The sequence below is a fragment of the Stenotrophomonas nematodicola genome (genome assembly GCF_009467805.1).
Taxonomy (GTDB): Bacteria; Pseudomonadota; Gammaproteobacteria; order Xanthomonadales; family Xanthomonadaceae; genus Stenotrophomonas; species Stenotrophomonas nematodicola.
On record NZ_WIAY01000001.1, the window covers coordinates 1,546,654 to 1,597,164 of the forward strand.

Consider the following 50,511-nt stretch of genomic DNA (forward strand, 5'->3'; position numbering starts at 1 on the left):
ACGCCACGATGTATTCATCGCCTTCGGCATGGGCGCGCTTGCCCAGCACCAGCGGGCGGATGCCATGCGGATCGCGGAAGGCGACCAGGCCCAGGCCCAGCACCACGCTGATCACCGCATAACCGCCCTTGCAGCGGCGGTGCACGCCGGCCACGGCACGGATCGCCGCTTCCGGGGTGAGCTGGCGCTGCGCGTCCAGCTCGTAGGCGAATACGTTCAGCAGCACTTCGCTGTCCGAATCGGTGTTGACGTTGCGGCGGTCCTGTTCGAACACCTGCTGGCGCAGCGCTTCGGTGTTGATCAGGTTGCCGTTGTGGGCCAGCGCGATGCCATACGGCGAATTGACGTAGAACGGCTGCGCTTCATCCATGCCTTCCGAACCGGCGGTCGGGTAGCGCACATGCGCGATGCCGACGCGACCCTCCAGGGTCGACATCCGCTTGGCGTCGAACACGTCGCGGACCAGACCGTTGGCCTTCTGCACGCGCAGGCGGGTGCCATCGGCGGTGGCGATGCCGGCCGCATCCTGGCCGCGATGCTGGAGGACGGTCAGGCCGTCATACAACTGCCCGGCGACGTTCTGGTTGCCGACGATTCCGACGATGCCACACATGGTGCGAATCTCCGCTGGGCTGTGCCCATCTACAGTGAAGGTGGCCGTGCCTGGCCGGGGGAACCGTTCCGCGAGGGAGCGGTGTCGTCCGGACGCGCGCGCGCCGGCTCGATGTTGGTGGGCAGTGTGGAAGCCGGTCCGCGCGCCGCAGCGTCGGCAGGTACCGGGTCCCTCGCCTCGTCAACCGGACGCGGCCATCCGCGCCCTGCCACTACCTCGCCAAGCACGCCATTATCGCCTGTCGCGAGCGGCTTGCCCAATTCCAGCGGAGGCAGTTGCGGCAGATTCACCTCCGGCAGCGCCACCTCGGGCAGCTGCGCCTGCATCCAGCGCACGCCGGGCTGGAGCAGTGGGCGGACCTGGGAGTCGCGCCAGGCGGCCTCGTCGGGCAGCGGCGTGAAGGCGGCGAGCATCAGCAGGACGCAGCCCAGGAACGCCCCACGGACCAGGCCCAGGGCCCCGCCCAGCAGGCGGTCGGCGCCGGTCAGGCAGGTCACCTTCACGGCCGCTTTGATCAGCATTCCGATCCCGCCCACGGCAATCATCACCGCCAGGAACACGCCCAGGTAGCCGCCCACGTAATGGCCGGTGCCGGGCGCCGCCGGTGCAGCCCACCAGTGCGCGGCGTCGTTGCCGAACAGGAACGCCGCCCAGCCGGCCAGCAGCCAGGACAGCGTGGCGACCACGATGCCGACGAACCCGCGCATCAGCCCGAGCAGCACCGAAGTGCCGATCAGCGCCAGCAGCACGATGTCGATCACGCCCGCACGCCGCGGTGGGGCCGTGGGGCCGGCAGCCGGTGCATGCCGGGGCTCAAGGGTGCGGGCGGACCATGCCGGCCACGCCGACCTTGGCCGCGACCTGGGCCTTGAGGTTTTCGGCGTCGGCGCGGTTGGCCACCGGCCCGACGCGCACGCGGTTCAACGTGCCCTTGTCGGTGCGGACCTGCTCGACGAAGGCGCTGAAGCCCGCCGCGCGCACCTTGTCGCGCAGTGCATTGGCTTCAGCGGCCTGGCCGAAGGCGCCCAGCTGCACGGCGAACCCGACGCTGCTGGCGGCCGGTGCGGCCGGTGCGGAAACGGTGGCGGCTGCAGGTGCCGGCTTGGCGGGGGCCGGCTTCGGCTCGGGCTCGGGCTCGGGCTTGGGCGCGGCCGGCTTCGGCTCGGGCTTGGCGGCCGCCACCGGTTCGGCCGGCAGCGCTTCGGTTTTGACCGTATTGGCGGCTGCAGCGGCCGGGGTGGCGCTGGAGGCGCTGGCCGGGGCGGCAGCGGGCGTCGGCGTGGGTGTGGCAGCCACGGCGCTGTCGGCACGGGCGTCCAAGGTCACTACTTCGGCCTTGACGTCGCTGCGCACCTTCACTGCCTGCAGGCGGGCCGACTCGGCTTGGGCGCGATCCGCGTAGGGCCCCACGCGCACGCGCCAGGCCGGGCGGCCGTTGATCGTGGCCGGCTCGCTGAACCCGGGAAGCTGCGATTTCCGGAGGTAGGCGATCACCGCGTCGGCATCGGCCTGGCTGCCGTAGGCGCCGAAGCTGACCGCGTAATTGCCCGCAGCCACGGCCGGGGAGGTGTCAGCCGGCGCCGCATCGGCAGCCACGGCACTGGTGTCGGCCAGCGGCTGGGTGCTGGACACCCCGCTCTGCAGGCCGGTGGCGGCCCCGGTCGGCGCCACCAGGGGCAACTCACGCGTTTCGAATTGTCCGTCTGACGGTGCAGCCGGCGCGGTGATCGGCACATTGGCCACGCCGCTGTCCGGCGCGGGGCCCTTGACCAGCATGGGCAGGAAGATCACAGCCAAAGCCACCAGAACGATGGCACCAATCAGTCGCTGTTTCAGAGGAGTATCCACGGAAGGCAGGCAGGGCGGCGCGGCGGAATGCCACGGCGATTATACGGTCGCGCGCACGCGCGGCGTCGAATGCGGCTGAACGGCGGCACAGGACCGCCGACGGGATTCACGCTGTCGCTTCCAGCCACTGCAGGGCCTGCGCGGCCGTGTGGAAGGAACCGAACACCAGCACGCGATCACCGGGCTGGCTATCCCGCAGGGCCTGGTGCAGCGCATCGGTCACGCTGGCATGGCGGTTGCCATCGGCCGCGGCCGTGCCGGCCAGGCGCGCCTGCAACGCCTCGGCGCTCTGCGCGCGCGCGCCGTCCAGGCCGGCCAGGTGCCAGGTCTGGACCTGCGCCGCCAACGCCTCGACCACACCGGCGGCGTCCTTGTCCTGCAGTGCCGCGAACACGGCCACGGTGCGCCCGGCGGCCGGTGCGGCCTTGAGCGCGGCGGCCAGCTCGCGTGCGGCCTGCGGATTGTGGCCGACGTCGACCAGCACCTCCACGCCGTTGCGGTCGAAGGACTGCAGGCGGCCACGGATGCGCGCATTGGCAATGCCCTCCACGAACGCCGCGCGCGGCAACGGCTTGTCCAGCGCGCGCAGCGCGGCAATCGCCGAGGCGGCATTGCGCAGCTGGATCGGCCCACGCAGCGCCGGCGTCGGCAGGTCGATGCGGAACCCGACGTCGCGCCAGCGCCAGTGCTGTGCGTCAATGACGTCGGCGAAGAAGTCGCTGCCGCCGCGGATCGCGTTGGCACCCAGCACGTAGGCGCGGGCCAGCACGCTGGACGGCGGATCGGTTTCACCGAGGATGACCGGCTTCCAGCCGCGGATGATGCCGGCCTTCTCGGTGCCGATCGCCTCGCGGTCTTCGCCGAGCCAGTCACTGTGGTCGATGTCCACGGTGGTGATCACGGCCACGTCGGCGTCGACAATGTTGACCGCATCCAGGCGCCCGCCCAGACCGACCTCCAGCACCGCCAGGTCCAGCCCGGCGGCGGCGAACAGGTGCAGCGCGGCAAGGGTGCCATACTCGAAATAGGTCAGCGTGGTCTGCCCGCGCGCCTGTTCAACCGCGGCGAATGCAGCGACGAGTGCCTCGTCGGCAACGTCCTGGCCATCGATGCGCACGCGTTCGTTGTAACGCAGCAGGTGCGGGGAGGTGTATGCGCCGACCTTCCAGCCGGCGGCACGTGCGATGGCCTCGATGAAGGCTACGGTCGAGCCTTTGCCGTTGGTGCCGCCGACGACGATGGTACGGGCGGCCGGCGCGCCCAGGCTCATCGCCTGCGCCACGGTACGCACCCGGTCCAGCCCCATGTCGATGGTGGCCGGGTGCTGCTGCTCGATGTAGGTGAGCCAGTCGGTGAGGGTCTGCGGGCGGGCGATGGTCATGGGCGTTGGATCAATGTGGCGGACGTCGGGGCGGGACGGGACGGCGTTACAGCGCGCGGTGCTTGGCTTCGCCGAAGAACGGCGTGTGGTGGGCGCAGTCGTTCAGGCGAACCACTTCCAGGCTGTCCAGGTCGGAGCCTTCGAGCAGGTTGAGGGTGGTCGGCGCCTGGCGGAAGGTCCACAGGCGGGAAAGCGGCAGGCCGAGGATGCGGCACAGGATCACGCGGTTGACGGCGTCGTGGGCGACGACCAGCAGGATGTCGTGCTCGCCGAGGCCGTCGGCGGCGCGGGCCAGGCCGCGCCAGCTGCGCTCCAGGACCAGGCGCAGCGATTCGCCGCCCGGCATCAGGACGGTGTCCGGTTCTTCGCGCCAGGCCTTCAGCCGCGACGGATCCTTGTCGTTGATTTCGCTGGCCAGCAGACCCTCCCACTCACCGTGGGCGATTTCCTGCAGATCCGGTTCGGTGAGCAGCATGTCGGCGCGCGCGCTGCCCAATGCAAGCTGGGCGGTGCGCTGCGCACGCGACAGCGGCGAGGCGACGGCGCGGGTGATGTCGACCGAGACCAGGCGTTCGCCCAGCGCCTGGGCCTGGGCTTCGCCGATCGGCGACAGCGGGATATCGATCTGGCCCTGGTAGCGGCCTTCGGCGTTCCACGGGGTTTCGCCGTGACGGGCAAGCAGGATGCGCATGCGAGCAAAGGGTCCTTGGGGGGAGGAGTTCCGGCGTTTCGTTCACATCCTGTGAAAGCGCGCGGAACAGGGATCATACCCGGTTGACGCATCGAACCCGTGCCGGACGCGGTCTGGCCGCTCTGCGCCCACGTTGCGCCGGGGACCACCCGGTTGCGGTTGACGGCGGCCGCGATCAGTGCAGCGCCGCGCGCGGCCAGCCGGCCAACGGTCGGCTCAACCGACCACAAAAAAAGCCCCGCTGCTTTCGCAGCGGGGCTCGGTGGATCTGCCCTGCCCGGCTTACTTGACCAGGTTCAGTTCCTTCAGCAGCTGCGGCGCCGGCGCCACTTCCTGCATGATCCACTGCATGTAACGGCTGTCCACCGAGATCATGCGGGTCATCACCGGGTCGAACACCCAGTTGGAGCTGACCGACTCCCAGTTGCCGTCGAAGGCCAGGCCGACCAGCTTGCCATTGGCATCCAGCACCGGCGAACCCGAGTTGCCGCCGGTGATGTCCAGGTTGGACAGGAAGTTCACCGGTACCGAGCCGATGCGCTTGTCTTCCAGACCGCCGTACCGCTTGGCCTTGACCGCATCAAGCAGCGCCTTGGGCGAGTCGAACGGATCGGTACCGGTTTCCTTGGCGACGATGCCTTCCAGCGTGGTGAACGGGGTGTAGGCCACGCCGTCCTTCGGCGCATAGCCCATGACGTTGCCGAAGGTGATGCGCAGCGACAGGTTGGCGTCCGGGTACACGAACTCGCCCTGGCTCTTCTTGTAGTCCGCCAGCGCCTGCAGGTACAGCGGACGCGCGACCAGCGACTCGCCTTCGCGGGTCTTCCTCTGCTCTTCCTGCTTCAGCAGCGCAGGCATGACGGCCACCGCGTACTGGATCGCCGGATCGGTGCTGGCTTCAAATGCCGCGCGGTCGGCCTTGAACCACTTCAGGCGTTCATCCAGGCTGCCCAGCTTTGTACCCGACAACTTGCTCACCAGACCGTCGATGGCGGCCTTGTCGCTGCCCGCCAGCCACTGGTTCAGCACCTCGTTGTTGCGCTGCGCGGCCGGCAGTGCGGCGTACTGGCCCAGCCAGTAGGCCTGCAGCTGCTGATCCATGCGCGCCACATAGCGGCGGTCCATCTGCTTGAGCGAACCCTCGATCGACGGCAGGTCGCGCTCCTGGTAACCGGCTTCGCGCTCGGCGTCGGCCTTGCTGCGCTCGATCGACAGGCGATACAGCGCGATTGCCGAACCCAGCACCGAGGTGTTGTTGAACTGGCCCACGATCAGGTCGCGGTCGCGGGTGGCGCGGCCTTCTTCCAGGTGCTTGATCAGCTGCGCGTGCGCGGCCAGCGCCGGCTTGCCGGCGGCGCCCTGCTTCTTCAGCCATGCCAGCACGGCCGCTTCCTCGGCCTGCTTCTGGCCGGCGGCGTCGATGCGCTTGAAGCCATCCAGCTGGCCCTGGTAGTTCTTGGCGGTGTTGTTGAGGCCGGCCATCGTGGCGGCGTACTTCACCTTGATGTCCGCGTCCTGCTGGCCGGCCTTGCCGATCAGGTCGATCACCGCGTTGTAGTGGCGCGCGATGGTCGGGTAGGTCCAGCTGGCGGTGTCGTTGAACTCAGCGGCCAGCGCGTAGCGGTTGGTACGGCCCGGGTAGCCGGCCACCATCACGAAGTCGTCGGCGCCCAGCGGCTGGTCGGCGAACTTCAGGAAGTGCTTGGGCTGGTAGGGCACGTTGTCGGCCGAGAACGCGGCCGGCTTGCCGTCCTTGCCCACGTAGGCACGGTAGAACGAGAAGTCGCCGGTGTGGCGCGGCCACATCCAGTTGTCGATGTCGCCACCGAACTTGCCCACGCTGCCCGGGGGCGCGTAGACCAGGCGGACGTCCTTGATTTCCATGTTGCGGAACAGGCGGTAGGTATTGCCGCCGGAGAAGCTGTACAGGCGGCAGCGGAAGCCGGCATCGGCTTCGCAGGCGGCGGTCTGGGCCTTGTCGAAGGCATCCAGCGCGCGGGTGCGGGCCAGCGGGTTCTTGCCGGCGGCGGCGATGGCGGCCTTGGCCTGGTCGGTCACGTCGGTGATCTGGTCGAGCACGAATACGCGGGCGTTGGGGCCTGCGCTCAGTTCATCGCCCAGGGTCGGTGCGTTGAAGCCGTCCTTGATCAGGTTCTTCTCGGCGGTGGAGTTGAGCTGGATCGCGCCGTAGGCACAGTGGTGGTTGGTGACCACCAGGCCCTGCGGCGACACGAAGCTGGCGGTGCAGCCACCCAGTGCCACCACCGCGCCCATCGGATCGCCGGTCAGGTTGGAGATCTGCTCCGGGGACAGCTTCAGGCCGGCCTGCTTGAGCGGGCCGGCAATCTCCGGCAGCTGTTGGGGCACCCACATGCCTTCGGCGGCATGGGCGACCTGGACCAGCCCAAGGCTGGCGACGACGGAGAAAGCGAGCAGGTTCGAGCGCATTGAGCAGCCCCTGGTGAAAGAACCACCGAGTGTAGCCCAGCACCCGCCCCGCCCCGATGCCCGGAAGTCATGGCCCCCCAGGGGGACCCCGGACCACCCGCAACGCAGCATGGGAAAACTGCCGGCGGCTCTATAATCCGCGTTTTCCCCCAGACGAGTTCCACCCCGATGGCGCAGCAAACAATGAAGGCCCTGGTCAAGCGTGAAGCCGCCAAGGGCATCTGGCTGGAAGAGGTTCCGGTCCCCACCCCGGGCCCGAACGAAGTCCTGATCAAGCTGGAAAAGACCGCCATCTGCGGTACCGACCTGCACATCTACCTGTGGGACGAATGGAGCCAGCGCACCATCAAGCCGGGTCTGACCATCGGCCACGAATTCGTCGGCCGCATCGCCGGGATCGGCCCGGGCGTGACCGGCTATGAGATCGGCCAGCGCGTCTCGGCCGAAGGCCACATCGTGTGCGGCCACTGCCGCAACTGCCGTGGCGGCCGCCCGCACCTGTGCCCGAACACCGTGGGCATCGGCGTCAACGTCAACGGCGCCTTCGCCGAGTACATGGTGATGCCGGCCAGCAACCTGTGGCCGATCCCCGACCAGATCCCGTCCGAGCTGGCCGCCTTCTTCGACCCGTATGGCAACGCCGCGCACTGCGCGCTGGAGTTCAACGTGATCGGCGAAGACGTGCTGATCACCGGTGCCGGTCCGATCGGCATCATCGCTGCCGGCATCTGCAAGCACATCGGTGCGCGCAACGTGGTGGTCACCGACGTCAACGATTTCCGCCTGAAGCTGGCGGCCGACATGGGCGCCACCCGCGTGGTCAACGTGTCCAACACCTCGCTCAAGGACGTGATGAAGGACCTGCACATGGAGGGCTTCGACGTGGGCCTGGAAATGAGCGGCAATCCGCGCGCCTTCAACGACATGCTCGACTGCATGTACCACGGTGGCAAGATCGCCATGCTCGGCATCATGCCCAAGGGCGCCGGCTGCGACTGGGACAAGATCATCTTCAAGGGCCTCACGGTGCAGGGCATCTACGGCCGCAAGATGTACGAGACCTGGTACAAGATGACCCAGCTGGTACTGTCCGGCTTCCCGCTCGGCAAGGTGCTCACCCACCAGTTGCCGATCGACGACTTCCAGAAGGGCTTCGACCTGATGGAACAGGGCAAGGCCGGCAAGGTCGTGCTGAGCTGGAATTGACCATGCGGCGCGTCACGGCCACCGGTCGTGACCTGCCACGGAGGTGATGCCCTGCCGGGCTGGGTGCCGACCGGGTGTCGGTACGAAAAAGGCGCCTTTCGGCGCCTTTTTCATGCCCATCGCCGCGTCAGGTCATTTGCCCACGGCCACGGTGAACACCACGCGGTTGTCGGCCAGCCTGCCGTTGTTGTCACGACCGGCACCATCGGTACCGTGGTAGCCCAGACCCAGGTTGAACAGGCCGAACTGGCGGCTCACGCCGACGTTGAAGTCGGTGTAGTCCTTGCCGAAATCGGTCTCGAGCGAGGTGCGGCCGACGTTCGCGCTCAGGGTGAAGTCATTGGGCAGGCCCCACTCGCCGCCCACCGCGTAATACCAGCTCTTGGTATCGGACCCGGACAGGTCGTTGGTGTAGGCCACCGTGAGCTTGTACTGCTCGGCAAACGTGGTGGTGGTGATCAGCTCGTTGTAGTTCAGCTCGCTGGCGCCCGGGTAGGTGTAGCGGTTGAGCAGCACGTCGAAATTGACGCCGTCCGTGACATCCACTCCGTAGCCGATCAGGTAGTCGATCTCCAGGTTCGGGTCGCCCGGCCCGAAGTCCACGCCCGAGCCCCACACGCCCGCATACAGGCCCACCGGCGAGGTGTAGGTGAAGCCGGCCTGCAGAGTCGGGTCCTCGTCGGTCTGGGAGACACCCCGGAACACGTAGTCCGATACCGCGGTGACGTTCCAGCTGAAGGGAGACTCGGTCTCGTCCTGGGCAGCGGCGGCGAACGGGGCAAGCAGGGCGGCGCAGAGCACAACGGCGGCGGTGCAGCGCGTGGCGTGGTTCATGCGGGGTCTCTCCAGACGTGGGGGCAGGTGCGGCGGGGTTTACGGTTTTTTAACCTGATTGATATTGCGATGCAACAATCACATGCGCAACCGTTTTCGCTCATGCCCCGGCCCGCCCGCCGCCGGAGGGCGGCCCCGGTACCGACGGGGACAGGTAAAATCCCGGGTTTCCCGTGCCGAAGACTGCCTGCCATGAGCGACGCCATCACCGCCCCGCTGACCCAGCACTACGTTGAAGAACTGGAGGCGATCCGCGCCCAGGGCCTGTTCAAGTCCGAACGCATCATCACCAGCCCGCAGTCGGCCGAGATCACGCTGGATGACGGCCGCACGGTGCTGAACTTCTGCGCCAACAACTACCTCGGCCTGGCCGACCACCCGGACCTGATCCAGGCGGCCAAGGATGCGCTGGACAGCCACGGCTTCGGCATGGCGTCGGTGCGCTTCATCTGCGGCACCCAGGACCTGCACAAGCAGCTGGAGAGGCAGATCGCCGACTTCTTCGGCAAGCAGGACACCATCCTCTATGCGGCCTGCTTCGATGCCAACGGCGGCCTGTTCGAACCGCTGCTCGGCGAAAACGACGCCATCATCTCCGATGCGCTCAACCATGCGTCGATCATCGACGGCGTGCGCCTGTGCAAGGCCAAGCGGTTCCGCTACGCCAACTGCGACATGGCCGACCTGGAAGCGCAGCTGCAGGCCGCCGACGCCGCCGGCTGCAGGACCAAGCTGATCACCACCGACGGCGTGTTCTCGATGGACGGTTTCATCGCGCCGCTGGACGAGATCACCGCGCTGGCGAAGAAGTACAACGCACTGGTGCACATCGACGAATGCCACGCCACCGGCTTCCTCGGCGCCACCGGCCGCGGCTCGGCCGAAGTCAAGGGCGTGCTGGAGAAGATCGACATCATCACCGGCACGCTGGGCAAGGCGATGGGCGGCGCGCTGGGCGGCTTCACCACCGCCAGCGCAGAAGTGATCGAGCTGCTGCGCCAGCGCTCGCGCCCCTATCTGTTCTCCAACTCCCTGCCGCCGCACGTGGTGGCTGCCGGCATCAAGGCCTTCGAGATGCTGGCCGCCGCCGGCGACCTGCGCAGCACGCTGGCCGACAACACCGCCTACTTCCGCCAGAAGATGACGGCCGCCGGTTTCGACGTGAAGCCGGGCGTGCATCCGATCAGCCCGGTGATGCTGTACGACGCGCCGCTCGCGCAGAAATTCGCCGAGCGCCTGCTCGAGGAAGGCATCTACGCGATCGGGTTCTTCTTCCCGGTCGTGCCCAAGGGCCAGGCGCGCATCCGCACCCAGATCAGCGCCGCACATACGCGTGCGCACCTGGATCGCGCGATCGACGCTTTCACCCGCATCGGTGTCGAGCTGGGCGTCATCAAGGGGTGATCAGCGCCTGCCGTAGCGCGGGCATTGCCCCGCGCTACGGCATTGGCCCGCCCTTGCCCGGTCGCGCACAGGGCGTCATTTCTTTTTCTTCTTGTCCTTCGCCGTTTCCTTGCTGGCCACCACCACCGCAGCGGCGCGATCCTGCGCGTTGCCCTTGGCCACGCGGATACCGTTGGCCTTCATCCAGGCATCGAACTCGTCGGCGCTCATGCGCCTGTCGCCGTCACTCATCAGGAAACGGTAACTGCCCCGGCCGTCCAGCTCCGGCGTCTGGATCTCCACGATCGGTTCGCTCGCCGGTGGCGGCGCCTTGGCCATCTGCTTATGGCCGCCGCAGGCGCCCAGCAGCGCGACGGGTACCAGCAGGCCGCCGCCGCGCAGGAGGAAACGGTGGAAAGAGTTGACGTGCATGGTCTTGCTCCCGGTGATGATCGGAATGTCCCTTCGAAGGCCATCCATTGCCCGGGTCGACTGGCCTGCCACATGCCGGCAGGCCGCGAGGTCACGGTGAGGCCGCAGCGCCCTTGGCCGCGGCATACAGCAGGTCCAGATCGTGTTGGCTGAGTTCGCGCCAGGCGCCCTTGCCCAGCTCACCCATCGGCAGCTGTCCGATGGCCACGCGCACCAGCCGCAGCACATTGATGTCGACGGCGGCCAGCAGGCGGCGGATGTGGCGGTTGCGCCCCTCCTCCAGCACCACTTCCAGCCAGGCGGTTTTCTCGCCGCTGCGCAGCAGGTCGACACGCCGCGCGCACAGGCGCTCGCCGTCATCCTCGACGCCGGCGCACAGCGCCTGCAACTGCGCGGCATCGGGGATCGTGTCGATCTGCACGTGATAGGTCTTGTCCGGCCCGGTCGTCGGGTCGGTGAGCCGGGCGGCCCACTGCGGATCGTTGCTGAACAGCAGCAGCCCTTCGCTGGCCTTGTCCAGGCGCCCCACCGGCGCGATCCACGGCAGGCCGGCACCGTCGAAGCAGCGGTAGACCGTGTCGCGGCCCTGCTCGTCCTGTGCGGTCGTGACCAGCCCGCGCGGTTTGTTGAGCATCAGATGGATGCGCCGCGGCGCATCCAGCGCGCGTCCATCCACGCGCACCTGGTGGTGCCCATCGATGATCGGGTACTCGGGGTTGTTGATGACCCGCCCGTCCACCGTGACCCGTCCGTCGGCAATCCAGCGCGCCGCTTCGGTGCGCGAGCACAGGCCCGCCTTGGACAGCACCCGGGCCAGGCCGTGCCGCACGGCCCCGGCACTGCCCGGAGAGGGGGACTTCTGCGGGGACGCACGCCGCTCGGGGCGGCGTGGTCGGGGCGCGGACGCGGCGGGGGGCCGGCGTGTGGTCATGAGCTCCGCGCGCGGCGGCTTACTTCTTCTCGCCCGGCTTGGTGTCAGCCGGTGCTTCCGCGGCGGCCGGGACGGCAGCCGGCGCCGGACGCGCCTTGACCACGCGCACACCGCGCGCCTTCATCCAGGCGTCGAATTCCTCGGCGGTCATGCGCTTGCCGTTCTGGCTCATGTCAAAGCGCCACGGCGTGTTGTCGAACTCGGTCTGCGGCTTGTAGGCCGCCGGATCGTTCGGCTTGATCGCCGGTGCACCCGGCATCGCCTTGGCGATGTTCTGGCAGCCATCAATGCGCAGGCGCTGCAGCACGCGGTCCAGCGACTGGTGCTGGTCGAAATTGGAGGTCAGCACACCAGCCGGCATGCCGAGCTGCACGTTGCGGATGTACAGCTCCTCGGCCACGGGCGCGATCGCGGTGGCCGGCAGCGGCAGCGGCGAAGCGCTGGTGTTCGCCGAACAATCCACGGCTGCGTGGGCGGCGGGAACCAGGGCCAGGCCAAGCACGGTGGCCAGTGCGATACGCAGCATGGGATGCATCCAGGAAAGGGGTCGACGCGCCGAGTTTAACAGCGCCACAACGGCTTTCAAGATCCCACATTCAATGAATACGGCAACTTGTTGGATTTAAAGCAAAGATCCAATGCGGCCTGCGTCGGCGTGCTCGGTAGCTGCCGCCGCCGAACCGAAGGCGCATGGCAATGACAGTGGTCCGGCGCTTGGCGTTTGGGCGCAAAAAAAAGGGCCCGGCAATGCCGGGCCCTCTTCTGAGGCTGTACAACCAGACAGAGTCGGGTGGGAGGGAACCCTTGCGGGCCGCCCTCCCCCCTAAGAACCGTGCGTGCGTCTTTCCGACGCACACGGCTCAAGCCTTGGCTGTCGGTTTAACAACGTGTATGCCCAAGACGTGTACCTGGACGTGACAGTCCGGGTGGAGCAGGACTCGGTTGATCAAGAGGTCTGAACCCCCTGCCAGCCTAGGCTCGATGTGGTGATCGTGCCAGCCTGTTTCCCGGGTGATGGCTTCGTGGCAGAGAGCACACTTACCTTGCTGGGAAGCAAAGAGAGAGGCCCACTGTCGGCGGTGCGTGCGGGACCTGAGAAGCCGGTCCTGACGCCGTTTCTCCGCGTACACCTCGAAACGAGGATCGAACGGGTTGTACTCCGCTTTGATCTTAACGTGCCGGTTGATGGACGTGGAGGCCATTTCGTGAAGCTCCAGCATGGAATCCGAAGCATCGATGGTGTCACGTGGTGCCGCAAAGACCCAGTTCCGGGTTCCGATCGAGTGGAAATAGCGATCGCGAATCCAACTAGCCCCCTTGTTGTTGTGCCTGCGCCTTGCCCACCGCCATAGAGCCTTAAACAACATGGCATCCATACGCGTGAGTGCAGCCTTAGCGACAACCGGGTGGTGATAGTTGGCCCATCCTCTGAGCATCGGGTTAAGCATCCGGATCAGCGAGCCCTGTTCGGCCGTAAGCTGATTGCTGATGACTCCTTTTACCTTGTCGTAGAACGCGGAAGCATTCTTGAGACTGGGTTTGATCAGGAGCTTGCCGCCGTATTTGCGGAAGTTCCAACCAAGGAAGTCGAAGCCAGCATCGATGTGTGTCACCCGCGTCTTTTCATCCGAGAGCGCGAGCCCTCGTATAGCCAAGAAGCGTTCGACCCACGGACGAACGTGTTCAGTGAGGAGCTCCGAGGAGCTCCCTGTGATCACGAAGTCGTCCGCGTATCGGATGACGTTCACCTTTGCCTGTTGGGCACGGGTATAGCCAAGGGAGCGATACAGATGCTCCTTTAACCAGGTCTCCAGGCCGTTCAGCGCCATGTTCGCCAGTGTCGGCGAGATGATGCCACCCTGCGGTGTTCCCTCCTCCGTCGGTTCGTACTGTCCCCGATACAGGATGCCCGCCTTCAGCCAGTTGTGGAGGATCGCCTTGTCCATAGGGACGTTGGCGACTAGCCATGCGTGGTCGATGTGGTCGAAGCAACCTTTGATATCCGCCTCCAGAACCCAGCCTGGCGAGTACTTCTTCGCCAAGCAGATGAAGTTCTGGGCCATGGCATCGTGCGTTGAGCGCCCTTGTCGAAAGCCGAAACTGTTCGGGTCACTGGTGCTCTCAGCGACGGGTTCTAGCGCAAGCAGGTACAGCGCCTGCATAGCCCGGTCGTGCATGGTGGGGATGCCCAGTGGTCGTTCCTTCCCGTTAGCTTTGGGAATGAAGACGCGCCGGAGCGGTAGAGGTGAGTAGCCGCGGCGACGGAGGCGGTGGATTGCCTGCCATCGTTGTTGCGGTGTGTTCCAGAGCTGGCGGTCAACGCCAGCGGTACGTTTACCTTGGTTTTCCGTCACTCGTTTCACCGCGAGTAGCTTGGCGGTGAAGGAGCGGGTCAGCATCCGTTGTAGGGATTTCACCCTACGCCAGTCGCCTTCCTGTGTCGCCTTCGCGATTCGTAGCTGCATACCCCTGACAGTCCGGTGGACGTGATGCCAATCGATGGACATCCAATCCGTGGGCCCGCCGGAGAACGCAGACTCAACTGAAACGTTGAGCTCTTTCATGCTGGACTCCTGATGGTGTGAACCCCTCAGGAGACATAGTGACCCCAAGGGGGCTATGCCCCACAAGGGAGTGTGAGAACCGCTTGGGAGCGATCCGATGTGACACCGGGGTTCCTCAGTTCGTTGTCGCGAACCAAGACCACGCGGAAGTGGGCGCACTCTCGTGCCGTGTGATGTTCCAACACGTATGCCAACGATTACAGCTGGCCGTTTGCTTTCTCCGCGATCCCATACCCCTGCACCCAACAGCCTTCCTTACGGTTGACCTGCCACGAGGGCGGATGGAGGGGCTTACCACGTTCCCGAGATGACACAGGACTGATTTAGGGCCTGTCTTTTCGCCGGTGAGCTTCATAGCGACGTGCCCCGAAACTAAAACGGGACAACTGCCCACACACCTTTTGGTCGATGCCTTAGCCAGCAGCTTTAGCACCATCGTCCTAACGGCGTTTATCAACAGTTCTCTGGTCGATACCCATGTCAGTCAGCCTAGCTCCCGAACCGCATGCTGCTTGCAGTTCTCGGTCGCCCCTCACGGGTTGACCTATCCAAGTTCTGGAGGGCTTCTTTGTCGGTAGGGCTTCACACAACACCGTTAACCAGTGATGCATGCCTACCTAGGCTACTGCTAGTCGCATAGCAGGCTTGCTGTCCCACGTGGTGGGTCAAGCAATGCCATCTCGGACACGCAATCATGCGCGCCTGTTTCCAGAACCCGTTGCGGGCCTGGCACACCGTGGACCCCAAGATGGAGGTCGCCGGTCATCATTGCGATGAACGGACAGAGCGAGAAGTACAGACGCACGTTCCCCCAGTCCGCATTGCGCGGAGACCCGGAAGGAAACTGTGCCCCTTCCGGGCTCCGTTTTCATGCCCCTCTTGCCCTAAGGCAAGAGGGGGTACTACAGTGTGTCTCGGAGAAAGCCGAGTCTTTTCAGTGCTTTACGATTGCTCGTGTCGCACTCAGTTCTGGACGTTCAGCTCGGTACGACGGTTCTTTGCACGGCCTTCCGGGTTGTCCGAACCGTCCGGGTTGGTGTTCGGAGCAATCGGACGGCTCTCGCCGTAGCCGATCGGACCCACCAGACGCGAAGCGGACACGCCGTTCTTGGTCAGGTAGTCGTACACGGTGGTGGCGCGACGCTCGGACAGCTTCTGGTTGTAAGCGTCGGTGCCCTTCGAGTCGGTGTGGCCGGCCACTTCAACGCGCAGATCCGGGTAACGCTTCAGGATCTCGGTGGCTTCGCTCAGGATCGCCACGGCGTCCGGACGCAGGGTCGACTTGTCGAAGTCGAAGTTGACGCCCTTCAGGTCGATGGAGACCGGCACCGGGCAGCCGTCCGGACCGATGGTCTGGCCAGGCTGGGAGTTCGGGCACTTGTCGTCGCAGTTGTTGACGCCGTCACCGTCGTCATCCAGGTCGGCGCAGCTCGGGGCAACCGGAGCCGGAGCAACCACAGCCGCGGTCGGGGCCGGGCCCAGCGGGATCACGACGCCGACCGAAGCCAGCACGTCGCCGAACCAGTCTTCCGTCGGAGCAGCGATGCTCTGGTCGTCGAAGTCAGCGCGGTAGGCCACTTCGGCACGGACAGCAACGCGCTTTTCGAAGGTGGTCTGCAGACCCACGCCGACCTTGGCGGCGAAGTTGCCGTCCTTGCGCTCACGCGGACCGTTGTTGTCCAGCGCCGGGTACTCTTCTTCCGACTTCTGGTAGCCCAGACCCATCAGCAGGTACGGGTTCCAGCCACGGCCTTCGGAGATGAAGTGGCGACGCAGGTCGATCGAGGCGCCGTACTGGCTCCAGTTCAGATCCTGGTTGGCGTCGAAGTTCGGGTTCTGGTAGTTCAGTTCACCGTCCAGCGACCAGTTGGGGCTGATGAACTTACCGAGGCCCAGGGTCACGAACGGAGCGTCGTTGGTCAGACGGTCGTTATCCTGGAAGTTGAAGCCGGCCGAACCGGTCAGGTACCAGCGGTCGTCAAAATCCTGCGCCGATGCAGCCTGGGCGAAAGCCAGACCGCCCAGCAGCGCGGCAGTGAGGATCTTCTTGTTCATTGAGTACAGCTCCTATTTCGGGGGTATGAAACCGGTAGAGGCATGGGCCAGCACTACTGCGTCGTTTTCAGACTGCCGATTCAGCACGCCACCGCCGCGAACATTATGCTCAGGAGGGTGAAGGTGATGTTAACAGTCCCGTAACATGTGAAGAGAACGGCCAGGCCCCTACCCGGCCCAGCGGGTGGCACCGTATACAGGTTGATGAAATTGCGCAAGCGCCTTTGATGACAAGGGTTTCCCGGGATGCATCCCGCTATGGGTGCCAACCGGGAGTATTTCGCCCCTGCGCGATGCCCGCATTGATTCAGCGCAGAAACAGCAATGTCAGCAACCGTATGATGGCGTCAACACCCCGATATCGGAGCTGTCATGAAAGCCGTGGGACTGACCCGCTACCTGCCCGTCGATGACCCCGAGGCCCTGCAGGATCTGCAGCTTTCCGAGCCGGGCCCGCCGCAGGGACGCGACCTGCTGGTGCGGGTGCAGGCGATCTCGGTCAACCCGGTGGACACCAAACTGCGGGCCCCGCGCGAGGGCCGGGAAGAGTCGCCCCGCATCCTCGGTTTCGACGCCGCCGGCGTGGTGGACGCGGTCGGGCCGGAAGTGACTGCTTTCATGCCGGGCGATACGGTTTATTACGCCGGCGACGTCACCCGACCGGGCTGCAACGCCCAATGGCAGTGGGTGGATGAGCGTCTGGTCGGACGCCAGCCCACCACGCTGGACGCCGCGGATGCCGCTGCGTTGCCTCTCACCGCGCTCACCGCCTGGGAACTGCTGTTCGAGCGCATGCCCCTGCGCTTCGATGACCGCCATCATGCCGGGCAGCATCTGCTGGTCATCGGCGGCGCCGGTGGCGTCGGCTCGATCGCGATCCAGCTGGCCCGGCATGCGGGCTTCACGGTGATCGCCACCGCCTCCCGCGACGCGACGCGCGCGTGGTGCACGCAGATGGGCGCCGACCATGTGATCGACCATCGCCAGCCGCTGCTGCCACAGCTTCAGGCGCTGGGCATCGACCAGGTCGAGGTCGTGCTGAATCTGGCCGATACCGATCACTACTGGGACGCGATCGGCGACCTGCTGGCACCGCAGGGGCACGTCGGGCTGATCGTGGAGCCGCGCGGCGCGCTGCGCATCGGCGATCCATACAAGGCCAAGTGCATCGGCATCCACTGGGAATTCATGTTCGCGCGGGCGCGTTTCCGCACCCACGACATGATCGAACAGCATCGCATTCTCAACCGCGTGGCCAGCCTGGTGGACGCCGGCGAACTGCGCAGCACCGCGCACACGCTGCTGGGCCCGATCAATGCGGCAAACCTGCGCGAGGCGCACCGTCGCCTCGAAGCCGGAGAGGTGATCGGCAAGCTGGTGCTGTCCGGCTGGGACTGACCCGCCAAAGCGCCGCTGTGGGCGCGGATTGGTATGCATCTGTATCTGTCGGCGCGTCCCGGCCGGCCCTACATTCAAGGGCCTTTCCGGTGAACGCGCCATGCCCACGTCCCTCCCCCTCCGCCTGGCCCAGCTGCTGCTGGGTCTGTTCCTGTATGGCATCGGCGCGGCGGTGATGATCCGTGCCGCCATTGGCGTCGCCCCGTGGGATGTGCTGTCGCAGGGCATCGCGCTGCAGACCCCGCTGTCGTTCGGGGTGGCGACCAATGTGATCGGCGCACTGGTCCTGCTGCTGTGGTGGCCGATCCGGCAGAAGCCGGGGCTGGGCACGGTACTGAACGTGATGTTGATCGGCCCCAGCGCGCAGTTCGGGCTGTGGCTGCTGCCGGAGGTGCACGGCCTGGCATGGCAGGTGCCGATGTTCGTGCTGGGCCTGCTGCTGGTGGCGGTGGCGACCGGGTTGTACATCGGCGCCCGCTTCGGCCCGGGCCCGCGCGATGGCCTGATGACCGGCCTGCACGCGCGGACCGGCTGGCCGATCTGGATCGTGCGCAGCCTGATCGAAGGCACGGTGCTGGTGATCGGCTGGCAGCTCGGTGGCGACGTCGGCGTGGGCACCCTCGCCTTCGCCCTGCTGATCGGCCCCCTGTGCGGCGTGACTCTGCCCTTCTTCGGCATCCACAGGCCCACTCCGGCAGCCGCCGCCCGGTAGTGCCGGCCGCTGGCCGGCGCCCCGTCGGGCTGGCGCCAGCGGCGGGCATCACCCGCCTCAACGGCCGCCCGCCACCAGACGCCCCTTGCCGTTGGGGACATTTCGCGGCACGCTTCATGCTTCCGTACGCAAGCGTATCGACATGTCGCCAGCCGCCGAATCCACCGCCTATCCCCACCTGTTCACCCCGCTGGACCTGGGCTTCACCCAGCTCCGCAACCGCGTGCTGATGGGGTCCATGCACACCGGCCTGGAAGACCGGGCCCGCGACTTCCCCCGGCTGGCGGCGTATTTCGCCGAGCGTGCGGCCGGCGGCGTCGGCCTGATCGTCACCGGTGGCTTTGCCCCGAACGTGGTGGGCTGGCTCAAGCCGTTCGGCGGCAAACTGTCCTGGCCGTGGGAGGTGCGTCCGCATCGCCAGGTCACCCGTGCGGTGCACGACAACGGCGGCCGGATCTGCCTGCAGCTGCTGCACGCGGGCCGCTATGCCTACCACCCCCTGTCGGTGGCACCGTCCCGGCTGAAAGCACCGATCAATCCGTTCACCCCGCGCGCGCTGTCGGCACGCGGTGTGGATCGCCACATCGCCGATTACGCGCGCAGCGCGCGGCTGGCCCGCGAGGCCGGCTATGACGGCGTGGAAGTGATGGGGTCGGAAGGCTATCTGATCAACGAATTCATCGCCCCGCGCACCAACCAGCGCACCGACCGCTGGGGCGGCGACGCCGCGCAGCGCATGCGCTTCGCGGTGGAGATCGTGCGCCGCATCCGCGAGGCGTGCGGGCCGGATTTCATCATCATCTACCGGCTGTCACTGGTGGACCTGGTGGACAACGGCAGCAACTGGGAAGAGATCGTGCAGCAGGCGCAGGCGATCGAAGCCGCCGGTGCGACCCTGATCAATTCGGGCATCGGCTGGCACGAGGCGCGCATTCCCACTATCGCCACCTCGGTGCCGCGTGGCGCCTTCGCCGGGGTCACCGCCAAGCTCAAGCCGCACGTGCGCGTGCCACTGATCGCCACCAACCGGATCAACATGCCGGATGTGGCCGAGCGCATCCTGGCCGGCGGCGGGGCCGATATGGTCTCTCTGGCGCGCCCGCTGCTGGCCGATCCGGCGTGGGCCAACAAGGCACGCAGCGGCCGCCCGGAGTCGATCAATACCTGCATCGCGTGCAACCAGGCCTGCCTGGATCACGTGTTCGAGAACAAGACCGCCAGTTGCCTGGTCAATCCGCGGGCGGTGCATGAAACCGAGCTGGTCTACCGCCCGGTCGCCACCGCGCGGCGCGTGGCCGTGGTCGGCGCCGGGCCGGCCGGCCTGGCATGCGCGACCGTGGCCGCCGAACGCGGGCACCGGGTGACGCTGTTTGACGCCAACAGCGAGATCGGCGGCCAGTTCAACGTCGCCAAGCGCATCCCCGGCAAGGAGGAGTTCCACGAAACCCTGCGCTACTTCGGGCACAGGCTGGCCGAGACCGGCGTGGAGCTGAAGCTGGGCACCGTGGCCGATGTCGCCACGCTGGCCGGCTTCGATGCGGTGGTGGTCGCCACCGGCATCACCCCGCGCCAGGTCGATTTCCCCGGCGCCGACCATCCCAAGGTGGTCAGCTATCTGGACGTGCTGCTCGGCCGGGTGGTCGTGGGGCCGCAGGCGGCGATCATCGGTGCCGGCGGCATCGGCTTCGATGTCGGCGAATTCCTGGTGCACGAGGGTCCGTCGCCGGCGCTGGATACGGCGCGCTGGATGGCCGAATGGGGCGTGGACCCGAGTTTCGAGACGCGCGGCGCGCTGACGCGACCGGCCCCGGAAGCGCCGGCCCGCAAGGTCTGGCTGCTGCAGCGCAGCCCCGGCAGACCGGGTGCCCGCCTGGGCAAGACCACCGGCTGGATCCACCGCGCCACGCTCAAGGCCAAGGGCGTGACCCTGCTCGGCGGCGTGGAATACCTGGGCGTGGACGACGCCGGCCTGCGTGTCCGCGTGGGCGACCAGGAACAGACCCTGCCGGTCGACCACGTGGTGATCTGCGCGGGGCAGGAACCGCGGCGCGATCTGCACGCCGCACTGGTGGCGGCGGGTGTGCAGGCCCACCTGATCGGCGGTGCCGACGTGGCCGCCGAACTGGATGCCAAGCGCGCGATCCGCCAGGGCAGCGAGCTGGCGGCGGCGCTGTAAAACGGGTTGCCGGCGCGCGGCCGGCACTCCCTGAATGGGCGAATTCGGCCGCCCTCCGAACCTGAATGTCAAGTCTTCGGGTTCAGGATGCATTGGGAAATGGCCCCCTATCGTGCGCCAACTTTCCCGCTCACCACCCAGTTCGAGTGAGCGCGCGGACCCGTCATCCTGATCGGGTCCGCCACCGGGCGGCCCCGATGGCCGCCTCCCCATGACGCCAAGTCGTACCCCACGCCCCGTCCGAATGATCGGATGGACAGCCAGGTGCGGCCCATACGGAGCAAGGAGATTTATGAAACTGGCCTGGATTCTCTGGCTGTCGCAGTTGTTGCCGCAGCCGGCCGCCGATTCGTTGTGCCTGAGCACGACCGTCTACCTCGAAGCGCGTGACCAGACCCTGCGCGGCCAGCAAGCCGTCGCGGAAGTGGCCCTGCGCCGCCTGGACAGCGGCCTGTGGGGCGACTCGATGTGCCAGGTGGTCACCGCCCGCAAGCAGTTCGCCCCGACCATCGTGGCCCCCGGTACGCAGCTTGGCAACGCCGACGCGTGGCAGGAAGCGATGACCGTGGCCTTCGACGCCGAGCGCAACTGGGCGCTGCCGGTGGGCGAGCGCAAGGAGATCGTGCCCGGCGCGAGCCACTTCGCCGCATTGGCCATCGCCAATCCGAGCTGGCGCAATGCCTACCAGGTGGCCACCATCGGCGACCACACGTTCTATCGCGTGCAGAAACTCAAGCCGCGCACGTCGTAACGATCTGTTACAGCCATACCGTTGAGGATGCGTGGCCCGCTCTGGAATAGTGAGCGGCTCACCCATCACCATCCGCAACGGAGTTCCCATGAAGCTGTACAGCAAGCCCGGTGCCTGCTCCACTGCCGACCACATTGCCCTGCAGTGGACCGGCCAGCCGTATGACGTGGAACTGCTGACCAAGGAAACCCTGAAGGCGCCTGCGTTCCTGGCCATCAATCCGGCCGGCTCGGTACCGGCGGTGGTCGACGGCGATTTCGTACTGACCCAGAACGCCGCGATCATGGGGTACATCGCCGATACCCATCCCCAGGCGGGTCTGGCCGGCGACGGCAGCGCCCGGCAGCGTGCCGAAGCCACCCGCTGGCTGTCCTTCGTCAATTCGGACCTGCACCCGGCGTTTTCGCCGCTGTTCGGGCCGGGCAACTACATCGGCGACGAAAGCCAGTACGACGCCATCCGCGCCGCCGCGCACAAGCGCCTGCGCGGCCTGTTCGAACGCGCCAACACGCAGCTGGAAGGCCGCCAGTGGCTGGCCGGGTTCCGCAGCTTCGCCGATCCGTATTTCTACATCACGCTGCGCTGGGCGGCCGGCGCCAAGGTCGACCTGACCGGCCTGGACAACATCGCCGCGTTCAAGCAGCGCATGGATGCCGACCCAGGCGTGCAGGCCGCGCTGAAGGCTGAAGGCCTGCTCTGAGCGGGACGACGAACGATCAACGAAGAGCCCGGCCATGCCGGGCTCTTTCGTTATCGTCGCCACGCACCGCTCAGCCGATCTCGCGTACGACGTTGTCCTGCGCGTCGCGCAGCGCGGTGGGCACTACCTCCACCACCAGACCGGTACCGGGCAACGGGTAGCGACCGCGCTGGGCACGCACGTCGCGCAGCAGCGCGTCCAGGCTTGCCGGCGTCAACGTGCACGTCATCCCGCCCTCGCCACGGCGCAACGCATCGCGTTCACCGGGCTGGAAGGTCCACTCGCGATCGCCGCCGATCACGGTCAGCGGGTGGCCGTAACGCAGACGCAGCGGCAGCAGGTCCAGCAGGCTTGGCACCTGGCCGGCACCAAGCACCAGCACCGTGCTGTCACCCTCCTCACGCCACGCCAGGGTTTCCACGAACAGCAGCGCGGTGCTGGAGCCGTCGCGGGCGCTGCCCGCCTCCACCTGCCGGGCCAGGTCCGCATCGTCAAGCAGGGAGGGGCGATGCAGGTCGGTGATCCACAACGGCATGCGCGGCGCCAGCGCATGCAGCACGCCATCGGTGGACCAGCGCTTGATTGCCGCCATCTCCGCATCGCTCACGCCGATCACCTGCAGGAAGACCAGGCGACCGTTGGCGGTGTCGCGCGCCGGCAGCTGCGGGTCGGGCAGGAACGCCACATGACGCAGGCAGGTGTCGGTGTCCAACGCGATTGGCCCGTTGGCATCCATGTGATGCCCGGCTTCGAACACGTTGCCGGTGGCGAACACGTAGCGGGCGAGATTCTGCAGCAGGTTCATCGGCCACGTGGGCGGACTGGCGGCATCGTCGTCCACCGCCAGGCGGAAGGTCAGCTCGAAGCCGTAGCCGCTGTCGACCGCGTCGTCGCTCTGCTTGTCGTACAGCTCGGAGAAGCCGTAGGTGACGTAATGCCAGTGCGGGCGCGGGACGTCGGCCCGGTACACGCTGATGCCGTCCAGCGGATCATTGCCGCCCAGCGTGTAGGGCAGCGCCGTGCCGTAGTGCGTCGGCTCCTGGCCGGGATACAGCGCGGCCAGGGCCGCGTTGATGGCATCCCAGCCCGGGGTGCCGTCATCGTCCTTCGTGGGGTCCATCGCGTGGCTCCTGCATGTGTAGCCTGGCAAGGTAACGCCGGTGCGCGGCGACCACCACCCTTGCGCTGCGCCACGCGTCAGCCCGGAACCGCGGCCACCGTGTCCTGCAGCGGTGGCGTTGGTGCGTCAGGTACATCGAGCAGCGCGTGGGTATCGCTCAGCCAGCGATTGGCCAGCGCCGGGCTCCTGGCCTTGGCGACGGCAGCGGCCATGTCCGGCCACAGTTTTTCCAGCGCGCCGGCATCGGTGCAACGCTCGATCTTGAGCTGCATGAAATACCCCTTGAGCCCGAGGTGCCTGCGTACCGATTCGCTCATCCAGTCGTACAGGCGCTTGTACAGGTCCGGGTCCTGCTCACGGCCGGCGGTGAGCGTGCGCGCGGCGGGCGGTGCCACCGCACCGCCGACGATCTCGATCAGTCCCATCCGGGCAAGCTGCGCCAGCGCGTCGTCGGGCGCGCGCAGGCCCGGCAGCACCGCGGTCAACGCATCGTCATCGCGCTGACCATCGACCATCAACAGAATGGACCGCAATGACGGCGGCAGACGCCGCGCGCGGTCCTCGATTTCCTGACGGCCCGCGGCCGTCTTGGCATGGATGTACGCCATGTGGTGCTTCCCCCTGTCACCTGCTGCATTGCCACGCGCGGCCGCCAGCCGTTGGCCGGTGCACGTGCGCCCCCTTGCGACCGTTCCAGGCGATTGCCCACGCCGACGTCCCCGCGCGCGCCGTGTCCCCAGCGCGCGACGCCAGGCGCCGGGGGCCTGCAGCGGTCACGCCCGGAGCTTACCTGAGGCTGGCCGCCCCCGATAATGCGGTGCAGCAACGGGCGGGTCAGGCGTCCGCGCGGAACTGCGGATACCTGCGGGTGGCGCGGCCCCCCCCATTCCGGGGCCGCGCAGGCGCGCCTGCACCCTGCCACGCGGACGGTGCGGGTCAGCGCCCCAGCGCGCGCCGGATCTCGTCCAGCGCACCCGGGTCGTCCAGGGTGGACAGGTCCCCCGGATCACGCTCCTCCGCCAAGGCCTGCAGCGAGCGGCGCAGCAGCTTGCCCGAGCGTGTCTTCGGCAGCGCGTTGACGATGTGGACGTGCGCCGGTCGTGCCACCGCCCCCAGCGACCGGGTCACACGCTGCATCATCTCCGCGATCACCGCCGCCGGCTCGGTGGTGGCCTGCTTGAGGGTAACGAACACCAGCGGCACCTGGCCCTTGAGTTCGTCCTTGACGCCGATCACGGCCGCTTCGGCGACCAGCGGATGGCCGGCGATGCACTCTTCGATTTCGCGCGTGCCCAGGCGGTGCCCGGCCACGTTGATCACATCGTCGGTGCGGCCCAGGATGAAGGTGTAGCCGTCCTCGTCGCGGATCGCCCAGTCAAGCGAGCTGTACAGCAGCTCCTTGAAGTGGCTGAAGTAGCTCTGCAGGAAGCGGTCGTCGTCCTTCCACACCGTGGTCATGCAGCCCGGCGGCAGCGGCGGGGTCATCACCAGCACGCCCTTCTGCCCGGCCGGCACTTCCTCGCCGGTGGTCTCGTCGATCACCTTCATCCGATAGCCCAGGTTGGGGAACCCCGGCGAACCGAAACGCACCGGCTTCATGTCCACGCCGGGCAGCAGCGTCAGCGCCGGCCAGCCGGTTTCGGTCTGCCAGTAGTTGTCGATGATCGGCTTGCCGAGCGCGTCGTTGATCCAGTGCGCGGTGGGCTCGTCCAGCGGCTCGCCGGCCAGGAACACGTACTGCAGGGCGGACAGATCGTGGCGGCGGATGAAGTCCACGTCATGCTTTTTCAGCACGCGGATCGCGGTAGGCGAGGAGAACAGCGTGCGCACGCCGTACTGTTCGCACAACGCCCACCAGATGCCCGGATCGGGGTGGGTCGGCAGCCCTTCATAGAGCAGCGAGGTGCAGCCGCCGATCAGCGGTCCATAGACATTGTAGGAATGCCCCACCGCCCAACCGACATCGGAGGTGGAGAACATCACCTGCCCGGGCCGGCAGTCGAACACCGTTTCCATCGACTGCGCCATCGCCACGGCGTAGCCGCCCACATCCCGCTGCACGCCCTTGGGCTTGCCGGTGGTGCCGGAGGTGTACAGCAGATAGCTCGGTTCGCTCGATTCCAGCCACACCACCGGCACGTCCTGGTCGCCGACCTCGGCGCGCAGGGTGGCGTAATCGACGTCGCGGCCCGGCACCTTCGGCTCGGCCGGGTCCAGCCCGCGCGAGACGATCAGCACGTGCGGCGGCGGCGACTGCGCTTCGGCGCAGGCGGCATCGACCATCGCCTTGTACGGGATCACTTTGCCACCGCGCTTGCCGGCATCGGCGGCGATCAGCAGCTTGGGCTCGGCATCGTCGATGCGCAGCGCCAGGTTGTGCGCGGCGAAGCCGCCGAACACCACCGAGTGGATCGCACCGATGCGCGCGCAGGCCAGCATCGCGAACACGGCTTCGGCCATGTTCGGCATGTAGATCACCACGCGATCACCACGCTGCACATCCAGTCGCTGCAGCACCGCCGCGAAGGCATTCACTTCGCGGTACAGCTCGCGGTAGGTGATCTCGCGGGTGACGTCGGTTTCGGTCGAGACGGTCACCAGCGCCAGCTGGTCCGGCCGCTCGACCAGATGGCGGTCCACCGCGTTGTAGCAGAGGTTGGTTTCACCGCCCACGAACCAGCGCCGGAACGGCGGGTTGCTGTAGTCCAGGATCCGCTCCGGCGCTTTATGCCAGTAGATGCGCTGCGCCTCCTCGGCCCAGAACGCCTCGGGTTCTTCGATGGAACGTCGGTACATCGCTTCGTAACGCATGACAGCCCTCCCAGACAAAGCCATGAATCGAGCATAGTCCGATGCCGGCTGCCGAGCCGTTCTACCTTGGTCGTAAGGCGCCCGGGCGTGCGCTGCCTGGAACAGACGCGGCCGCCGGCGGGTCGAGTTGCCGCGGCGGGGCCCTCGAGGCTTGCGATGACGTGGACCGAAGAGCCTCCGCCAAGCGTCGAAGAGCAAAAAAAAACGCCGGGCAAGCCCGGCGTTTTTCACATGCAGTCGCAGCGCGCGATCAACCCAGCAGGTGGGCGACGCCGGCGCGCTCTTCTTCCAGTTCGGCCAGGGTCTTGTCGATGTACTTCTGGCTGAAGTCGTCAACCGGCAGATCCTTGACCAGGGTGTACTCACCATTCTCGGTGGTCACCGCGAAGCCGAAGATCACGCCTTCCGGGATGCCGTAGGAGCCGTCGGACGGCACGCCCATCGTCACCCACTTGCCGTTGCTGCCCAGCACCCAGTCGCGCACGTGGTCGATGGCGGCATTGGCGGCCGAGGCAGCCGAGGACGAACCACGGGCTTCGATGATCGCCGCGCCGCGCTTGCCCACGGTCGGGATGAAGGTGCCGGCATTCCATTCCTGGTCGTTGATCGCATCGGCGACGGAGGCACCATCGGCGGTGGCGAAACGGTAGTCCGGGTACATGGTCGGGCTGTGGTTGCCCCACACGACCAGCTTCTCGATGCCACCGACCGACTTGCCCAGCTTGGACGACAGCTGGCTCAGGGCACGGTTGTGGTCCAGGCGCAGCATGGCGGTGAAGTTGCGCGGATTCAGGTCCGGCGCCGACTTCATGGCGATGTAGGCGTTGGTGTTGGCCGGATTGCCGACCACCAGCACCTTCACGTTGCGGCTGGCGACCTTGTTCAGCGCCGCGCCCTGCGCGGTGAAGATCTTGGCGTTTTCCAGCAGCAGGTCCTTGCGCTCCATGCCCGGGCCGCGCGGACGCGCGCCGACCAGCAGGGCGATGTCGGCATCCTTGAAGGCCACTTCGGCGTCATCGGTACCCACCATGCCGGCCAGCAGCGGGAAGGCGCAGTCTTCCAGTTCCATCATCACGCCGCGCAGCGCGGCCTGGGCCTTGTCGACCGGCAGCTCGAGCAGCTGCAGGATGACCGGCTGGTCCTTGCCCAGCATTTCGCCGGAAGCGATGCGGAACAGCAGGGCGTAGCCGATCTGGCCGGCGGCGCCGGTCACGGCAACACGAACAGGTGCTTTCATGGGGATTTCCTCTGCTAAAAAGCTGTGTGGGAGTGGCCACCGGGCGGGGAAAACCTGGCGGGGCGGCCGGAAACGCGAAACGGCCTCCCGTTACAGGAGGCCGTTGGAGGGGATCAGGCGGAGAGGATCTTGTTCCACTCGGCCACCTGGTCGGCCTGGGCGGCCAGCACGGCGTCGGTGTCGCCTTCCAGGGTGATCGAATGGATCACGTCGCCCTGCTTGACCGAATCGACGATGGCCTGGCCTTCCAGCACCTGGCCGAACACGGTGTGCTTGCCGTCCAGCCAGTCGGTCTTGATGTGGGTGATGAAGAACTGGCTGCCGTTGGTGTTCGGGCCGGCGTTGGCCATCGACAGCGAGCCGATCTGGTGCTTCACGCCGTTCTTTTCGTCCTCGAACTTGTAGCCCGGGCCGCCGGTGCCACGCCCCTGCGGGCAGCCGCCCTGGATCATGAAGTCGGGGATCACGCGATGGAAGATCAGGCCGTCATAGAAGCCCTTCTTGACCAGGTTCACGAAGTTGGCGACGGTCTTGGGTGCCTTGTCGGCGAACAGCTCGACCTTGATCGGGCCCTGGGTAGTGTCGAAAGTGGCGATGAGGGACATGCAAATCCTTGGGGTACGGGGGTTTGTCGTTAGCTGCATAGGATACACCCGTGATTATCCGCCGGCCCGCCCGACAATGGTCGTCATGCCGGCCGCCGCCCCCCACCCCGGTGTCCATGCCGTGTTCAGCCTGGGGACCGGCCAGCGGCCGGCGCTACCTGAATGCCCGTCCGGCAAGGGATGCGAGGCACTTTTCGCGATTGGTCATGTTGGCCGTATAATGTTGGACTTCTTTTTCCAAATCCGGCGCCGACTGGCCCCCTTTCGCATGTCTATCGAAAATCTTCGCAACATCGCCATCGTCGCCCACGTCGACCACGGTAAGACCACCCTCGTCGACCAGCTGCTCAAGCAGTCCGGCACCCTCTCCGAGCGCACCGTGCTCGCAGAGCGCGTGATGGACAGCAATGACCAGGAAAAGGAACGCGGCATCACCATCCTGGCCAAGAACACGGCCATCACCTGGGAAGACAAGAAGACCGGCATCAAGAACCGGATCAACATCGTCGACACCCCGGGACACGCCGACTTCGGCGGCGAAGTGGAGCGCGTGCTGTCGATGGTCGACACCGTGCTGATCCTGGTCGACGCGATGGACGGCCCGATGCCGCAGACCCGCTTCGTCACCCAGAAGGCGTTCGCGATGGGCTTCAAGCCGATCGTGGTGGTCAACAAGGTCGACCGCCCCGGCTCGCGTCCGGATTGGGTGATCGACCAGGTGTTCGACCTGTTCGACAAGCTCGGCGCCACCAATGAACAGCTCGACTTCCCGATCGTCTACGCCTCGGCCCTGAACGGCTATGCCGGCCTGGAAGACAGCGTGCGCGATGGCGACATGACCCCGCTGTACGAAGCGATCATGCAGCACGCGCCGAAGCCGGAAGTGGACCCGGAAGGTCCGTTCCAGATGCGCATCAGCCAGCTGGACTACAACAACTTCGTGGGCGTGATCGGCATCGGCCGCATCCAGCGCGGCACCCTGAAGAAGAACATGCAGGTCGCGGTGATCGACCGTGAAGGCAAGAAGCGCAACGGCAAGGTCGCGCAGGTACTGGGCTTCCTGGGCCTGGAGCGCATCGAGCAGGACAGCGCCGAAGCCGGCGACATCGTCGCCATCTCGGGCATTCCGGAGCTGACCATCTCCGACACCCTGTGCCACCCGGAAACCCCGGAAGCCCTGCCGGCGCTGACCGTCGACGAACCCACCATCTCGATGACCTTCCAGGTCAACAACTCGCCGTTCGCGGGCAACAAGGATCTGTCCGGCGGCAAGTTCCTGACCAGCCGCCAGATCAAGGACCGCCTGGACCGCGAACAGGTCCACAACGTGGCCCTGAAGGTTGAACAGCTGGAAGACGCCGACAAGTTCCTGGTCTCCGGCCGTGGCGAACTGCACCTGTCGGTGCTGATCGAAAACATGCGTCGTGAAGGCTACGAACTGGCCGTCTCGCGTCCGGAAGTGATCATCAAGCAGATCGATGGCCAGGCTATGGAGCCGATCGAACAGCTCGTGGTGGACGTTGAAGAAGTGCACCAGGGCGGCGTGATGGAAAAGCTGGGTACCCGCAAGGGCCAGCTCAAGAACATGGAGCCGGACGGCAAGGGCCGTGTGCGCCTGGAATACATGATCCCGGCCCGTGGCCTGATCGGTTTCCAGAACGAGTTCAAGACCCTGACCCAGGGCTCGGGCCTGCTGTTCCACGTGTTCGATCATTACGGCCCGAAGGAACAGGGCGCCATCGCCAAGCGCCAGAACGGCGTGATGATCGCCAATGCGCCGGGCGCCACCCCCGCTTACTCGCTGGGGCCGCTGCAGGAGCGCGGCAAGCTGTTCGCCGCTGAAGGCGACAACGTGTACGAAGGCCAGCTGATCGGTATCCACTCCAAGGACAACGACCTGACCGTCAATGCGATCAAGACCAAGCCGCTGACCAACATGCGCGCTTCGGGCAAGGACGATGCGATCCAGCTGACCCCGGCAATCAAGTACTCGCTGGAGCAGGCCCTGGACTTCATCGAGGACGACGAGCTGGTCGAGATCACCCCGAAGGAGATCCGCCTGCGCAAGAAGTTCCTGACCGAAAGCGACCGCAAGAAGGCCTCGCGCGGCGGTTGATCGGACCCTGTCGTGACCGACACGCCCTATAACCCGGATCCGCACAGGCATCCGGGTCTCCATGTGATCGCCTTGCTGGAAGCCAGCAAGGCGGCACTGGCGCTGCTGGCGGCCACCGGACTGGAGATTCTCGGTCCGCAGCCGCTTCGCGATGCGGTCAATGCCCTGATCCGGCGTTTTAGTCTGGACCCGGATCACGGCACCCTGCCCTCGCTGCTCAACATGATCAGCCCCGATGCCGTCCACCTCGCCGCCGCGGCGATGGTCGCCTACGGTGTGCTGCACCTTTTCGAGGCCTGGGGTCTCTGGCGTGCCAAAGCCTGGGCATCCTGGCTGGGCTGCGTCACCGCCGGCATCTATCTGCCGTTCGATGTCTACGCCATCACCCGCCACCCTGGCTGGGCCTCGTGGTCGGTGCTGGTGATCAATCTGATCGTGGTCGGTGTGCTCGCCCGCGATATCCGCAAGCGGCATGGCGGCCCCCCGGCACAGGCCTGAGTTGCCAAGCGGTACGGCCGCTGGTTAGCCTGTCGGCCGGTTTCCGGGACGCACCGATGCGCCTGTCGCTGACACCCCTGCTGATCGTCTGCACCCTGATGGGGTGCACGCCCGCGCCCCTGCCGGCGCACGCACGCGATGCCGCCACGCCCTCCGCCCCCGCGGCCCCCTTCCCGTACGCCGAAACCGGCATCGCCGACCTGCAGTCACGCATGGCCGCCGGCGAACTGGACAGCGTCGCCCTGACCCGCGCGTACCTGGAACGCATCGCCCGCCTGGATCGCGCCGGCCCACGCCTGCGCGCGGTGATCGAACTCAACCCTGATGCGCTCAAGGACGCCGCCCAGCTCGACGCCGAGCGGCGTGCCGGTCAGCTGCGCGGCCCCCTGCACGGCATTCCGGTCCTGCTCAAGGACAACATCGGTGCCACCCCGATGAGCACCACCGCCGGCTCGCTCGCCCTGGAGGGGTTCCGCCCCGACGATGCGTTCCTGGTGGGGCGCCTGCGCGGTGCCGGCGCCCTGATCCTGGGCAAGACCAACCTCAGCGAGTGGGCCAACTTCCGCTCCACCCGGTCCATTTCCGGCTGGAGCGCACGTGGCGGACAGACCCGCAACCCCTATCGCCTCAGCCACAACCCCTGCGGCTCCAGCAGCGGCAGCGCGGTCGCCGTGGCCGCCAACCTCGCCTCGGCCGCGGTCGGCACCGAAACCGACGGCAGCATCGTCTGCCCCGCCGCCATCAACGGCGTCGTCGGCCTGAAGCCGACCGTGGGCCTGGTCAGCCGCGAAGGCATCATCCCGATCTCCTTCAGCCAGGACACCGCCGGCCCGATGACCCGCAGCGTGGCCGACGCCGCCGCGCTGCTCACCGCAATGGCCGGGCGCGACGATGCCGATCCGGCGACCGCGACCATGCCCGGCCGCGCGGTGTACGACTACACCTCGCGACTGAATCCGGACGGCCTGCGTGGCGCACGCATCGGCGTGCTGTACACCGGGCTGGAAAAGCGCCCCGGCATCGGCCCGGCGCTGGACCACGCCATTGCGATCCTGCGCGAGGCCGGCGCGGTCGTTGTGCCGGCCAGCCTGCCCACGCAGGGCCAGTGGCAGGACGCGGAACGGACGGTGCTGCTGCACGAGTTCAAGGCCGGCCTGCAGCGCTACTTCACCACCTACAAGGCACCGGTGCGCAGCCTCGACGAGGTCATTGCCTGGAACCGCGAGCACGCCGGCAGGGAAATGAGCCTGTTCGGCCAGGAAATCATGGAACTGGCCAACACCACCGACGGCCTGGGGACGCCCGAGTACATCCGCGCCCGCAGCGACGCACGCCGCCTGGCCGGTCCGGAGGGGATCGATGCCGCGCTGCACGCGCAGCAGCTCGATGCCCTGATCGCCCCCACCACCGGTGTGGCCTGGCCGATCCGCGATGGCCACGGCGACGATTTTCCGGGCGAGAGCTACAGTGCCGCGGCCGTGGCCGGCTACCCGAGCCTGACCGTGCCGATGGCGCATGTCGACGGCCTGCCGCTGGGGCTGCTGTTCATGGGCACAGCGTGGAGCGAGCCGCGCCTGATCGAACTGGGCTATGCCTACGAGCAGCGCACCCGGGCACGCCGTCCGCCGCGCTTCAAGACCGACACGCTGCTGCCGCATACGGCACCCCCCTGAGGTACTGCGCGCGCCGCCTGGCGCAGCGCAGGCCGGCTGGCCGCTCCTGTATGCCTGGGCTACCGGGATGGCGCGCATCCATACGCCAGCCGGCCGGCGGCTGGCTCTACGGGCCGTCTTCGGCGCCGGGCGAGCGCACGCCGTCCAGCGGCTGCGCGTCTGGCCGCTGCGGCGGATCGGGCTGCCGGAGCAGCTCGGCGCGGGTGCGAGGCAACGCCTGTGGGTGCTCGCGGGCAATGAAGTCCAGCATCCGTTCACGCACCAGGCAGCGCAGGTCGAACGCATCGCCGGAGTTGCGCGCACTGACCAGCAGACGCACCTGCACGGTGTGCTCCGACGTCTCGGTGACCTGGGTGACGCACACCCGCCCATCCCAGAGCGGCTCGGCATGGCAGATCCGTTCCAGCTCGGCGCGGATCGCGTTGATCGGCGCCCGATAGTCCAGCCACAGGAAAGCCGTCCCCAGCAGGTCCGCGCTGCGCCGGGTCCAGTTCTGGAACGGGTGCTCGATGAACCACGTCAGCGGCACCACCATGCGCCGCTCATCCCAGATCCGGACCACCACGTAGCTGCTGCCGATCTCCTCGACCCGGCCCCATTCGCCCTCCACGATCACCACGTCGTCCAGGCGGATCGGCTGGGTCAAGGCGATCTGCAGCCCGGCGATCAGATTGCCGAATACCGGCTTGGCGGCGATACCGGCGACCAGCCCGATGATGCCCGCCGAGGCCAGCAGCGCCGTGCCGATCTGGCGCACCATCGGGAAGGTCAACAGGATCAGCGATACCCCGACCAGGATGATCGCCCCCATCAGCACACGGCTGAGCACGCGGGTCTGGGTCTGGATGCGGCGGGCCTCCAGATTGTCCGCCACTTCCATCGGGTGGTCGCGCAGGATGGCCTGCTCGCCGGCCGCGACCGCCCGCACCAGGCACCAGATCACGCAGGCGGTCAGCCCGATGTGCAGCAGCCGCAGCGACTGATCGAGCCAGCGCCCCTGCAGCGGCGTGGCTTCCAGCGCAGGAATCAGCAGCAGCAGGGGCAAGGCGAACGCCAGCGGGCGACTGAACACCCGCGCGATCCGCGCGCGCCGCCGCTCGCTGCCTTTCAGGCGACGCGTCAGCGCCATCAGCAACCACCAGCCGACCACTCCGACTGCCAGCGCGATCGCCACCGGCCATAGATACGCCGCTGCCACCTGCCAATCCACTGTCACCGCACGCTCCCGTGATCCCGTCTGGACGACCACAGAATGCCGGTGCGGCGATGACCGCGATGTCGCCCGGATGTCAGCCGGGCGTGGACGCCGCCGTCAGGCGACGTGGTGCTCCTGCTTGCGCACGATCGCCATCGCAATTTCCAGCGACTGCTCGTAGTTCAACCGCGGGTCCACCGAAGAGCGGTAGGCACGCTCCAGGTCACGCTCGGTCAGCTCCCGCGCGCCGCCTGTGCATTCGGTCACGTCCTCACCGGTCAGCTCCAGATGCACGCCGCCCAGACGCGTGCCGGCGGCAGCGTGCAGGTCGAACGACATCTCCACCTCGCTGCGCACATTGTCGAAGCGACGCGTCTTGAAGCCATTGCTGGTGCTTTCGGTATTGCCATGCATCGCATCGCACACCCACAGCACGCGCCGGCCGTCGCGCTTGACCGCCTGCAGCAGCGGCGGCAGCTTCTCGGCGATCTGCGCCGCCCCCATGCGATGGATGAAGCTCAGGCGCCCCGGTTCGTCGTGTGGGTTGAGCACGTCGATCAGACGCAGCAGCTGATCCGGCTGCACCGACGGCCCCACCTTGATCGCGATCGGGTTGCGCACACCACGCAGGTACTCCACGTGCGCCCCGTCCAGCGCGGCCGTACGCATGCCGATCCACGGATAGTGCGTGCTCAGGTTCAACCAGCCCTGCTGGCGCGGCACCTGGCGGGTCAGCGCCTGCTCGTAGGGCAGCAGCAGCGCCTCGTGCGAGGTGTAGAAATCGATCCGGTTGAGGTTGTGCACCTGCGACCCGGCCAGTGTCTCCATGAAGCGCACCGCATCGCCGATCGACGCCACCATCTTCTGGTAGTCACCGGCCAGCGGCGAATGCCGGACCCACTCCAGGTTCCAGTATTCGGGGTGGTGCAGGTCGGCGAAGCCACCGTCGATCAGCGCCCGCACGAAGTTCATGGTCATCGCCGAGTGCGCATGCGCCTGCAGCATCCGCCGCGGGTCCGGCAGCCGCGCCGCCTCAGTGAACTCCGGCGCATTGATCACATCGCCGCGGTAGCTGGGCAATGTGACCCCATCGCGCGTTTCGGTATCGGCCGAGCGCGGCTTGGCGTACTGCCCGGCAAAGCGCCCCACCCGCGTCACCGGCTTGCGCAGCCCATGCACCAGCACCAGGCTCATCTGCAGCAGCACCTTGAGCCGGTTGGAAATGGTGGTGGACTCGCAGTCGCTGAAGTTCTCGGCACAGTCGCCGCCCTGCAGCAGGAAGCGCTTGCCCTCCTGGGCCTCGGCGAGCTGCTGCTTCAGCGCCAGGATTTCCCACGACGTGACCAATGGTGGCAGGCGCTTGAGCTCATGCAACGCCGCATCCAGCGCCACCGGATCGGGATAGGTCGGCATCTGCAGGGCCGGCCTGCCGCGCCAGCTCTCCGGCGACCAGTCGGTCGGCAGCATGGCGGGGGCAGTGGCGGGGTCGGCAGCATTCATCGGTATATCCAGTGGGGGGTAGAGCAATCAGGGGAATCAGCTACGTCGCGCGGGGCGACGGAATGAGGCGAACAACGCCCAGGCAGCGAGCAGCACGAACCACACCAGGCTCCACATCGGCATGGTCAGCCCCAGGAACTGCCAATCGATATTGCCGCAGTCACCGGTACCGGTCAGCACGGTGCGGAACACTTCCAGCGGTCCCATCGTCTCGCTGAGAAAGGCCAGCGGCGGGCCGCAGCTCGACCCCATGTCCTTGGGCAGCAGCTGCACATAGACATGGCGCCCGGCAATGCCGATTCCCACCGCAGCGGCAATGAAGGCCAGGACGCCGTACGTCGCGCGCCCCGCGCGCTCACGCGGGCCATGCAACGCCCCGATCAGGAACAGCAGACCCAGCGCGGCAAACGCCAGCCGCTGGAAGATGCACAGCGGGCACGGCTCAAGGCCGATCTTGAGCTGCAGGAAGATCGCGTAGGCGAGCAGGCCAACGCAGACCAGGAAGCCCAGCAGGAACTGGGCACGGTAACTCCAACGCAGTGGATTCATTGCCAACACTCGTGAACGTCCAGACGCCAAGATTAACAGGCCCTCACGCCCCTCTGCCGCCGACCATCGGCCCAGCCGACCAGACAGCGTGTTCCGGATGGAAGCCAGACGCCAACCACCACGCGTCGCCGCAGGTCAGCGCCCCGGGACGCCAGACGCCCAACGGGGGAGGTTGCTTCCGTCTTCAGCACCCGAAAACGGAAAAACCCGGCACGAGGCCGGGTTCTTCACCGAATAACGGGTGTTGCGCGTCGATTACTCTTCGACGGCTTCAGCCACGGCCGGACGGTCCACCAGTTCCACGTAGGCCATCGGCGCGTTGTCGCCAGCGCGGAAGCCGCACTTCAGCAGACGCAGATAGCCACCCGGACGGGTCGCGTAGCGCGGGCCCAGGATGGTGAACAGGTTGCCGACGGCTTCCTGGTCGCGCAGACGGGCGAAGGCCAGACGGCGGTTGGCGACGGAGTCGACCTTGGCCAGGGTGATCAGCGGCTCGGCGACGCGGCGCAGTTCCTTGGCCTTCGGCAGGGTGGTCTTGATCAACTCGTGCTTGAACAGCGACGCGGCCATGTTCTTGAACATTGCTTCGCGATGGGCGCTGGTACGGTTGAACTTGCGACCGGATTTCATATGACGCATGACGGTGATTCCTGAAGTGAATGTTGGATCGGTTGGGTTTCGCTGTCGCCTTCCCGGCGTTGCTGCTTGGACTGCGGATGGTCCGGTGCCGGCCCTCCTGGCCGACCGTCACCGCAGGCTATGGGCCTGTCGATGCGAGGTGTTGCGGGTGAAGCCCCCGCACCCGAAGGTGCGGGGTCAAGCATCTTGCGTAGCGCTGGATCAGCCGAGCATGCCGTGCTGGGCGACACCGGCCGGCGGCCAGTTCTCCAGCTTCATGCCGAGCGAAAGACCGCGCTGTGCGAGGACTTCCTTGATCTCGGTCAGCGACTTCTTGCCGAGGTTCGGGGTCTTGAGCAGTTCCACTTCGGTCTTCTGGATCAGATCGCCGATGTAGTAAATGCTCTCTGCCTTCAGGCAGTTGGCCGAACGCACGGTCAGTTCCAGGTCGTCGATCGGGCGCAGCAGCACCGGATCCACGCCGTTGTTGGCCGGCTTGGCCGCACCGCGGTCGCGGTGGGTGAAGTCACCGAACACCGACAGCTGATCGCTGAGGATGTCGGCGGCGGTGCGCACGGCTTCCTCGGCATCGATCGTGCCGTTGGTTTCGATATCCAGGACCAGCTTGTCCAGGTCGGTACGCTGTTCGACGCGGGCCGCTTCCACCGAATAGGCGACGCGACGGACCGGCGAGAACGAGGCGTCCAGGACCAGACGACCGATGGCACGGGTTTCTTCGTCCGGACGACGACGCGCGGCCGCCGGCTGGTAGCCGAAGCCACGCTCGATCTTCAGACGCATATTGATTGCCGTGTCCTTGGTCAGGTGGCAAATGATATGGTCGTTGTTGAGGATCTCGACGTTGTGGTCGACCTTGATATCGGCAGCGGTCACAACACCCGGACCCTGCTTGGACAGCGACAGCGTGGCGCTGTCACCGGTATGCATACGGATGGCCACGTCCTTCAGGTTGAGCAGGACTTCCAGCACGTCCTCCTGCAAGCCTTCGAGCGTGGTGTACTCGTGCAGCACGCCGTCGATCTCGACTTCCGTGATGGCGAAGCCCGGGATGGACGACAGCAGCACGCGACGCAGGGCATTGCCCAGCGTATGCCCGTAACCACGCTCCAAGGGCTCGATAACGACCTTGGCGCGGGTGTCGGTAAGGCGTTCGATCTGCGGACCGCGAGGACGCAGAACCTGGTTGGCGGTAACCGTCATGTTGCGGGTTCTCCTAGTGAATCCCCGGCCGTCGCCGGGGATTCTCCAATGTGAATTACTTCGAATACAACTCGACGATCAGCGCTTCGTTGATATCCGCAGGCAGGTCCGCACGATCCGGCACAGCCTTGAAGATGCCGGCGAACTTGCCGGAATCCACTTCAACCCACGACGGACGCAGGTCGTGCTGGGCGGCAACGGTCAGGGCTTCCTGAACGCGCAGCTGCTTGGCAGCCTTCTCGGACAGAGCGACGGCGTCGCCAGCCTTGACCTGGTACGAAGCCAGGTTGACCGACTTGCCGTTCACGGTGACGCCGCGGTGCGAAACCAGCTGACGCGCAGCCGGACGGGTCACAGCGAAGCCCATGCGATAGACGACGTTGTCCAGGCGGGTTTCCAACAGCTGCAGCAGGTTCTCGCCGGTGTTGCCCTTCTTGGTCGAGGCCTTCTTGTAGTAGTTGCGGAACTGACGCTCCAGCAGGCCGTAGATACGCTTGACCTTCTGCTTTTCACGCAGCTGGGTGGCGTAGTCGGACAGCTTGCCCTTGCGGGCGGTCGCGCCGTGCTGGCCGGGCTTCTGCTCCAGCTTGCACTTGGAGTCCAGCGCACGCGCCGGGCTCTTGAGGGAAAGGTCGGCGCCTTCGCGGCGGGCGAGCTTACAGGTAGGACCGATATAACGAGCCATTTCTTATCGCTCCTTTAGACGCGACGCTTCTTCGGCGGACGGCACCCGTTGTGCGGGATAGGCGTCACGTCGATGATGTTGGTGATCTTGTAGCCCACGTTGTTCAGCGAGCGCACGGCCGACTCACGACCCGGACCCGGGCCCTTGATGCGGACTTCCAGGGACTTGACGCCGTAGTCGAGCGCGGCACGGCCGGCCTTCTCGGCAGCCACCTGGGCAGCGAACGGGGTGGACTTGCGCGAACCGCGGAAGCCAGCGCCACCGGAGGTCGCCCACGACAGAGCGTTGCCCTGACGGTCGGTGATGGTCACGATGGTGTTGTTGAAAGAAGCGTGGACGTGGGCAACGCCGTCAGTGACGACGCGCTTGATCTTCTTCTTGGTCTTAGCGACGGGCTTAGCCATTTCTTAGGTCCCTTACTTCCTGATCGCCTTGCGCGGGCCCTTGCGGGTGCGGGCGTTGGTACGGGTGCGCTGGCCACGCAGCGGCAGGCCGCGACGGTGACGCAGACCGCGGTAGCAGCCCAGATCCATCAGGCGCTTGATCGCGATACCGATTTCACGGCGCAGATCGCCTTCCACGATGTACTTGGCCACTTCCGAGCGCAGACGCTCGATTTCCGGCTCCGACAGATCGCGGATCTTGGTGGTCGAGGTCACGCCTGCGGCGTCGCAGACCTTCTTCGAACGGGTACGGCCGATGCCGTAAATGCTTTGCAACCCGACCCAGACGTGCTTCTGGGCTGGCAGGTTGACGCCTGCAATACGCGCCATGACGCGGTTCTCCAGCTGAGTGATGGCCGACAGCGCACCACGGGCGCGCCAATCCGGCAGGATGGATCAAAAAAGTGAACTAGCGATTCTATCAAGGTCTCGGTTTACTTGGAAGCCCGTGAAACCACGAAGGTTTCATGAACCCGGCATGGGGAGTGTGCCCATGCTCCGGCGCCGGATGTCGTTGACTGCAGAGGTTGCCCTCGCCGCCGCCCGCGCTACTCCCGCGCGGGACCACCACATCTCACCCCCACCCGAGACCGCTGCGGGGGCCGCCCTTCGATTTGGAAGGCCAGGTCCGGGAACCGGAGGGCCTTCGCAACAAGAAGACAAGTGTAACAGGTGAATCAGCCGCGGGCAAAACCGCCGCGGTTGCCGCCCTTCAGGTTGGCCTTCTTCAACAGGCTCTCATACTGGTGCGACATCAGGTGCGCCTGGATCTGGGCAATGAAGTCCATCACCACCACCACCACGATCAGCAGCGAGGTACCACCGAAGTAGAACGACGCGCCGAGCTGGGTCCGCATGATTTCCGGCAGCAGACACACGATCACCAGGTACAGCGAGCCGGCGGCCGTCAGGCGGGTCAGCACGCCGTCGATGTAATCGGCGGTGGCCTTGCCCGGGCGGATGCCCGGAATCAGTGCGCCGGACTTCTTCAGGTTGTCGGCGGTTTCCTGCGAGTTGAACACCAGCGCGGTATAGAAGAACGCGAAACCGGTGATCAGCGCGGCGAAGACGATCATGTGCAGCGGCTCGCCCGGCCCAAGGGCGCTGGCAACCTTCTGCAGCCACGTGGCCGAACTGGCCTGGCCGGACCACATTGCCAGGGTCGTCGGGAACGCCAGGATGCTGGAGGCGAAGATGGCCGGAATCACGCCCGCCATGTTCAGCTTCAGCGGCAGGAACGAGGTCTGGTTCATGTACGCGTTGCGGCCGCCCTGCCGACGTGCATAGTTCACCGTGATGCGGCGCTGGCCGCGTTCGACGAACACCACGAAGTAGGTGAAGGCCAACACCACCAGCACGATCAGCAGCAGGGCGATGAAGCTCATGTTGCCCTCGCGGTAGGCTTCCAGGGTGTGGATGACCGCGCCAGGCAGGCCGGCGACGATGCCGGCGAAGATGATCAGCGACACACCATTGCCGATGCCACGCTCGGTGACCTGCTCACCGACCCACATCAGGAAGATGGTGCCGGCGGTCAGCGCGACCACGGCCGTGAGCACAAAGCCCATGCCAGGCGCGTAGACCACGGGCGCACCGCTCGGGGACAGCTGGTTCTGCAGCGCCAGCGCGATGCTGCCGCCCTGCACCACCGCCAGGAACACGGCGCCGATGCGGGAATACTGGGTGATCTTGCGACGGCCCGATTCGCCTTCCTTCTGCATCGCCTTCAATGCCGGGAAGATATGGACCGCCAGCTGCATCACGATCGATGCCGAAATGTACGGCATGACGTTCAGCGCGAAAATGCTGAAACGGTGCAGGGCGCCGCCCGAGAACATGTTGAACATGTCCACGATGCCGCCGCCCTGCGCCTGCATGAGCGCAAGCATGGCATCGGGATTGACGCCCGGCACCGGCACATAACAGCCGATGCGATAGACAGCCAAAGCCCCGAGGACGAACAGCAGACGCTGGCGAAGTTCCGTGAACTTGCCGAGCCCGCCGCCGAGGTTACCAATGCCAGCTTGCGCCATGTCTTACTCCTGTACGCTGCCGCCGGCAGCTTCGATCGCGGCCTTGGCACCGGCCGTTGCTGCGATGCCCTTCAGGGTGAAGGCCTTGGTCAGGCCGCCCTTCATGACGATCTTGGCCTTCTTGGCCGTGCTCGGGACCAGCTTCGCAGCGCGCAGCGCGGCGAAATCGACCTCACCGGCCTCCAGCTTGTCCAGGTGGTACGACAGGACTTCAGCAGTGTCCTTGGCGATCTTGGAACGGAAACCGACCTTCGGCAGACGACGCTGCATGGGGGTCTGGCCGCCTTCGAAGCCTGCCTTGATCTTGCCGCCACCCTTGCGGGCGAACGAACCCTTGTGGCCGCGGCCACAGGTCTTGCCCAGGCCCGAGCCGATACCACGGCCCACGCGGGTGCGCTCTTTGCGCGCGCCCGGCGCCGGGCTCAGTTCATTGAGATGCATGGTCATTGGATTATTCCTCAACCTGGACGAGGTACTGAACCTTGTTGATCAGGCCGCGAACCTGCGGGCTGTCCTTCAGTTCACGCACATCATTGAGCTTGTTCAGGCCCAGCGCACGCACCGACAGGCGGTGACGCGACTGGGTGCCACGCAGGCCACGCACCAGGCGGACCTTCACGGTCTTGGCGGTTTCATTAGCCATGATTGAGATCCTCCACCTTCTTGCCGCGCTTGGCCGCAATGCGGACCGGCGACTGCATGTCGGTCAGGCCCTTCAGCGTGGCGCGAACCAGATTGATCGGGTTACGCGAACCGACCGCCTTGGCCAGCACGTTCTTCACGCCAACGGCTTCCAGCACAGCGCGCATGGCGCCGCCGGCGATGACACCGGTACCTTCCGACGCCGGCATCATGAACACGCGGGCTGCGCCGTGGCCGGCCTTCACCGGGTGCCACAGGGTGCCGTTGTTCAGATCGACGGTGGCCAGGTTCTTGCGGGCCTGCTCCATCGACTTCTGGATCGCGACCGGCACTTCGCGCGCCTTGCCGTAACCGAAACCGACCTTGCCTTCGCCATCACCAACCACGGTCAGTGCGGTGAAGGTGAACTGGCGACCGCCCTTGACGGTCTTGCTGACGCGGTTGACCGCGACCAGCTTCTCGATCATGCCGTCGTCGACTTTCTCTTCGCGGTTGCGATCGCGATCGCGACCCCGCGGCTGACGTTCTTCTGCCATGTTGATTCCTTGATTGATTGAGTATGTACGGCTCGGGGCCGCTTATAGCTGTGAGATGAAGCGGTGGATCGAGCGCCCCTGCATAAGAAGGACGTCGCCCGGCGCAACCCGCGCCGGCAGGCAGGCGGAAGCGGGGACATGCCCCGCTTCCTTATCCCTTAGAACTGCAGGCCGCCTTCGCGGGCTGCATCGGCCAGCGCCTTGATGCGGCCGTGGTAACGGTAGCCCGAGCGGTCGAAAGCGACCTTCTCGATGCCCGCAGCCTTGGCGCGCTCGGCGACCAGCTTGCCAACCTTGGCGGCGGCGTCGCTGTTCTTGCCGTTCTTCAGACCTTCCTTGACGTCGGCCTGGGTGGTGTTGGCAGCTGCCAGCACCTTGGAGCCGTCGGCGGTGAAGACCTGGGCGTACAGGTGCTGACCGGTGCGCAGCACCGACAGACGCGGCACGCCGAGTTCGCGGATGTGTGCACGGGTCGACTTGGCACGACGCAGGCGAGCGATGTTCTTGTTCATTATCTTTTTCCTTGAAAGCTGAGGACCTGAATCAGGCCTTCTTGGCTTCCTTACGAATGATGACTTCGCCGGCGTACTTCACACCCTTGCCCTTGTAGGGCTCCGGCGGACGGTAACCACGGATCTTGGCGGCAACTTCGCCCACCTGCTGCTTGTCCGTGCCCTGGACCACGATTTCGGTCTGGGTCGGAGTCGACAGGGTGATGCCTTCCGGCGCCACGAACACCACCGGGTGCGAGAAACCGAGCGACAGGTTCAGGTCCTTGCCCTGCATGGCGGCACGGTAACCGACGCCGACCAGCTCGAGCTTGCGCTCGAAGCCTTCGGTGACGCCGTGGACCATGTTGGCCAGGATCGCGCGCACGGTGCCGGTGAGGGCAGTCAGCGACGGATCGTTGGCGGCCAGGTTGGCAACGCCGTTTTCAACGGTGATTTCGACGCCAGCGACCTTCGGCAGCGACAGGGTGCCCTTCGGGCCCTTCACACTGACGGATTCCGGCTGGATGTTCAGTTCAACGCCCTTGGGCAGGTTGACCGGCTTCTTGGCTACGCGGGACATAGTAGTTTCCTTCTCGCCTTAGGCCACGAAGCACAGGACTTCGCCGCCGACGCCCAGCTGGCGCGCCTGCGCATCAGTCATGATGCCCTTGGAGGTGGAGATGATGGAGATGCCCAGGCCATTGAGGACCTTCGGCAGCTCGGACTTGCCGCGGTACTGACGCAGACCCGAACGCGAGAAGCGCTTCAGGGTCTCGATGACCGGCTTGCCTTCGAAATACTTCAGGACGATTTCAAGCTCGGCCTTGTTGTTCTCGGTCTTGGTCACGCGCAGGTCGGTGATGTAGCCTTCGGCCTTCAACACTTCTGCGATTGCAACCTTGATCTTGGAGGACGGTGCCTTCACCGTCTGCTTGCCAACCGCGGCCGCATTCTTGATGCGTACCAGCAGGTCGGCGATGGGATCAGTCATGCTCATAGTCGATACCTTTGAGTGCACCGATATCCGCTTTCGCGAAAATCTTGCTGTGTTCCTGGGAGGGGCCAGTACCCTTCACATAGTGACCGGCGGACCGGCGGCCCGCCCTACCCTCGCCCCTGTGAAAAGGCAAGACGCGGGAGTATACGGCAAAAAGAGCCCGACTTGCGCCGGACTCTTCAATTGGGGACAAACCTGAATGAACCGGTTGGTCCCCCTGCTCCGCACCCTGGGGATGCGAAGCAGGTTCCGGGACGAATCCCTTACCAGCTGGCCTTGCGCAGGCCCGGCACGTCACCACGCATGGTGGCTTCACGCAGCTTGTTGCGGCCGAGGCCGAACTTGCTGTAAACGCCACGCGGGCGGCCGGACAGTTCGCAGCGGTTGCGGTGGCGGCTCGGCGACGAATCGCGCGGCAGCTTCTGCAACTTGACCACGGCGTCAGCCTTTTCGTCGTACGAAGCGGTCGGGCTGGAGATGATCTTCTTCAGCTCTTCACGCTTACCGGCGTACTTGGCGGCCAGCTTGGCACGCTTCAGATCGCGGTTGACCATGGAGGTCTTTGCCATTTCGGATTCCTCGACGTATCAGTTACGGAACGGGAACTTGAACGCTGCGAGCAGCGCCTTCGCTTCCGCGTCGGTCTTGGCGGTGGTGGTGATGGCGATATCCATGCCGCGGATCGCGTCGACAGCGTCGAAGTCGATTTCCGGGAAGATGATCTGTTCCTTCACACCCATGTTGAAGTTGCCACGACCGTCGAAGGAACGACCCGAGACACCGCGGAAGTCGCGCACGCGCGGCAGCGAGATGTTGATCAGGCGGTCCAGGAACTCATACATCTTTTCACGACGCAGCGTGGTCTTGCAGCCGATCGGCCAACCATCGCGGATCTTGAACGAAGCCACCGAGACGCGGGACTTGGTCACGACCGGCTTCTGGCCGGAGACCTTGGCCATGTCGGCGACGGCGTTTTCCAGGATCTTCTTGTTCGTGGCTGCTTCGCCGACACCCATGTTCAGGGTGACCTTGACCAGCTTCGGAACCTGCATCGGATTGGTGTAGCCGAACTGCTTCATCAGCGCCGGCACCACTTCTTCCTTGTAGAACTTTTCGAGACGGGTATTCATCAGCGCATCCTCAGGCGTCGAGCGCCTCACCGCTGGAGCGGAACACACGCAGTTTGCGTCCATCCTCCAGCACCTTGAAACCAACGCGTTCGCCCTTGCCCGAAGCCGGGTTGAGCACGTTCACGTTGGAAATATGGATCGACGCTTCACGCTCGACCACGCCGCCGGCAACGCCTGCCTGCGGATTCGGCTTGGTGTGGCGCTTGACGATGTTCACGTTGGCGACGATCACACGATCGCCGTCGACGCGGACGACTTCGCCCTGCTTGCCCTTGTCCTTGCCGGTGTTGACGACGACCTGGTCGCCCTTCTTGATACGGTTAGCCATGATTATCTCCTGTCGCTCACAGCACTTCGGGAGCGAGCGAGACGATCTTCATGAACTTCTCGGAACGAAGTTCACGCGTCACCGGTCCGAAGATGCGGGTGCCGATCGGCTCTTGCTTGTTGTTGAGCAGGACCGCGGCGTTGGCGTCAAAACGGATCAGCGAACCGTCGGCGCGACGCACACCCTTGCGGGTACGCACCACGACGGCGTCGAACACTTCACCCTTCTTGACCTTGCCGCGCGGGATCGCATCCTTCACGGTGACCTTGATGATGTCACCGATGTGGGCGTAGCGACGCTTGGAGCCGCCCAGCACCTTGATGCACATCACTTCCTTGGCACCGGAATTGTCCGCGACCTCGAGGTAGCTCTGCATCTGGATCATGATTCAGATCTCCTTATTCAGCCGCACGCGTGATGACTTCCACCACGCGCCAGTTCTTGGTCTTGGACATCGGAGCAATCTCGGTCACGCGGACGACATCGCCTTCGTTGCAGGCATTGTCGGCGTCGTGGGCGTGCAGCTTGGTCGAACGCTTGATGTACTTGCCGTACAGGGCGTGCTTGACCAGGCGTTCCACCAACACGGTGACCGTCTTGTCCATCTTGTTGCTGACGACACGGCCTTCGACCGTGCGCAGCGTCTTGTTTTCAGTATTGTCGCTCATCGCGGCCATCCTTACTTGGTGCTGCCGAGCAGGGTCTTGACGCGAGCAATCTCGCGGCGGACCCGGCGGGTTTCGTGAGTCTTCGGCAGCTGGCCGGTAACCTGCTGCATACGGAGCGAGAACTGCTCCTTACGCAGGTCGGTCAGGTGGGCCTTCAGATCGTCAGCCGACTTTTCGCGAAGTTGTTTGATATCCATTACATCACCGTCCGGGTCACGAAGGTGGTGGTCACGGAGAGCTTGGCAGCTGCCAGGCGGAACGCCTCGCGAGCCACGCTTTCATCCACACCTTCAATTTCATAGATCATGCGGCCGGGCTGGATCTGGGCGACCCAGTACTCCACGTTGCCCTTACCAGAACCCATTCGGACTTCGATGGGCTTCTTGGTGATCGGCTTGTCGGGGAACACTCGGATCCACATCTTGCCGCCGCGCTTGACGTAGCGGCTGATCGAACGGCGAGCCGCTTCGATCTGACGCGCGGTCAGCTGACCATGAGCGGTTGCCTTCAGGCCGTACTCGCCGAAGCTGACAGCGTTGGCGCTCCAGCTCAGGCCATCGTTACGGCCCTTGTGTACCTTGCGGTACTTGGTTCGCTTGGGTTGCAACATTGTCGTTACCTCGCTTCACGGGCCGGGCGCTGACGGTCACCACGGTCGCCGCGATCGTTACGATCGTTGCGCGGGGAGTCGTCCTGCTTTTCCTGGCCAACCTGGGAGAAATCGAAAACCTCGCCCTTGTAGATCCAGACCTTGATGCCGATGATGCCGTAGGTCGTCTTGGCTTCAGCGAAGCCATAGTCGATGTCGGCACGCAGCGTGTGCAGCGGCACGCGGCCTTCGCGGTACCACTCCGAACGGGCGATTTCAGCACCGTTGAGGCGGCCACCGACGTTGACCTTGATGCCCAGGGCACCCAGACGCATCGCGTTGCCGACCGAGCGCTTCATTGCACGGCGGAACATGATGCGACGCTCCAGCTGCTGCGCGATCGACTCGGCAACCAGCTGCGCGTCCAGCTCGGGCTTGCGCACTTCGGTGACGTTGATGTGCGCCGGGACGCCCATCATTTCGCTCACTTCCTTGCGCAGCTTCTCGATGTCCTCACCGCGCTTGCCGATCACCACGCCCGGACGGGCGGTGTGGATCGTCACGCGAGCGGTCTTGGCCGGACGCTCGATCAGGATCTTGCTGATGCCGGCCTGCGCGAGCTTCTTGCGCAGCATGTCCCGCACCTTCAGGTCGGCCGCCAGGTAACCAGCGAACTCGGCCTTGTTGGCGTACCACTTGGAGTTCCAGTCCTTGGAAATGCCGAGGCGGATACCAATCGGATGAACTTTATGACCCATGGTGTTTTCCTTTCCGCTTACTTGCCGGCGCCCACAACCACAGTGATGTGGCTGGTGCGCTTGAGGATGCGGGTGCCGCGGCCTTTCGCCCGCGCCATGAAACGCTTCAGGGTCGGACCTTCATCTACCATGATGGTCTGAACCTTCAGCTCGTCGACGTCGGCGCCCTGGTTGTTCTCGGCATTGGCAATAGCCGACTCCACCACCTTCTTGATCAGGTGGGCAGCCTTCTTGTCCGAGAACTTCAGCAGGTTGACCGCACGCTCGGCCGGCAGGCCGCGCACCTGGTCAGCGACCAGACGGGCTTTCTGCGCAGAGATGCGCGCGGAGCGCAGGATTGCTTTCGCTTCCATTGTCATCTCTCCTTACTTGCCCGACTTCTTGTCACCACCGTGACCCTTGAAGGTCCGGGTGATGGCAAATTCGCCGAGCTTGTGGCCGACCATGTTCTCGTTGACGAGCACCGGAACGTGGTTCTTACCGTTATGAACGGCGATGGTGATGCCTACCATTTCCGGCAGGATCATCGAACGGCGCGACCAGGTCTTGATCGGCTTCTTGCTACCCGCAGCGGCCTCCACCTTCTTGACGAGGTGGTGATCGACGAACGGGCCCTTCTTGAGTGAACGTGCCATGGTCGATTAGCCCCTACGATCGCGGACGATGAATTGCTGGGTGCGCTTGTTATGGCGCGTCTTGTAGCCCTTGGTCGGGACACCCCACGGGGTGACCGGATGCGGGTTACCCTGGCCGGCCTTCGCCTCACCACCGCCGTGCGGATGGTCAACCGGGTTCATGGCAGCACCACGAACGGTCGGGCGGACACCGCGCCAGCGCTTGGCGCCAGCCTTGCCCAGCTTTTCCAGGTTGTGCTCGTCGTTACCGACTTCACCGATGGTGGCGCGGCACTCGACCGGCACCTTGCGCATTTCACCCGAGCGCAGGCGCAGGGTGGCGTAGATGCCTTCACGAGCGACGAGCTGCACGGCGGCGCCGGCGGCACGCGCGATCTGGGCACCCTTGCCCGGCTTCAGTTCGATGCCGTGGACAGTGGTACCGACCGGGATGTTGCGCAGCGGCAGGGTGTTGCCGGTCTTGATCGGCGCATCCGAGCCCGCGATCACCTGGTCACCGGCCTTCAGGCCCTTCGGTGCGATGATGTAGCGACGCTCGCCGTCGACGTAGCACAGCAGGGCGATGTGGGCGGTGCGGTTCGGATCGTATTCGATGCGTTCCACGCGCGCCGGAATGCCTTCCTTGTTGCGCTTGAAGTCGATGACGCGGTAGTGCTGCTTGTGGCCACCACCAACGTGACGGGTGGTGATACGGCCGTGGTGGTTACGACCACCCGACTTGCTCTGCGGCTCCAGCAACGCTGCGTGCGGTGCGCCCTTGTGCAGATCGGGCGTAACCACGCGCACGGCCGAACGACGGCCGGGGGAAGTGGGCTTGAATTTCATCAATGGCATGGGATGTACCTCAGGCCTTGGCCGTTACATCGATGGACTGGCCATCGGCGAGACGCACGTATGCCTTGCGCCAATCGCCGCGGCGGCCGTTGCGGTTACGGAAGGACTTGTTCTTGCCCTTCACGTTCAGCACGTTGACCGACTCGACCTTGACATCGAACAGCTGCTCAACCGCGGCCTTTACATCGGCCTTGGTCGCTTCGTTCGACACTTCAAAGACATACTGGTTGGAATGTTCCTGCAGGCGCGCGGTCTTTTCGGAGACTCGCGGAGCGCGAAGAACGCTGAAGATTTTCTCGTTGGCGTTCATGCCAGCCACTCCTCGACCTTCTTGACCGCGTCAGCGGTGATGACGACCGTGTCGGCACCCACCAGCGACACCGGGTCCAGACCCTGGACGTCACGCACTTCCACGTAGGGAATGTTGCGTGCCGACAGGTACAGGTGCTCGGAAGCCTCTTCGGTGACGATCAGCGGACGCTTGCCCACTTCCAGGCCGGCCAGCTTGGCGATCAACGACTTGGTGTTGGTCGCTTCGACATCGAAGGACTCCACGATCGTCAGACGGCCCTGGCGGTTCAGCTCGGACAGGATCGCGCACATGGCTGCACGGTACTGCTTACGGTTGACCTTCTGCTCGAAGCTGCGCGGCTTGGCCGCGAAGGTGACACCGCCGCCGACGAAGATCGGAGCCGTCAGTGCGCCATGACGCGCGCCGCCGCCCTTCTGCTTCTTCGACTTCTTGGTGGTACCAGCCACTTCAGAGCGAGTCTTCTGTGCCTTGGTGCCGGCGCGACCGGCGTTGCGGTAAGCAACGACGACCTGGTGAACCAGATCTTCGCTGAAATCGCGACCGAACACGGCATCGGAGACCGAGACCTTGTTGTTGCTACCCGTGATAACGAGTTCCATCGTCATCTCTCCTTATGCCTTGCTAGCCGGACGAACGATCACGTCACCACCCGCTGCGCCCGGAACGGCACCACGGATCGCGATCAGACCACGTTCGACATCGACCTTCACCACTTCCAGGTTCTGGGTGCTCTGCTGCACCGAACCCATGTGGCCGGACATCTTCTTGCCCGGGAAAACGCGACCCGGGGTCTGGCGCTGGCCCAAGGAACCCGGCGCGCGATGCGACAGCGAGTTACCGTGGGTTGCATCGCCCATACGGAAGTTGTAGCGCTTGATGGTGCCCTGGAAGCCCTTACCCTTGGTGACACCCTGGACGTCGACCTTCTGGCCAACTTCAAAGATGTCCGCCTTGACTTCGCCACCAACGGCGAATTCGCCGAGCTGGGCGTCTTCAACGCGGAATTCCCACAGGCCACGACCGGCTTCGACCTTCGCCTTGGCGAAGTGACCGGCTTCCGGCTTGTTGACCAGGGCAGCGCGACGCGCGCCGACGGTCACCTGCACGGCGCTGTAGCCGTCGGATTCGACGGTCTTGATCTGCGCGATGCGGTTCGGGGTAGCTTCAATCAGGGTCACCGGGATGGCCTGGCCATCTTCGGTGAACACGCGGCTCATGCCAGCCTTGCGGCCCACGAAGCCCAACGAATATTTCTTCGTCATGGTCGTAGTCCTCAGGTCAGCTTGATCTGAACGTCGACGCCGGCAGCCAGTTCGAGCTTCATCAGCGCGTCCACGGTCTTGTCGTTGGGGTCGACGATATCGAGCACGCGCTTGTGCGTGCGGGTCTCGTACTGGTCACGCGCGTCCTTGTCGACGTGCGGGGAGACGAGGATGGTGTAGCGCTCGATCTTGGTCGGCAGCGGGATCGGGCCACGCACTTGCGCGCCGGTCCGCTTTGCCGTTTCTACGATCTCGCTGGCCGAACGGTCGATCAGACGATGATCGAACGCCTTCAGCCGAATTCGGATCTTTTGGTCCGCCATGACGGTGGGTTCCTTCGTTAAAAGAGCGACGGACAAGGCCTCTGGGTTGCCTTGTCCCATGAATATCCTGAATGCGGACGCCGCACAGTCCTGCGCGGCGCCAAGATCTTTCCATAGACCTCAAAAATCGAGGCAGACCGGTCTCCCGATCTGCCCAGACAAAAAGTATAGCGCGCATACAAAGCGCCCGTCAACAGGAGACCTATTGACAAAGCCTGAATGGCGCGACCCTTCCTGGTCTGGGGAACACGAGGTGCGTCCTGCGCCTCTTTTCCCGTTGTTGAACGCCCCGATGCCCTACCCAGGCAACATCGGGGCGCCGATTCTAGCAGATTACTCGATGATCTTGGAGACCACGCCGGCGCCGACGGTGCGGCCGCCTTCGCGGATCGCGAAGCGCAGACCGTCGTCCATTGCGACCGGGTTGATCAGGGTGACGACCATCTTGATGTTGTCGCCCGGCATGACCATTTCCACGCCTTCCGGCAGCTCGACCGCACCGGTGATGTCGGTGGTACGGAAGTAGAACTGCGGACGGTAGCCCTTGAAGAACGGGGTGTGGCGGCCGCCTTCGTCCT

General features: G+C 65.6%; 58 protein-coding genes (1 of these 58 only partly in view). 10 read left to right on the top strand and 48 right to left on the bottom strand.

Annotation, left to right across the window (positions count from 1 at the left end):
- From purF to GDJ08_RS07370, 6 genes are all read right to left on the bottom strand, one after another.
- Positions 1 to 613: the start of an amidophosphoribosyltransferase gene (gene purF, locus GDJ08_RS07345; RefSeq protein WP_017357086.1), read on the bottom strand. 854 nt of this gene lie to the left of the window's left edge; 613 of the gene's 1,467 nt are visible here — the first part of the coding sequence; it begins with the start codon at positions 611 to 613; its stop codon lies off the left edge, out of view.
- 29 nt (positions 614 to 642) lie between these two features.
- Positions 643 to 1,374 (bottom strand): CvpA family protein, encoded by a 732-nt coding sequence (locus GDJ08_RS07350; RefSeq protein ID WP_136005548.1) that lies wholly within the window; start codon positions 1,372 to 1,374, stop codon positions 643 to 645.
- A gap of 52 nt (positions 1,375 to 1,426) precedes the next feature.
- Positions 1,427 to 2,461: an SPOR domain-containing protein gene (locus tag GDJ08_RS07355; protein ID WP_153164573.1), complete on the bottom strand. Its 1,035-nt coding sequence runs from the start codon at positions 2,459 to 2,461 to the stop codon at positions 1,427 to 1,429.
- A gap of 106 nt (positions 2,462 to 2,567) precedes the next feature.
- Positions 2,568 to 3,842, bottom strand: a complete 1,275-nt coding sequence (gene folC, locus GDJ08_RS07360) for a bifunctional tetrahydrofolate synthase/dihydrofolate synthase (protein ID WP_153164574.1) — start codon at positions 3,840 to 3,842, stop codon at positions 2,568 to 2,570.
- Between the two features lie 46 nt (positions 3,843 to 3,888).
- Complete coding sequence (locus tag GDJ08_RS07365) at positions 3,889 to 4,533, bottom strand: histidine phosphatase family protein (RefSeq protein WP_153164575.1); 645 nt, start codon at positions 4,531 to 4,533, stop codon at positions 3,889 to 3,891.
- 282 nt (positions 4,534 to 4,815) lie between these two features.
- The gene (locus GDJ08_RS07370; RefSeq protein WP_136005542.1) at positions 4,816 to 6,981 is read right to left on the bottom strand and encodes a S46 family peptidase; all 2,166 of its coding nucleotides are present in this window, start codon (positions 6,979 to 6,981) and stop codon (positions 4,816 to 4,818) included.
- A gap of 183 nt (positions 6,982 to 7,164) precedes the next feature.
- Between GDJ08_RS07370 and tdh the strand changes: the two genes are divergently transcribed.
- Complete coding sequence (tdh, locus tag GDJ08_RS07375) at positions 7,165 to 8,187, top strand: L-threonine 3-dehydrogenase (protein WP_026070885.1); 1,023 nt, start codon at positions 7,165 to 7,167, stop codon at positions 8,185 to 8,187.
- Positions 8,188 to 8,319: 132 nt separating this feature from the next.
- Here tdh and GDJ08_RS07380 read toward each other — a convergent pair whose 3' ends face one another.
- Positions 8,320 to 9,021 carry a TorF family putative porin gene (locus GDJ08_RS07380; protein WP_017356797.1) on the bottom strand — a complete coding sequence of 234 codons (702 nt, stop codon included), beginning with the start codon at positions 9,019 to 9,021 and terminating at the stop codon, positions 8,320 to 8,322.
- A 192-nt stretch (positions 9,022 to 9,213) separates the two neighbouring features.
- On the opposite strand from GDJ08_RS07380, the gene kbl reads away from it, so the two are divergent.
- Positions 9,214 to 10,425, top strand: a complete 1,212-nt coding sequence (gene kbl, locus GDJ08_RS07385; protein WP_017356798.1) for a glycine C-acetyltransferase — start codon at positions 9,214 to 9,216, stop codon at positions 10,423 to 10,425.
- A 75-nt stretch (positions 10,426 to 10,500) separates the two neighbouring features.
- On the opposite strand, the gene GDJ08_RS07390 is transcribed toward kbl, so the two are convergent.
- The 5 genes from GDJ08_RS07390 to GDJ08_RS07410 all read right to left on the bottom strand — a co-directional run bounded on the left by GDJ08_RS07390 (position 10,501) and on the right by GDJ08_RS07410 (position 16,386).
- A complete protein-coding gene (locus GDJ08_RS07390) occupies positions 10,501 to 10,836 on the bottom strand; it encodes a hypothetical protein (RefSeq protein ID WP_153164576.1) in 336 nt (111 codons plus the stop codon).
- A gap of 91 nt (positions 10,837 to 10,927) precedes the next feature.
- On the bottom strand, positions 10,928 to 11,767 hold the full coding sequence (locus GDJ08_RS07395) for a pseudouridine synthase (RefSeq protein WP_153164577.1): 840 nt from the start codon (positions 11,765 to 11,767) through the stop codon (positions 10,928 to 10,930).
- A 19-nt stretch (positions 11,768 to 11,786) separates the two neighbouring features.
- Entirely contained in the window at positions 11,787 to 12,293 is a 507-nt protein-coding gene (locus tag GDJ08_RS07400; protein WP_017356945.1) for a hypothetical protein, read from the bottom strand.
- A 334-nt stretch (positions 12,294 to 12,627) separates the two neighbouring features.
- Positions 12,628 to 14,331 carry a group II intron reverse transcriptase/maturase gene (ltrA, locus tag GDJ08_RS07405; RefSeq protein WP_153164578.1) on the bottom strand — a complete coding sequence of 568 codons (1,704 nt, stop codon included), beginning with the start codon at positions 14,329 to 14,331 and terminating at the stop codon, positions 12,628 to 12,630.
- A gap of 963 nt (positions 14,332 to 15,294) precedes the next feature.
- Complete coding sequence (locus GDJ08_RS07410) at positions 15,295 to 16,386, bottom strand: OmpA family protein (protein WP_017356946.1); 1,092 nt, start codon at positions 16,384 to 16,386, stop codon at positions 15,295 to 15,297.
- Positions 16,387 to 16,758: 372 nt separating this feature from the next.
- Here GDJ08_RS07410 and GDJ08_RS07415 point away from each other — a divergent pair, with 372 nt between their 5' ends.
- The 5 genes from GDJ08_RS07415 (at position 16,759) to GDJ08_RS07435 (ending at position 22,123) form a co-directional block, all read left to right on the top strand.
- Positions 16,759 to 17,784: a zinc-binding alcohol dehydrogenase family protein gene (locus GDJ08_RS07415; RefSeq protein ID WP_017356948.1), complete on the top strand. Its 1,026-nt coding sequence runs from the start codon at positions 16,759 to 16,761 to the stop codon at positions 17,782 to 17,784.
- A 100-nt stretch (positions 17,785 to 17,884) separates the two neighbouring features.
- Complete coding sequence (gene yczE, locus GDJ08_RS07420) at positions 17,885 to 18,496, top strand: membrane protein YczE (RefSeq protein WP_017356949.1); 612 nt, start codon at positions 17,885 to 17,887, stop codon at positions 18,494 to 18,496.
- 142 nt (positions 18,497 to 18,638) lie between these two features.
- Positions 18,639 to 20,672, top strand: coding sequence for an NADPH-dependent 2,4-dienoyl-CoA reductase (locus GDJ08_RS07425; RefSeq protein ID WP_017357268.1), 2,034 nt, complete (start codon positions 18,639 to 18,641; stop codon positions 20,670 to 20,672).
- Between the two features lie 292 nt (positions 20,673 to 20,964).
- Positions 20,965 to 21,423, top strand: a complete 459-nt coding sequence (locus GDJ08_RS07430) for a cell wall hydrolase (RefSeq protein WP_017357267.1) — start codon at positions 20,965 to 20,967, stop codon at positions 21,421 to 21,423.
- Positions 21,424 to 21,511: 88 nt separating this feature from the next.
- The gene (locus GDJ08_RS07435) at positions 21,512 to 22,123 is read left to right on the top strand and encodes a glutathione S-transferase N-terminal domain-containing protein (RefSeq protein WP_017357266.1); all 612 of its coding nucleotides are present in this window, start codon (positions 21,512 to 21,514) and stop codon (positions 22,121 to 22,123) included.
- Between the two features lie 70 nt (positions 22,124 to 22,193).
- Here the strand turns inward: GDJ08_RS07435 and GDJ08_RS07440 are convergent, their stop codons facing one another.
- The 5 genes from GDJ08_RS07440 to GDJ08_RS07460 form a co-directional block, all read right to left on the bottom strand.
- On the bottom strand, positions 22,194 to 23,243 hold the full coding sequence (locus GDJ08_RS07440) for a suppressor of fused domain protein (protein WP_153164579.1): 1,050 nt from the start codon (positions 23,241 to 23,243) through the stop codon (positions 22,194 to 22,196).
- 77 nt (positions 23,244 to 23,320) lie between these two features.
- Positions 23,321 to 23,851, bottom strand: a complete 531-nt coding sequence (locus GDJ08_RS07445) for a hypothetical protein (RefSeq protein WP_153164580.1) — start codon at positions 23,849 to 23,851, stop codon at positions 23,321 to 23,323.
- Between the two features lie 328 nt (positions 23,852 to 24,179).
- Complete coding sequence (gene prpE, locus GDJ08_RS07450; protein ID WP_136005528.1) at positions 24,180 to 26,054, bottom strand: propionate--CoA ligase; 1,875 nt, start codon at positions 26,052 to 26,054, stop codon at positions 24,180 to 24,182.
- Between the two features lie 250 nt (positions 26,055 to 26,304).
- Positions 26,305 to 27,291 (bottom strand): malate dehydrogenase, encoded by a 987-nt coding sequence (locus GDJ08_RS07455; protein ID WP_017355438.1) that lies wholly within the window; start codon positions 27,289 to 27,291, stop codon positions 26,305 to 26,307.
- Between the two features lie 113 nt (positions 27,292 to 27,404).
- Positions 27,405 to 27,896, bottom strand: coding sequence for a peptidylprolyl isomerase (locus GDJ08_RS07460; RefSeq protein ID WP_017355437.1), 492 nt, complete (start codon positions 27,894 to 27,896; stop codon positions 27,405 to 27,407).
- 268 nt (positions 27,897 to 28,164) lie between these two features.
- Between GDJ08_RS07460 and typA the strand changes: the two genes are divergently transcribed.
- Genes typA through GDJ08_RS07475 form a run of 3 tightly spaced genes read left to right on the top strand, consistent with a single transcriptional unit; the run spans position 28,165 to position 32,183 of the window.
- A complete protein-coding gene (gene typA, locus GDJ08_RS07465; protein WP_026070669.1) occupies positions 28,165 to 30,012 on the top strand; it encodes a translational GTPase TypA in 1,848 nt (615 codons plus the stop codon).
- A 12-nt stretch (positions 30,013 to 30,024) separates the two neighbouring features.
- The gene (locus GDJ08_RS07470; RefSeq protein ID WP_153164581.1) at positions 30,025 to 30,510 is read left to right on the top strand and encodes a DUF2127 domain-containing protein; all 486 of its coding nucleotides are present in this window, start codon (positions 30,025 to 30,027) and stop codon (positions 30,508 to 30,510) included.
- A 56-nt stretch (positions 30,511 to 30,566) separates the two neighbouring features.
- Positions 30,567 to 32,183: an amidase gene (locus tag GDJ08_RS07475; RefSeq protein WP_153164582.1), complete on the top strand. Its 1,617-nt coding sequence runs from the start codon at positions 30,567 to 30,569 to the stop codon at positions 32,181 to 32,183.
- Between the two features lie 106 nt (positions 32,184 to 32,289).
- On the opposite strand, the gene GDJ08_RS07480 is transcribed toward GDJ08_RS07475, so the two are convergent.
- From GDJ08_RS07480 to GDJ08_RS07630, 31 genes are all read right to left on the bottom strand, one after another.
- Entirely contained in the window at positions 32,290 to 33,393 is a 1,104-nt protein-coding gene (locus GDJ08_RS07480; RefSeq protein WP_136005650.1) for a mechanosensitive ion channel family protein, read from the bottom strand.
- A gap of 102 nt (positions 33,394 to 33,495) precedes the next feature.
- Positions 33,496 to 34,878, bottom strand: a complete 1,383-nt coding sequence (locus GDJ08_RS07485; RefSeq protein ID WP_017355432.1) for a class II 3-deoxy-7-phosphoheptulonate synthase — start codon at positions 34,876 to 34,878, stop codon at positions 33,496 to 33,498.
- A gap of 36 nt (positions 34,879 to 34,914) precedes the next feature.
- On the bottom strand, positions 34,915 to 35,427 hold the full coding sequence (locus tag GDJ08_RS07490; protein ID WP_017355431.1) for a disulfide bond formation protein B: 513 nt from the start codon (positions 35,425 to 35,427) through the stop codon (positions 34,915 to 34,917).
- 255 nt (positions 35,428 to 35,682) lie between these two features.
- Positions 35,683 to 36,066, bottom strand: coding sequence for a 50S ribosomal protein L17 (gene rplQ, locus GDJ08_RS07495; protein ID WP_017355430.1), 384 nt, complete (start codon positions 36,064 to 36,066; stop codon positions 35,683 to 35,685).
- Between the two features lie 201 nt (positions 36,067 to 36,267).
- Positions 36,268 to 37,266, bottom strand: coding sequence for a DNA-directed RNA polymerase subunit alpha (locus tag GDJ08_RS07500; protein ID WP_017355429.1), 999 nt, complete (start codon positions 37,264 to 37,266; stop codon positions 36,268 to 36,270).
- Positions 37,267 to 37,321: 55 nt separating this feature from the next.
- Complete coding sequence (gene rpsD, locus GDJ08_RS07505) at positions 37,322 to 37,951, bottom strand: 30S ribosomal protein S4 (RefSeq protein WP_017355428.1); 630 nt, start codon at positions 37,949 to 37,951, stop codon at positions 37,322 to 37,324.
- A 14-nt stretch (positions 37,952 to 37,965) separates the two neighbouring features.
- Positions 37,966 to 38,355 carry a 30S ribosomal protein S11 gene (gene rpsK, locus GDJ08_RS07510; protein ID WP_017355427.1) on the bottom strand — a complete coding sequence of 130 codons (390 nt, stop codon included), beginning with the start codon at positions 38,353 to 38,355 and terminating at the stop codon, positions 37,966 to 37,968.
- Positions 38,356 to 38,367: 12 nt separating this feature from the next.
- Positions 38,368 to 38,724 carry a 30S ribosomal protein S13 gene (rpsM, locus tag GDJ08_RS07515; protein ID WP_017355426.1) on the bottom strand — a complete coding sequence of 119 codons (357 nt, stop codon included), beginning with the start codon at positions 38,722 to 38,724 and terminating at the stop codon, positions 38,368 to 38,370.
- Between the two features lie 347 nt (positions 38,725 to 39,071).
- The gene (gene secY / locus GDJ08_RS07520) at positions 39,072 to 40,427 is read right to left on the bottom strand and encodes a preprotein translocase subunit SecY (protein WP_017355425.1); all 1,356 of its coding nucleotides are present in this window, start codon (positions 40,425 to 40,427) and stop codon (positions 39,072 to 39,074) included.
- A 3-nt stretch (positions 40,428 to 40,430) separates the two neighbouring features.
- The gene (gene rplO / locus GDJ08_RS07525) at positions 40,431 to 40,874 is read right to left on the bottom strand and encodes a 50S ribosomal protein L15 (protein ID WP_017355424.1); all 444 of its coding nucleotides are present in this window, start codon (positions 40,872 to 40,874) and stop codon (positions 40,431 to 40,433) included.
- Between the two features lie 4 nt (positions 40,875 to 40,878).
- Positions 40,879 to 41,070, bottom strand: a complete 192-nt coding sequence (gene rpmD, locus GDJ08_RS07530; protein ID WP_017355423.1) for a 50S ribosomal protein L30 — start codon at positions 41,068 to 41,070, stop codon at positions 40,879 to 40,881.
- Positions 41,063 to 41,605, bottom strand: coding sequence for a 30S ribosomal protein S5 (gene rpsE, locus GDJ08_RS07535; protein WP_017355422.1), 543 nt, complete (start codon positions 41,603 to 41,605; stop codon positions 41,063 to 41,065). Before rpsE ends, rpmD begins: the two co-directional genes overlap by 8 nt.
- Positions 41,606 to 41,763: 158 nt before the next feature.
- A complete protein-coding gene (gene rplR, locus GDJ08_RS07540; protein WP_017355421.1) occupies positions 41,764 to 42,117 on the bottom strand; it encodes a 50S ribosomal protein L18 in 354 nt (117 codons plus the stop codon).
- A 31-nt stretch (positions 42,118 to 42,148) separates the two neighbouring features.
- Positions 42,149 to 42,676: a 50S ribosomal protein L6 gene (gene rplF / locus GDJ08_RS07545; protein ID WP_017355420.1), complete on the bottom strand. Its 528-nt coding sequence runs from the start codon at positions 42,674 to 42,676 to the stop codon at positions 42,149 to 42,151.
- Positions 42,677 to 42,694: 18 nt separating this feature from the next.
- Positions 42,695 to 43,093 (bottom strand): 30S ribosomal protein S8, encoded by a 399-nt coding sequence (gene rpsH, locus GDJ08_RS07550; protein WP_017355419.1) that lies wholly within the window; start codon positions 43,091 to 43,093, stop codon positions 42,695 to 42,697.
- A gap of 263 nt (positions 43,094 to 43,356) precedes the next feature.
- Positions 43,357 to 43,662, bottom strand: a complete 306-nt coding sequence (rpsN, locus tag GDJ08_RS07555; protein ID WP_017355418.1) for a 30S ribosomal protein S14 — start codon at positions 43,660 to 43,662, stop codon at positions 43,357 to 43,359.
- An 18-nt stretch (positions 43,663 to 43,680) separates the two neighbouring features.
- A complete protein-coding gene (rplE, locus tag GDJ08_RS07560) occupies positions 43,681 to 44,223 on the bottom strand; it encodes a 50S ribosomal protein L5 (protein ID WP_017355417.1) in 543 nt (180 codons plus the stop codon).
- A gap of 10 nt (positions 44,224 to 44,233) precedes the next feature.
- The gene (gene rplX, locus GDJ08_RS07565; RefSeq protein ID WP_017355416.1) at positions 44,234 to 44,551 is read right to left on the bottom strand and encodes a 50S ribosomal protein L24; all 318 of its coding nucleotides are present in this window, start codon (positions 44,549 to 44,551) and stop codon (positions 44,234 to 44,236) included.
- Positions 44,552 to 44,567: 16 nt separating this feature from the next.
- On the bottom strand, positions 44,568 to 44,936 hold the full coding sequence (gene rplN / locus GDJ08_RS07570; protein ID WP_017355415.1) for a 50S ribosomal protein L14: 369 nt from the start codon (positions 44,934 to 44,936) through the stop codon (positions 44,568 to 44,570).
- 13 nt (positions 44,937 to 44,949) lie between these two features.
- Entirely contained in the window at positions 44,950 to 45,219 is a 270-nt protein-coding gene (rpsQ, locus tag GDJ08_RS07575) for a 30S ribosomal protein S17 (protein ID WP_017355414.1), read from the bottom strand.
- An 11-nt stretch (positions 45,220 to 45,230) separates the two neighbouring features.
- A complete protein-coding gene (gene rpmC / locus GDJ08_RS07580; RefSeq protein WP_017355413.1) occupies positions 45,231 to 45,416 on the bottom strand; it encodes a 50S ribosomal protein L29 in 186 nt (61 codons plus the stop codon).
- A complete protein-coding gene (gene rplP / locus GDJ08_RS07585; RefSeq protein ID WP_017355412.1) occupies positions 45,416 to 45,829 on the bottom strand; it encodes a 50S ribosomal protein L16 in 414 nt (137 codons plus the stop codon). The genes rpmC and rplP overlap by 1 nt, the downstream gene beginning before the upstream one ends.
- A gap of 5 nt (positions 45,830 to 45,834) precedes the next feature.
- Entirely contained in the window at positions 45,835 to 46,566 is a 732-nt protein-coding gene (gene rpsC / locus GDJ08_RS07590; RefSeq protein WP_017355411.1) for a 30S ribosomal protein S3, read from the bottom strand.
- A 17-nt stretch (positions 46,567 to 46,583) separates the two neighbouring features.
- Complete coding sequence (rplV, locus tag GDJ08_RS07595; protein ID WP_017355410.1) at positions 46,584 to 46,919, bottom strand: 50S ribosomal protein L22; 336 nt, start codon at positions 46,917 to 46,919, stop codon at positions 46,584 to 46,586.
- 12 nt (positions 46,920 to 46,931) lie between these two features.
- Entirely contained in the window at positions 46,932 to 47,201 is a 270-nt protein-coding gene (rpsS, locus tag GDJ08_RS07600; RefSeq protein WP_017355409.1) for a 30S ribosomal protein S19, read from the bottom strand.
- Between the two features lie 6 nt (positions 47,202 to 47,207).
- Positions 47,208 to 48,035, bottom strand: coding sequence for a 50S ribosomal protein L2 (rplB, locus tag GDJ08_RS07605; RefSeq protein ID WP_017355408.1), 828 nt, complete (start codon positions 48,033 to 48,035; stop codon positions 47,208 to 47,210).
- Between the two features lie 10 nt (positions 48,036 to 48,045).
- On the bottom strand, positions 48,046 to 48,345 hold the full coding sequence (gene rplW, locus GDJ08_RS07610; protein ID WP_017355407.1) for a 50S ribosomal protein L23: 300 nt from the start codon (positions 48,343 to 48,345) through the stop codon (positions 48,046 to 48,048).
- Entirely contained in the window at positions 48,342 to 48,947 is a 606-nt protein-coding gene (gene rplD / locus GDJ08_RS07615) for a 50S ribosomal protein L4 (RefSeq protein WP_017355406.1), read from the bottom strand. The genes rplW and rplD overlap by 4 nt, the downstream gene beginning before the upstream one ends.
- A gap of 12 nt (positions 48,948 to 48,959) precedes the next feature.
- Positions 48,960 to 49,610, bottom strand: coding sequence for a 50S ribosomal protein L3 (gene rplC, locus GDJ08_RS07620; RefSeq protein ID WP_017355405.1), 651 nt, complete (start codon positions 49,608 to 49,610; stop codon positions 48,960 to 48,962).
- A gap of 11 nt (positions 49,611 to 49,621) precedes the next feature.
- Positions 49,622 to 49,933: a 30S ribosomal protein S10 gene (rpsJ, locus tag GDJ08_RS07625; RefSeq protein WP_010341589.1), complete on the bottom strand. Its 312-nt coding sequence runs from the start codon at positions 49,931 to 49,933 to the stop codon at positions 49,622 to 49,624.
- A 333-nt stretch (positions 49,934 to 50,266) separates the two neighbouring features.
- On the bottom strand, positions 50,267 to 50,511 hold a 245-nt coding region (locus tag GDJ08_RS07630), incomplete at its 5' end, for an EF-Tu C-terminal domain-related protein (RefSeq protein WP_484600335.1).

Bases quoted from the DNA above. Each gene is read 5' to 3' on its own strand.
- folC (WP_153164574.1), bottom strand. From the start codon at position 3,842: ATGACCATCGCCCGCCCGCAGACCCTCACCGACTGGCTCACCTACATC.
- GDJ08_RS07365 (WP_153164575.1), bottom strand. From the start codon at position 4,533: ATGCGCATCCTGCTTGCCCGTCACGGCGAAACCCCGTGGAACGCCGAA.
- GDJ08_RS07370 (WP_136005542.1), bottom strand. From the start codon at position 6,981: ATGCGCTCGAACCTGCTCGCTTTCTCCGTCGTCGCCAGCCTTGGGCTG.
- tdh (WP_026070885.1), top strand. From the start codon at position 7,165: ATGAAGGCCCTGGTCAAGCGTGAAGCCGCCAAGGGCATCTGGCTGGAA.
- GDJ08_RS07380 (WP_017356797.1), bottom strand. From the start codon at position 9,021: ATGAACCACGCCACGCGCTGCACCGCCGCCGTTGTGCTCTGCGCCGCC.
- kbl (WP_017356798.1), top strand. From the start codon at position 9,214: ATGAGCGACGCCATCACCGCCCCGCTGACCCAGCACTACGTTGAAGAA.
- GDJ08_RS07390 (WP_153164576.1), bottom strand. From the start codon at position 10,836: ATGCACGTCAACTCTTTCCACCGTTTCCTCCTGCGCGGCGGCGGCCTG.
- GDJ08_RS07395 (WP_153164577.1), bottom strand. From the start codon at position 11,767: ATGACCACACGCCGGCCCCCCGCCGCGTCCGCGCCCCGACCACGCCGC.
- GDJ08_RS07400 (WP_017356945.1), bottom strand. From the start codon at position 12,293: ATGCTGCGTATCGCACTGGCCACCGTGCTTGGCCTGGCCCTGGTTCCC.
- ltrA (WP_153164578.1), bottom strand. From the start codon at position 14,331: ATGAAAGAGCTCAACGTTTCAGTTGAGTCTGCGTTCTCCGGCGGGCCC.
- GDJ08_RS07410 (WP_017356946.1), bottom strand. From the start codon at position 16,386: ATGAACAAGAAGATCCTCACTGCCGCGCTGCTGGGCGGTCTGGCTTTC.
- GDJ08_RS07415 (WP_017356948.1), top strand. From the start codon at position 16,759: ATGAAAGCCGTGGGACTGACCCGCTACCTGCCCGTCGATGACCCCGAG.
- yczE (WP_017356949.1), top strand. From the start codon at position 17,885: ATGCCCACGTCCCTCCCCCTCCGCCTGGCCCAGCTGCTGCTGGGTCTG.
- GDJ08_RS07425 (WP_017357268.1), top strand. From the start codon at position 18,639: ATGTCGCCAGCCGCCGAATCCACCGCCTATCCCCACCTGTTCACCCCG.
- GDJ08_RS07430 (WP_017357267.1), top strand. From the start codon at position 20,965: ATGAAACTGGCCTGGATTCTCTGGCTGTCGCAGTTGTTGCCGCAGCCG.
- GDJ08_RS07435 (WP_017357266.1), top strand. From the start codon at position 21,512: ATGAAGCTGTACAGCAAGCCCGGTGCCTGCTCCACTGCCGACCACATT.
- GDJ08_RS07440 (WP_153164579.1), bottom strand. From the start codon at position 23,243: ATGGACCCCACGAAGGACGATGACGGCACCCCGGGCTGGGATGCCATC.
- GDJ08_RS07445 (WP_153164580.1), bottom strand. From the start codon at position 23,851: ATGGCGTACATCCATGCCAAGACGGCCGCGGGCCGTCAGGAAATCGAG.
- prpE (WP_136005528.1), bottom strand. From the start codon at position 26,054: ATGCGTTACGAAGCGATGTACCGACGTTCCATCGAAGAACCCGAGGCG.
- GDJ08_RS07455 (WP_017355438.1), bottom strand. From the start codon at position 27,291: ATGAAAGCACCTGTTCGTGTTGCCGTGACCGGCGCCGCCGGCCAGATC.
- GDJ08_RS07460 (WP_017355437.1), bottom strand. From the start codon at position 27,896: ATGTCCCTCATCGCCACTTTCGACACTACCCAGGGCCCGATCAAGGTC.
- typA (WP_026070669.1), top strand. From the start codon at position 28,165: ATGTCTATCGAAAATCTTCGCAACATCGCCATCGTCGCCCACGTCGAC.
- GDJ08_RS07475 (WP_153164582.1), top strand. From the start codon at position 30,567: ATGCGCCTGTCGCTGACACCCCTGCTGATCGTCTGCACCCTGATGGGG.
- GDJ08_RS07485 (WP_017355432.1), bottom strand. From the start codon at position 34,878: ATGAATGCTGCCGACCCCGCCACTGCCCCCGCCATGCTGCCGACCGAC.
- GDJ08_RS07490 (WP_017355431.1), bottom strand. From the start codon at position 35,427: ATGAATCCACTGCGTTGGAGTTACCGTGCCCAGTTCCTGCTGGGCTTC.
- rplQ (WP_017355430.1), bottom strand. From the start codon at position 36,066: ATGCGTCATATGAAATCCGGTCGCAAGTTCAACCGTACCAGCGCCCAT.
- GDJ08_RS07500 (WP_017355429.1), bottom strand. From the start codon at position 37,266: ATGACGGTTACCGCCAACCAGGTTCTGCGTCCTCGCGGTCCGCAGATC.
- rpsD (WP_017355428.1), bottom strand. From the start codon at position 37,951: ATGGCTCGTTATATCGGTCCTACCTGTAAGCTCGCCCGCCGCGAAGGC.
- rpsK (WP_017355427.1), bottom strand. From the start codon at position 38,355: ATGGCTAAGCCCGTCGCTAAGACCAAGAAGAAGATCAAGCGCGTCGTC.
- rpsM (WP_017355426.1), bottom strand. From the start codon at position 38,724: ATGGCGCGTATTGCAGGCGTCAACCTGCCAGCCCAGAAGCACGTCTGG.
- secY (WP_017355425.1), bottom strand. From the start codon at position 40,427: ATGGCGCAAGCTGGCATTGGTAACCTCGGCGGCGGGCTCGGCAAGTTC.
- rplO (WP_017355424.1), bottom strand. From the start codon at position 40,874: ATGACCATGCATCTCAATGAACTGAGCCCGGCGCCGGGCGCGCGCAAA.
- rpmD (WP_017355423.1), bottom strand. From the start codon at position 41,070: ATGGCTAATGAAACCGCCAAGACCGTGAAGGTCCGCCTGGTGCGTGGC.
- rpsE (WP_017355422.1), bottom strand. From the start codon at position 41,605: ATGGCAGAAGAACGTCAGCCGCGGGGTCGCGATCGCGATCGCAACCGC.
- rplR (WP_017355421.1), bottom strand. From the start codon at position 42,117: ATGAACAAGAACATCGCTCGCCTGCGTCGTGCCAAGTCGACCCGTGCA.
- rplF (WP_017355420.1), bottom strand. From the start codon at position 42,676: ATGTCCCGCGTAGCCAAGAAGCCGGTCAACCTGCCCAAGGGCGTTGAA.
- rpsH (WP_017355419.1), bottom strand. From the start codon at position 43,093: ATGAGCATGACTGATCCCATCGCCGACCTGCTGGTACGCATCAAGAAT.
- rpsN (WP_017355418.1), bottom strand. From the start codon at position 43,662: ATGGCAAAGACCTCCATGGTCAACCGCGATCTGAAGCGTGCCAAGCTG.
- rplE (WP_017355417.1), bottom strand. From the start codon at position 44,223: ATGAATACCCGTCTCGAAAAGTTCTACAAGGAAGAAGTGGTGCCGGCG.
- rplX (WP_017355416.1), bottom strand. From the start codon at position 44,551: ATGGCTAACCGTATCAAGAAGGGCGACCAGGTCGTCGTCAACACCGGC.
- rplN (WP_017355415.1), bottom strand. From the start codon at position 44,936: ATGATCCAGATGCAGAGCTACCTCGAGGTCGCGGACAATTCCGGTGCC.
- rpsQ (WP_017355414.1), bottom strand. From the start codon at position 45,219: ATGAGCGACAATACTGAAAACAAGACGCTGCGCACGGTCGAAGGCCGT.
- rpmC (WP_017355413.1), bottom strand. From the start codon at position 45,416: ATGGATATCAAACAACTTCGCGAAAAGTCGGCTGACGATCTGAAGGCC.
- rplP (WP_017355412.1), bottom strand. From the start codon at position 45,829: ATGTTGCAACCCAAGCGAACCAAGTACCGCAAGGTACACAAGGGCCGT.
- rpsC (WP_017355411.1), bottom strand. From the start codon at position 46,566: ATGGGTCATAAAGTTCATCCGATTGGTATCCGCCTCGGCATTTCCAAG.
- rplV (WP_017355410.1), bottom strand. From the start codon at position 46,919: ATGGAAGCGAAAGCAATCCTGCGCTCCGCGCGCATCTCTGCGCAGAAA.
- rpsS (WP_017355409.1), bottom strand. From the start codon at position 47,201: ATGGCACGTTCACTCAAGAAGGGCCCGTTCGTCGATCACCACCTCGTC.
- rplB (WP_017355408.1), bottom strand. From the start codon at position 48,035: ATGCCATTGATGAAATTCAAGCCCACTTCCCCCGGCCGTCGTTCGGCC.
- rplW (WP_017355407.1), bottom strand. From the start codon at position 48,345: ATGAACGCCAACGAGAAAATCTTCAGCGTTCTTCGCGCTCCGCGAGTC.
- rplD (WP_017355406.1), bottom strand. From the start codon at position 48,947: ATGGAACTCGTTATCACGGGTAGCAACAACAAGGTCTCGGTCTCCGAT.
- rplC (WP_017355405.1), bottom strand. From the start codon at position 49,610: ATGACGAAGAAATATTCGTTGGGCTTCGTGGGCCGCAAGGCTGGCATG.
- rpsJ (WP_010341589.1), bottom strand. From the start codon at position 49,933: ATGGCGGACCAAAAGATCCGAATTCGGCTGAAGGCGTTCGATCATCGT.